This is a genomic window from Acidisoma sp. (genome assembly GCF_965199065.1).
Taxonomy (GTDB): Bacteria; Pseudomonadota; Alphaproteobacteria; order Acetobacterales; family Acetobacteraceae; genus Acidisoma.
This window is the reverse complement of sequence record NZ_CBDAQN010000003.1, coordinates 1,087,501-1,143,087: the sequence shown is the minus strand read 5'-3', so window position 1 is coordinate 1,143,087 and position 55,587 is coordinate 1,087,501. Positions and strand designations below refer to the sequence as shown.

At 66.5% G+C, this 55,587-nt stretch carries 54 protein-coding genes and 2 tRNA genes (2 of these 56 cut by a window edge); 21 read left to right on the top strand and 35 right to left on the bottom strand.

The features are described 5' to 3' along the window. Both ACOEQ1_RS13420 and ACOEQ1_RS13415 read left to right on the top strand, forming a co-directional pair. On the top strand, nt 1-355 hold the final stretch of the coding sequence (locus ACOEQ1_RS13420; protein WP_419759746.1) for an NAD(P)-dependent alcohol dehydrogenase. Its footprint begins 677 nt before the window's first position; 355 of the gene's 1,032 nt are visible here — the last part of the coding sequence; the start codon falls outside the window, past its left edge; it ends in the stop codon at nt 353-355. Between the two features lie 11 nt (nt 356-366). Further along, a complete protein-coding gene (locus tag ACOEQ1_RS13415) occupies nt 367-1,134 on the top strand; it encodes an SDR family NAD(P)-dependent oxidoreductase (RefSeq protein WP_419759745.1) in 768 nt (255 codons plus the stop codon). 13 nt (nt 1,135-1,147) lie between these two features. On the opposite strand, the gene rlmB is transcribed toward ACOEQ1_RS13415, so the two are convergent. After that, the gene (gene rlmB, locus ACOEQ1_RS13410) at nt 1,148-2,014 is read right to left on the bottom strand and encodes a 23S rRNA (guanosine(2251)-2'-O)-methyltransferase RlmB (protein ID WP_419759744.1); all 867 of its coding nucleotides are present in this window, start codon (nt 2,012-2,014) and stop codon (nt 1,148-1,150) included. A gap of 513 nt (nt 2,015-2,527) precedes the next feature. Here rlmB and ACOEQ1_RS13405 point away from each other — a divergent pair. Beyond that, nucleotides 2,528-2,613: transfer RNA gene (locus ACOEQ1_RS13405), tRNA-Tyr, on the top strand. A 162-nt stretch (nt 2,614-2,775) separates the two neighbouring features. Then, on the top strand, nt 2,776-3,213 hold the full coding sequence (locus tag ACOEQ1_RS13400; RefSeq protein WP_419759743.1) for a YidB family protein: 438 nt from the start codon (nt 2,776-2,778) through the stop codon (nt 3,211-3,213). Between the two features lie 64 nt (nt 3,214-3,277). On the opposite strand, the gene ACOEQ1_RS13395 is transcribed toward ACOEQ1_RS13400, so the two are convergent. The 12 genes from ACOEQ1_RS13395 to ACOEQ1_RS13340 form a co-directional block, all read right to left on the bottom strand. Beyond that, a complete protein-coding gene (locus ACOEQ1_RS13395) occupies nt 3,278-3,949 on the bottom strand; it encodes a PRC-barrel domain-containing protein (protein WP_419759742.1) in 672 nt (223 codons plus the stop codon). Nucleotides 3,950-4,094: 145 nt separating this feature from the next. Further along, nucleotides 4,095-4,280 (bottom strand): hypothetical protein, encoded by a 186-nt coding sequence (locus ACOEQ1_RS13390; RefSeq protein WP_419759741.1) that lies wholly within the window; start codon nt 4,278-4,280, stop codon nt 4,095-4,097. Between the two features lie 367 nt (nt 4,281-4,647). Then, nucleotides 4,648-4,860: a hypothetical protein gene (locus tag ACOEQ1_RS13385; RefSeq protein ID WP_419759740.1), complete on the bottom strand. Its 213-nt coding sequence runs from the start codon at nt 4,858-4,860 to the stop codon at nt 4,648-4,650. Nucleotides 4,861-4,875: 15 nt separating this feature from the next. After that, nucleotides 4,876-5,634: a GolD/DthD family dehydrogenase gene (locus tag ACOEQ1_RS13380; RefSeq protein WP_419759739.1), complete on the bottom strand. Its 759-nt coding sequence runs from the start codon at nt 5,632-5,634 to the stop codon at nt 4,876-4,878. A 113-nt stretch (nt 5,635-5,747) separates the two neighbouring features. Then, nucleotides 5,748-6,920 (bottom strand): NADH:flavin oxidoreductase/NADH oxidase, encoded by a 1,173-nt coding sequence (locus ACOEQ1_RS13375; RefSeq protein ID WP_419759738.1) that lies wholly within the window; start codon nt 6,918-6,920, stop codon nt 5,748-5,750. A gap of 24 nt (nt 6,921-6,944) precedes the next feature. Next, complete coding sequence (locus ACOEQ1_RS13370) at nt 6,945-8,510, bottom strand: sulfite reductase subunit alpha (protein WP_419759737.1); 1,566 nt, start codon at nt 8,508-8,510, stop codon at nt 6,945-6,947. After that, nucleotides 8,507-10,264, bottom strand: a complete 1,758-nt coding sequence (locus tag ACOEQ1_RS13365; protein WP_419759736.1) for a NirA family protein — start codon at nt 10,262-10,264, stop codon at nt 8,507-8,509. The genes ACOEQ1_RS13370 and ACOEQ1_RS13365 overlap by 4 nt, the downstream gene beginning before the upstream one ends. Nucleotides 10,265-10,282: 18 nt before the next feature. After that, entirely contained in the window at nt 10,283-12,889 is a 2,607-nt protein-coding gene (locus ACOEQ1_RS13360; RefSeq protein ID WP_419759735.1) for a molybdopterin-dependent oxidoreductase, read from the bottom strand. Between the two features lie 8 nt (nt 12,890-12,897). Beyond that, entirely contained in the window at nt 12,898-14,103 is a 1,206-nt protein-coding gene (locus tag ACOEQ1_RS13355; RefSeq protein ID WP_419759734.1) for a nitrate/nitrite transporter, read from the bottom strand. Nucleotides 14,104-14,349: 246 nt separating this feature from the next. Continuing rightward, entirely contained in the window at nt 14,350-15,357 is a 1,008-nt protein-coding gene (locus tag ACOEQ1_RS13350; protein ID WP_419759733.1) for a CmpA/NrtA family ABC transporter substrate-binding protein, read from the bottom strand. Nucleotides 15,358-15,361: 4 nt separating this feature from the next. Beyond that, nucleotides 15,362-15,922, bottom strand: coding sequence for an ANTAR domain-containing response regulator (locus tag ACOEQ1_RS13345; protein ID WP_419759732.1), 561 nt, complete (start codon nt 15,920-15,922; stop codon nt 15,362-15,364). A 99-nt stretch (nt 15,923-16,021) separates the two neighbouring features. Beyond that, nucleotides 16,022-16,621: an ABC transporter substrate-binding protein gene (locus ACOEQ1_RS13340; protein ID WP_419759731.1), complete on the bottom strand. Its 600-nt coding sequence runs from the start codon at nt 16,619-16,621 to the stop codon at nt 16,022-16,024. Between the two features lie 226 nt (nt 16,622-16,847). Between ACOEQ1_RS13340 and ACOEQ1_RS13335 the strand changes: the two genes are divergently transcribed. Further along, entirely contained in the window at nt 16,848-18,332 is a 1,485-nt protein-coding gene (locus tag ACOEQ1_RS13335) for a mechanosensitive ion channel family protein (protein ID WP_419759730.1), read from the top strand. Here the strand turns inward: ACOEQ1_RS13335 and ACOEQ1_RS13330 are convergent. From ACOEQ1_RS13330 to ACOEQ1_RS13320, 3 genes are all read right to left on the bottom strand, one after another. Next, entirely contained in the window at nt 18,310-18,555 is a 246-nt protein-coding gene (locus ACOEQ1_RS13330; protein WP_419759729.1) for a hypothetical protein, read from the bottom strand. The genes ACOEQ1_RS13335 and ACOEQ1_RS13330 overlap by 23 nt on opposite strands. A gap of 129 nt (nt 18,556-18,684) precedes the next feature. Then, nucleotides 18,685-20,778 carry a catalase gene (locus ACOEQ1_RS13325; protein WP_419759728.1) on the bottom strand — a complete coding sequence of 698 codons (2,094 nt, stop codon included), beginning with the start codon at nt 20,776-20,778 and terminating at the stop codon, nt 18,685-18,687. A gap of 141 nt (nt 20,779-20,919) precedes the next feature. Next, nucleotides 20,920-21,990: a GNAT family N-acetyltransferase gene (locus ACOEQ1_RS13320; RefSeq protein ID WP_419759727.1), complete on the bottom strand. Its 1,071-nt coding sequence runs from the start codon at nt 21,988-21,990 to the stop codon at nt 20,920-20,922. A 304-nt stretch (nt 21,991-22,294) separates the two neighbouring features. On the opposite strand from ACOEQ1_RS13320, the gene ACOEQ1_RS13315 reads away from it, so the two are divergent. Together ACOEQ1_RS13315 and ACOEQ1_RS13310 are read left to right on the top strand one after the other, a co-directional pair. Continuing rightward, complete coding sequence (locus tag ACOEQ1_RS13315) at nt 22,295-22,771, top strand: DUF2721 domain-containing protein (RefSeq protein WP_419759726.1); 477 nt, start codon at nt 22,295-22,297, stop codon at nt 22,769-22,771. A gap of 58 nt (nt 22,772-22,829) precedes the next feature. Next, nucleotides 22,830-22,970: a DUF6726 family protein gene (locus tag ACOEQ1_RS13310; RefSeq protein ID WP_419759725.1), complete on the top strand. Its 141-nt coding sequence runs from the start codon at nt 22,830-22,832 to the stop codon at nt 22,968-22,970. Nucleotides 22,971-22,982: 12 nt separating this feature from the next. On the opposite strand, the gene ACOEQ1_RS13305 is transcribed toward ACOEQ1_RS13310, so the two are convergent. The 10 genes from ACOEQ1_RS13305 to ACOEQ1_RS13260 all read right to left on the bottom strand — a co-directional run bounded on the left by ACOEQ1_RS13305 (nt 22,983) and on the right by ACOEQ1_RS13260 (nt 32,695). Further along, nucleotides 22,983-24,071, bottom strand: a complete 1,089-nt coding sequence (locus tag ACOEQ1_RS13305; protein WP_419759724.1) for an ABC transporter ATP-binding protein — start codon at nt 24,069-24,071, stop codon at nt 22,983-22,985. Next, nucleotides 24,068-24,877: an ABC transporter permease gene (locus tag ACOEQ1_RS13300; protein WP_419759723.1), complete on the bottom strand. Its 810-nt coding sequence runs from the start codon at nt 24,875-24,877 to the stop codon at nt 24,068-24,070. Before ACOEQ1_RS13300 ends, ACOEQ1_RS13305 begins: the two co-directional genes overlap by 4 nt. Next, the gene (locus ACOEQ1_RS13295) at nt 24,874-25,701 is read right to left on the bottom strand and encodes an ABC transporter permease (RefSeq protein ID WP_419759722.1); all 828 of its coding nucleotides are present in this window, start codon (nt 25,699-25,701) and stop codon (nt 24,874-24,876) included. The genes ACOEQ1_RS13300 and ACOEQ1_RS13295 overlap by 4 nt, the downstream gene beginning before the upstream one ends. A gap of 15 nt (nt 25,702-25,716) precedes the next feature. After that, entirely contained in the window at nt 25,717-26,835 is a 1,119-nt protein-coding gene (locus ACOEQ1_RS13290) for an ABC transporter substrate-binding protein (RefSeq protein ID WP_419759721.1), read from the bottom strand. A gap of 13 nt (nt 26,836-26,848) precedes the next feature. Beyond that, a complete protein-coding gene (locus tag ACOEQ1_RS13285; protein WP_419759720.1) occupies nt 26,849-27,697 on the bottom strand; it encodes a sugar phosphate isomerase/epimerase family protein in 849 nt (282 codons plus the stop codon). Then, nucleotides 27,694-28,644 carry a fatty acid desaturase gene (locus tag ACOEQ1_RS13280; protein WP_419759719.1) on the bottom strand — a complete coding sequence of 317 codons (951 nt, stop codon included), beginning with the start codon at nt 28,642-28,644 and terminating at the stop codon, nt 27,694-27,696. Before ACOEQ1_RS13280 ends, ACOEQ1_RS13285 begins: the two co-directional genes overlap by 4 nt. Before the next feature lie 77 nt (nt 28,645-28,721). Next, nucleotides 28,722-29,684: a LysR family transcriptional regulator gene (locus tag ACOEQ1_RS13275; protein WP_419759718.1), complete on the bottom strand. Its 963-nt coding sequence runs from the start codon at nt 29,682-29,684 to the stop codon at nt 28,722-28,724. 51 nt (nt 29,685-29,735) lie between these two features. Further along, nucleotides 29,736-30,818, bottom strand: coding sequence for a transaldolase (gene tal, locus ACOEQ1_RS13270; protein WP_419759717.1), 1,083 nt, complete (start codon nt 30,816-30,818; stop codon nt 29,736-29,738). A gap of 75 nt (nt 30,819-30,893) precedes the next feature. Beyond that, nucleotides 30,894-31,892 (bottom strand): glucokinase, encoded by a 999-nt coding sequence (glk, locus tag ACOEQ1_RS13265; protein WP_419759716.1) that lies wholly within the window; start codon nt 31,890-31,892, stop codon nt 30,894-30,896. A 206-nt stretch (nt 31,893-32,098) separates the two neighbouring features. Continuing rightward, on the bottom strand, nt 32,099-32,695 hold the full coding sequence (locus ACOEQ1_RS13260) for a hypothetical protein (RefSeq protein WP_419759715.1): 597 nt from the start codon (nt 32,693-32,695) through the stop codon (nt 32,099-32,101). A gap of 691 nt (nt 32,696-33,386) precedes the next feature. Between ACOEQ1_RS13260 and ACOEQ1_RS13255 the strand changes: the two genes are divergently transcribed. The 3 genes from ACOEQ1_RS13255 (at nt 33,387) to ACOEQ1_RS13245 (ending at nt 36,353) form a co-directional block, all read left to right on the top strand. Then, nucleotides 33,387-34,721 carry a type III PLP-dependent enzyme gene (locus ACOEQ1_RS13255; protein ID WP_419759714.1) on the top strand — a complete coding sequence of 445 codons (1,335 nt, stop codon included), beginning with the start codon at nt 33,387-33,389 and terminating at the stop codon, nt 34,719-34,721. Nucleotides 34,722-34,823: 102 nt separating this feature from the next. Then, nucleotides 34,824-36,227, top strand: a complete 1,404-nt coding sequence (locus ACOEQ1_RS13250) for a homospermidine synthase (RefSeq protein ID WP_419759713.1) — start codon at nt 34,824-34,826, stop codon at nt 36,225-36,227. Between the two features lie 52 nt (nt 36,228-36,279). Further along, nucleotides 36,280-36,353, top strand: a tRNA-Gly gene (locus ACOEQ1_RS13245). Between the two features lie 75 nt (nt 36,354-36,428). Here ACOEQ1_RS13245 and ACOEQ1_RS13240 read toward each other — a convergent pair. The 3 genes from ACOEQ1_RS13240 to ACOEQ1_RS13230 form a co-directional block, all read right to left on the bottom strand. Next, the gene (locus ACOEQ1_RS13240; RefSeq protein WP_419759712.1) at nt 36,429-37,271 is read right to left on the bottom strand and encodes a class I SAM-dependent methyltransferase; all 843 of its coding nucleotides are present in this window, start codon (nt 37,269-37,271) and stop codon (nt 36,429-36,431) included. Next, nucleotides 37,268-37,954, bottom strand: coding sequence for a methyltransferase domain-containing protein (locus ACOEQ1_RS13235; RefSeq protein ID WP_419759711.1), 687 nt, complete (start codon nt 37,952-37,954; stop codon nt 37,268-37,270). The genes ACOEQ1_RS13240 and ACOEQ1_RS13235 overlap by 4 nt, the downstream gene beginning before the upstream one ends. Nucleotides 37,955-38,016: 62 nt before the next feature. After that, on the bottom strand, nt 38,017-39,246 hold the full coding sequence (locus tag ACOEQ1_RS13230; protein ID WP_419759710.1) for an argininosuccinate synthase: 1,230 nt from the start codon (nt 39,244-39,246) through the stop codon (nt 38,017-38,019). A gap of 99 nt (nt 39,247-39,345) precedes the next feature. Here ACOEQ1_RS13230 and ACOEQ1_RS13225 point away from each other — a divergent pair, with 99 nt between their 5' ends. The 3 genes from ACOEQ1_RS13225 to ACOEQ1_RS13215 are packed head-to-tail and all read left to right on the top strand — an operon-like array spanning nt 39,346 to nt 42,676. Then, entirely contained in the window at nt 39,346-40,407 is a 1,062-nt protein-coding gene (locus ACOEQ1_RS13225) for a DUF2125 domain-containing protein (RefSeq protein WP_419759709.1), read from the top strand. 56 nt (nt 40,408-40,463) lie between these two features. Further along, complete coding sequence (locus tag ACOEQ1_RS13220; RefSeq protein WP_419759708.1) at nt 40,464-41,432, top strand: Hsp33 family molecular chaperone HslO; 969 nt, start codon at nt 40,464-40,466, stop codon at nt 41,430-41,432. 17 nt (nt 41,433-41,449) lie between these two features. Next, complete coding sequence (locus tag ACOEQ1_RS13215) at nt 41,450-42,676, top strand: hypothetical protein (protein ID WP_419759707.1); 1,227 nt, start codon at nt 41,450-41,452, stop codon at nt 42,674-42,676. Between the two features lie 44 nt (nt 42,677-42,720). Here ACOEQ1_RS13215 and ACOEQ1_RS13210 read toward each other — a convergent pair whose 3' ends face one another. After that, nucleotides 42,721-43,935, bottom strand: coding sequence for an MFS transporter (locus tag ACOEQ1_RS13210; protein ID WP_419759706.1), 1,215 nt, complete (start codon nt 43,933-43,935; stop codon nt 42,721-42,723). Nucleotides 43,936-44,070: 135 nt separating this feature from the next. Here ACOEQ1_RS13210 and ACOEQ1_RS13205 point away from each other — a divergent pair, with 135 nt between their 5' ends. Further along, complete coding sequence (locus ACOEQ1_RS13205) at nt 44,071-45,003, top strand: AraC family transcriptional regulator (protein WP_419759705.1); 933 nt, start codon at nt 44,071-44,073, stop codon at nt 45,001-45,003. Here ACOEQ1_RS13205 and tldD read toward each other — a convergent pair whose 3' ends face one another. From tldD to ACOEQ1_RS13190, 3 genes are all read right to left on the bottom strand, one after another. Beyond that, nucleotides 45,004-46,464 (bottom strand): metalloprotease TldD, encoded by a 1,461-nt coding sequence (tldD, locus tag ACOEQ1_RS13200; RefSeq protein WP_419760694.1) that lies wholly within the window; start codon nt 46,462-46,464, stop codon nt 45,004-45,006. A gap of 13 nt (nt 46,465-46,477) precedes the next feature. Next, nucleotides 46,478-47,572: a COX15/CtaA family protein gene (locus ACOEQ1_RS13195; RefSeq protein ID WP_419759704.1), complete on the bottom strand. Its 1,095-nt coding sequence runs from the start codon at nt 47,570-47,572 to the stop codon at nt 46,478-46,480. Between the two features lie 170 nt (nt 47,573-47,742). Then, entirely contained in the window at nt 47,743-48,006 is a 264-nt protein-coding gene (locus tag ACOEQ1_RS13190; protein ID WP_419759703.1) for an usg protein, read from the bottom strand. 328 nt (nt 48,007-48,334) lie between these two features. On the opposite strand from ACOEQ1_RS13190, the gene ACOEQ1_RS13185 reads away from it, so the two are divergent. The 3 genes from ACOEQ1_RS13185 to ACOEQ1_RS13175 all read left to right on the top strand — a co-directional run bounded on the left by ACOEQ1_RS13185 (nt 48,335) and on the right by ACOEQ1_RS13175 (nt 50,837). Then, nucleotides 48,335-48,649, top strand: a complete 315-nt coding sequence (locus ACOEQ1_RS13185) for a co-chaperone GroES (protein WP_419759702.1) — start codon at nt 48,335-48,337, stop codon at nt 48,647-48,649. A 52-nt stretch (nt 48,650-48,701) separates the two neighbouring features. Further along, nucleotides 48,702-50,348: a chaperonin GroEL gene (gene groL / locus ACOEQ1_RS13180; protein ID WP_419759701.1), complete on the top strand. Its 1,647-nt coding sequence runs from the start codon at nt 48,702-48,704 to the stop codon at nt 50,346-50,348. A 285-nt stretch (nt 50,349-50,633) separates the two neighbouring features. Next, nucleotides 50,634-50,837 (top strand): cold-shock protein, encoded by a 204-nt coding sequence (locus ACOEQ1_RS13175; protein ID WP_227309180.1) that lies wholly within the window; start codon nt 50,634-50,636, stop codon nt 50,835-50,837. A gap of 130 nt (nt 50,838-50,967) precedes the next feature. Here the strand turns inward: ACOEQ1_RS13175 and ACOEQ1_RS13170 are convergent, their stop codons facing one another. Together ACOEQ1_RS13170 and rpsU are read right to left on the bottom strand one after the other, a co-directional pair. Then, nucleotides 50,968-52,020 carry a glycosyltransferase family 4 protein gene (locus ACOEQ1_RS13170; protein ID WP_419759700.1) on the bottom strand — a complete coding sequence of 351 codons (1,053 nt, stop codon included), beginning with the start codon at nt 52,018-52,020 and terminating at the stop codon, nt 50,968-50,970. Between the two features lie 236 nt (nt 52,021-52,256). Then, nucleotides 52,257-52,460 carry a 30S ribosomal protein S21 gene (gene rpsU / locus ACOEQ1_RS13165; RefSeq protein WP_141459012.1) on the bottom strand — a complete coding sequence of 68 codons (204 nt, stop codon included), beginning with the start codon at nt 52,458-52,460 and terminating at the stop codon, nt 52,257-52,259. Between the two features lie 142 nt (nt 52,461-52,602). On the opposite strand from rpsU, the gene def reads away from it, so the two are divergent. From def to clpB, 4 genes are all read left to right on the top strand, one after another. Continuing rightward, nucleotides 52,603-53,166, top strand: coding sequence for a peptide deformylase (gene def / locus ACOEQ1_RS13160; RefSeq protein ID WP_419759699.1), 564 nt, complete (start codon nt 52,603-52,605; stop codon nt 53,164-53,166). Beyond that, the gene (locus ACOEQ1_RS13155) at nt 53,163-53,792 is read left to right on the top strand and encodes a COQ9 family protein (protein ID WP_419759698.1); all 630 of its coding nucleotides are present in this window, start codon (nt 53,163-53,165) and stop codon (nt 53,790-53,792) included. Before def ends, ACOEQ1_RS13155 begins: the two co-directional genes overlap by 4 nt. 18 nt (nt 53,793-53,810) lie before the next feature. After that, on the top strand, nt 53,811-54,902 hold the full coding sequence (locus tag ACOEQ1_RS13150) for a transglutaminase family protein (RefSeq protein WP_419759697.1): 1,092 nt from the start codon (nt 53,811-53,813) through the stop codon (nt 54,900-54,902). 98 nt (nt 54,903-55,000) lie between these two features. Next, nucleotides 55,001-55,587, top strand: partial view of an ATP-dependent chaperone ClpB gene (gene clpB / locus ACOEQ1_RS13145; RefSeq protein ID WP_419759696.1) — the start only. It continues 1,999 nt past the right edge of the window; 587 of the gene's 2,586 nt are visible here — the first part of the coding sequence; it begins with the start codon at nt 55,001-55,003; its stop codon lies off the right edge, out of view.

Sequence of the window (55,587 nt, the reverse complement as noted above, 5' to 3'; positions counted from 1 at the left end):
GAAGGCTCTGACCGGCGGCTGGGGCGCCGACATCGTGTTCGAGGCGAGCGGCAGCCCGCGCGCCTTTTCCGGTATTTTCGATCTCGTCTGCCCCGGTGGCGTCGTCGTGCTGGTGGGCATGCCGCCCGCCGCAGTGGAGTTCGACGTGGTCAGCGCGCAGATCAAGGAGGCGCGCATCGAGACCGTGTTCCGCTATGCCAACGCCTATCCGCGCACCATCGCGCTGCTGGCCTCGGGTAAGATCGACGTGAAGCCGCTGATCTCCCGCACCTTCCCGTTCGAACAGTCGGTCGAGGCGTTCGAGTTCGCGGCCCAGGGCTCGCCAGAGGTCGTCAAAACCCAGATCGTCTTCTGAGGGCGCACAGCATGAGCGTCGCCGAGCGGTTTTCGTTGCATGGCAAGAAGGCGCTGGTGACCGGCGCCTCCAAGGGCATCGGGACCGAGCTTTGCCGCGTGTTGAGCGATGCGGGGGCGGATATCGTGGCCGTCGCGCGGGACGAGGGCGGTCTTGCCGAGGCGCGCGCCGCGGTCGAGGCCCATGGCCGCCGGTGCCTCACGCTTCCCGCCGACCTGAGCCAGCCAGACGCGCCGGAGCGTGCGGGCCGGGAGGCTCTGGCCGCCTGGGGGACGATCGACATCCTCGTCAACAACGCGGGCGTCAGCGTGCCCAAGTTGCTGGTCGATCAGACGATCGCGGAGTGGGACCTCATCCAGGCCGTCAACCTGCGCGCGCCCTGGCTGCTGGCGCGAACCCTGGCGCCTGCGATGATGGGCCAGAGGGCGGGGAAGATCGTCAACGTGAGTTCGCAGACAAGCTCCGTGGCGCTGATCGAGCACGGAGCCTATGCGGCGTCGAAGAATGGGCTCAACGGGCTGACCAAGGTGATGACGGCCGAATGGGCCGGTTTCAACATCCAGTGCAACGCCGTCTGCCCGACGGTCACGATGACCCCGATGGGCACGCAGGTCTGGGGCGATCCGGCCAAGCTGGGGCCGATGGTCGCCAAGATCCCGGCCGGGCGCGTGGCCCAGCCGGTGGAGGTGTGTGACGTGATCCTGTTCCTCTGCGCCACAGCCTCCGACATGATCAACGGCCAGGAAATCTTCGTCGACGGCGGCTACACAGCGCTTTAGGGCTGCTCCGTGTTCAGCGGGTGAGTTCGTACAGGGCCACCGCCGCCGCCGCCGATACGTTGAGGCTCTCCATGAGACCGGCCATGGGGAGCTTCGCCAGCTCGTCGCAGGACTCGCGGGTGAGGCGGCGGAGGCCGCTGCCCTCGCCGCCGAGCACGAGGGCGACCCGGCGCTCCTTGAAGGCCATGCCGTCGAGGTTGCCCGTTGCCTCGGCGTCCAAACCGACGATCCACAGGTTGGCGGCCTTCAGCATGACGATGGTGCGGGCCAGATTGACCGCGCGTAGCAGCGGCACCGTCTCCAGCGCGCCCGAGGCGGCCTTGGCGAGGGAGCCGGTCTCCTCCGGCGCATGGCGTTCCTGCACGATGACGGCGGCCACCCCAAAGGCGGCGGCCGAGCGCAGGATGGCGCCGATGTTGCGGGGGTCCGTGACCTGATCGAGGATCAGGATCGGGCCGGGCCGCTCCAGCGCTGTCGCCAGCACAGTCTGAGGCAGGAGGTCGGCGAGCAGCGCCGCGCCCTGATGCACGGCGTCGCGGCCAAGAAGCAGGTCGATGCGGGCGCGGTCCACCGTCTCGGGCGTGAGCGCCCAGGGCTGTGGCAGGCGCGCTGAGAGGGCGGCGGACCCTTCCTCGGTGACGACAAGGCGGCGCAGGCGCCGTGCCGGGTTCGAGAGCGCCGCCTGCACGGCGTGCAACCCGTAGAGCCAGACCGTGCCGCGTGGGGCCGCGGCGGCCTGAGAGCCGCCCGAGCCCCGGTGGGCGCGCTCGCCGGACTCCCTTACGGCAGGCTCGCGATCCCGCGTCAGACTTTCACGGGCACGGTCTTGCGCCTGGGCGGGTGGACGCTGGGAACTGCGCTCGATCTGCAGCGTCCGCACCGGACGCGCCTCATCCGAACGAGCCCCATCTGAACGAGCCCCATCCGACCGGGACTGGGCCGGCCGAGACTGGGCCGGCCGCGCCCCATCTGGCCGCGCCTCGTTGCGGTCAGGCCGGAAGCGGGCTGGACCACCGGCTGACCGCCCAGGATTGGCATGGGCCGGTCGTGCTTGGGCAGACTGGGAGTGGGGCTTGCCGCCGCCAAAGCGGGGCTTCTCGGCGCCGGCGGCATAGCTGGTGCGAGACTGACCTTTGCCTGTCTCCCGCGCGCCACCACGTTCCTCGGGCGCGGACCGGCCGCCGTTACCCGTGGCTGTAGAGGGGCCGTGCGGACGGCTGGGCTTATACGGGGGCTTCGCCCCAGCGGGCGCACCGCGCGAACGGTCGGGTCGGGGCGGTTTCATAACGCATCCTGTCGGGGGAGAAGGGTTGGGCGGAGAATTCTTTGGGCGCGCCAGCCATAGCCTTCGTTGACAACGGGAGGCAAATGAGGGAAGTCCGCTTCCCGCGTCGGAGGGGTGCCCGAGTGGCTAAAGGGGACGGACTGTAAATCCGTTGGCGCACGCCTACGTTGGTTCAAATCCAACCCCCTCCACCAATTCCTCGGCTGCCGGTGCACATCAACACGAACCCGCGACTTTTCCTGCCTTATCAGGCATAGCGCTCGTTTAGCCGCTCGGCACCGCCATCTACCGCACGGTCGCGTTTCGATGGCGGTAGACATCTCCATGAACCGGCAAATCATCAGGAGGAGCGTCTAATGGGTCTTCTAGAGACTGTCGTCGGTGATCTCATGCAAAATTCCGGCGGCTCGTCGCCGATGGGCGGAGTGCTGACAAGCCTGCTCGGTGGCCAGGCGGGAGGTGCCGGTCAGCAAGGGATGTCAGGGCAAGGCCAAGGCCAAGGCGCTGGCATGGGAACGGGTCTGGCCGGAGGCGGCCTCGGCGGAATTCTGTCCGCATTCGAACAGGCGGGCCTCGGACACATCGCTCAGTCGTGGGTGGGCAACGGGCCCAATCAGCCGGTGTCGCCTGACCAACTGCAAAACGTGCTTGGTCAGGACAAGGTGCAATCCATGGCGTCTCAGGCGGGAATGGAGCCGAACGACTTCCTGGGCCAACTGGCGCAACATCTGCCCAACGCCGTTCACGGCATGACGCCCAATGGGCAGCTTCCCGAAGGCACCGTCTCCGTATAAGCGGTGGCTCCCCAACCATCGGGTCCGGTTGGCCGATGGTTGGGTCGAGAAGATAACGTGGGCTCTAGTAGTGGAACTCCGGGTCGGAGGTCAGAGAAGCCTTCGTCGCGCCCGGCAATACAAGGCTGTACTCGTGAGAAGCGGGGCTTGAAGGTGTGCCGGCAGCGCCGCCCGGGGCCGTGCTGCCAGGGCCAGGGCCGGTGCCGGAGGTGCCGCCTAGGCCGCTTGCTGACGCTGACGCAGGCGGCGTGCCGGTTTCAGTGCCGGGCGTTCCAGATCCGGTAGTGCCGGCGGCACCAGCCCCGTTGACGGCCCCCGCCTGAGCCGTCGTGGAGGGGGATGCCGGTGTCTGCGTAGCCTGTTTGGAGCCGCTATCGGGGTTGGAGAGGCTCGGCGCGAACTTGATGTTCTTGAAAGGGACCTCGACGAGCTTGCTGCCGACGCCGAGGAAGCCGCCGACGGAAAGGACAGCGTTCTGTGTGGTGCCGTCCGAGGAAAGCAGCAGATCGCTTATGGTGCCGATGCTGTTGCCCTGGTCATTGTAGACTGTCGCGCCGACGAGGCCACTGGCGCGCCAGTCCCCGTGCGTTTGCGTGAGCGTGCCGGTGGGCGCCTTGTCTCCGAGCTTGAGCGTGCTGGAAGTGTTGCTCTGCGCCAATGCCGGCACGGTGTGGAATGCTGCAGCCCCGAGCGCTAAGCCAACGCTCAGGGCGAGACATGTGCGGACTTCAACCATGTGTGTGTTCCTACTTGCTTGGGTGCCGTGCACCAGCAAGCATCTTTGGTCGCGGTGGTCTGGCCGCAAGTATTGCTAACGCTGGCGTGCGGCGCTGCCGGCAGCCGTCAACGTTGCCTCCGCAATTAATCGCAGTCTGGTTGGCTCAGCGGATGATCGAAAAGATTATCCAGGCCCAGGCAGGGACTGCCACGGCGACGCCGATGATCGCTCCGCGAAAGAACGACGACCCTTGCTCGGCCGGAGCCTCGCTTTGCGTCACCCGCGGCAGTTCTTCCAGGGTTCTGACAGCGCTTCCACTGTCCAGGTAGCTAAGACTGTTGCTGTTCATCGGGTGCGCTCCGCTGCGCGAAGTGTCTAGTGAAGCCGTTAAACGACCAACTCAATACCGATAGGATGGAGCCGAGCCTTGACTGCAAATGTTCAAGCTGGCTGCAAATGTGTTTAGCTGCCAGAGCAAACGATGCAGGACCAAAATTGATGACCCACATTCAGCTCGCGGGTGGGTCGGCGGCAAGCCCCATTTGAGGTGTAACGAACCGTCCAAAATTCATCACAAGGATGGACTTGCCGGGCAGGGAGGGTCCGGTGCCGGTCCCGGAGCGCCTCAAGATGAGCCGAGGCTACCCAAGCGTACGAACTGCGTACGCCTCTTCCCGGCTAGGTTCCCTTGGCCAACGGGGTCGCCTGATGCGGCCTCACCAGCCGCGACGGTCGCGCGAGCGCCCCCAGACGAACAGAACCGCAATCACGACGACGCCGAGGACGATCGCCTGTGGCAGCGTGAGGTCGCGCATCAACCGAAAGATCACGCTGTAGATGAGTGCATGGATGACCGACGACACCAGCATGTGCGAGATCCAGTCGGACCAGCCGCCGCCGTAGCCGTAATGATAAGCCAAGGGGGTCATCGGGTTCATGAGTAGCTAGACAATCGTGTAGCCGCCGTCGATGACAAGGTTCTCGCCGTTGATGAGGCCAGCCGCACCACTCACCAGGTAGAGCACTGCGTGGGCGATCTCCTCCACCTCACCGAAACGCCCGGTGGGGATCTTGGCGCGGAAGGCATCGCCGCGAGCGCCAGACCAGACCTCGCGCCCCATCGCCGTGTTGACCACCGTCGGCGAGATCGTATTGCTGGTGATGCCGTGCGGGCCCCATTCCATTGCCAGAACCTTCGACATGCCGATGATGCCGGCCTTGCTCGCCGTATAGGCGATGTGCCCCTCGAGCGCCACGAGCGCCGCCTGCGATGCAAGGCTGACGATGCGGCCATAGCGGCGGCTGATCATGTGTCGCCCGACCGCCTGACTGAACAGGAAGGCCGCGCGGATATTGATGGCGAACGTTGCGTCCCAGGCCGAGACCGTGAATTCAGCCGCGGGCATGACGGGCGCGATGCCGACGTTGTTGACGAGAATATCGATCCGGCCGGTCTTGCCGAGGATGGCCTCGGCACCGGCGTTGACGGCCGTGTCGTCGCGGACATCGAGGCCCATGCCGAAACTGCCGTTCCCGAGCGCTGCGGCGATCTCGTCCACTTTAGGGTTCTGGTCGACGATGACGATGCGCGCGCCCTGTTCGGCGAGCAGCGTGCCGATGGCGAGGCCGATGCCTTGCGCGCCGCCGGTGATGAGGGCGACCTGCCCGGTCAGGTCATAGGCCTTCGCCAATGCCGTCGTCATGGATGTTAACTCCCCTAAGCCGCGATATACGCGGCGTTTCTACCGGGGGTCTCGCGGTTTGACGAGATGGCCGAAACCGGGAGGCGGCCTGCTCAGGGCAAGCCGCCCTCTGTTCAGGCGACGCGGCGCTCCGCGACCGGTGCTGCCGGCAGGCCGATGCTCGGGCCATGGCCGCGGAAGTTGCGCAGCCACCAGGCCCAATCGGGCGGCGCCAGGTGGAACGGGTCCTCATGGCCGAGTTCGCGCGCGGCCCAGATCGGCCAGTGCGGGTTGGCGAGCGCCGGCCGGCCGAGGAAGACCAGATCGATCAACTCCTCTCGGATGACGCGGTCGGCGTTCTGCGGCACGCCGAGGTTCCAGCTGGTGCCGACGGGGATGCCGACTTCGCGGCGAACACGGTTGGTGCGCTCGATCATGAAGCCCACCTCGTTCAATGGCGGATTGATCATCTCGTCGGTGTTGAAGCCGAGCGACAGGTCCGCGAAGTCGAGCCCGTGTTCCTTCATCATCCTGATGGCGATGATGGAATCCTCGAACTGCGTCCCCTTCGGGTTGAGGTCGTCGGAGCCGAGACGCATCGTCAACGGGTACTTCTCGGGCCAGACCGCGCGCACCGCATCGAGCGCTTCGAGGTGGAAGCGCGCACGGTTCTCGACGCTGCCGCCGTATTCGTCGGTGCGCTGGTTGGCGAGCGGCGAGAAGAAACTCGCGCCGAGATAGCCGTGCGCATAGTGCATTTCCAGCCACTTGTAGCCGGCATCCAGCGCGCGCCGGGCTGCATCGGCATAGGACTTGTGGATGTCCTTGATCTTTTCCCGCGTGAGCTGTTCCACCGGGTAGATGTGACCGCCGCCGCCGTAGGGGATGGCCGAGGGCGCGACGCAGGTCCAGCCATCGGGATGTTCGGGCGGCAGCTGCTTCCAGGTGCCCTCGTCATTGGTGGCTTTGTGGGGCGGGACCTCGCTGCCTTTGCGCCCGGTATGGCCAAGTTGTATGGCGGGCACCGCGCCCATGCGCTCGACTATCCTGCAGACGCGCGCGTGGCCTTCGATCTGGTCGTCGTTCCAGATGCCGGCGCAGGATGTCGTTGTGCGGCCATCCGGCGTGATCGCCATCTGCTCGCCGAAGATGAGCGCGAAACCACCGGCGGCGCGCGCGCCGAGGTAGCTCACATGGTAGTCGTCGAGCTTGCCGTCGACGGAGTTGTACATCGTCATGGGCGACATCACGGTGCGGTTGCGCAGCGTCACGTCCTTGAGCTTGTAGGGGCTGAACAGATCGGGCATCGAAATTTTCCTTGTGAGATGGTTTTAGTAGATGTCGCGTTTGTACCGGCCCTGGCGCGCCAGGGAGACGATCCAGTCCTTTGCCTGGGTCTCGGTCAGGCCGCCTTCGGTCACCGCCATCTTCCGTAGCGTTGCGTCCACATCGCGCGCCATGCGTGTGGCGTCGCCGCAGACGAAGAAATGAGCGCCGTCCTGGAACCAGCGCCAAAGCTCCGCCGCATTCTCCCGCATGCGATCCTGCACGTAGATTTTCGTTGCCTGGTCACGCGAGAAGGCGGTGTCGAGCCGCGTCAGCGTGCCGTCGGCGAGCCAGGCCTGCATCTCGTCGCGGAACAGGAAATCATGCTCCGCCGTCTGCTCGCCGAAGAAAAGCCAGGCGGGTCCTTTCACGCCGCGCGCCTCGCGCTCCTGCAGAAACGCGCGGAAGGGCGCAATGCCGGTGCCGGGACCGCACATGATGACCGGTGTTTTTGGGTCCTCCGGCAGACGGAAGTGACTGGTCTGAATGCTGGCCTCTACGGGGCCAAAACTCAGCGCATCGAAACCGAGAAAGCCGCTCGCGACGCCACGACGGCGCCGTCCACGCACCTCGCCGGAGACGACGGAGACGCAAAGATGCACCTCGCTCGGGTGCAGCGCCTGCGAGGAGGCGATCGAGTAGAGGCGTGGCTTCAGCGGCGGCAGCGACCTCATCAACTCGCCGAGCGACGGCCGCGCGGAGGGAAAAGCCTCGAGCAGATCGAGCAGGTCGGGGTCGGTGGGTTCGCCCTCGCCGCCATCGGCCAGCCGACGCAGCGCCTCAGCATGGCGCGGGTTCTTCGCCGCCATCGCCAGAAGATCGAGCGTGCGGTCATGCGGCCGCGCGATATCGACATGACGGGTCAAAGCCTCCGCGAGCGGGCGCGTCACGCCATCCGGGCCGGCGACAGGCGTCGTGGCCTCGGCATCCAGCGCCGCGACGCAGGCAGCCACCAACTCGGCATCGTTTGCCGGGAGCAACGACAGCGAGTCGCCCGGTTCGTAGGTCAGACCGCTTTCGGCGAGGTCGATCACCACGTGCCGCACATCCTTGGCGGAGGCGGCGCCGCTGAGGCGCTCCGAGCCGCGCACATGCACGAGCTTCGCCCACTTCGGCGGCGGGACAGCAACCACCGGCGCTGCCGGCGCGGGCGCCTCGGCGGTGGCTTCGCTGCGGATGGTCCTCAGCATCTTCGCCGTTGGCTTACCGCCCGGCACGCAGAGCGAAAGCGAATCTTCGCGGCCCTCGGCGATGGCCTCGGCGTAGGTCTGGCAGAGGTAGCCGCACTGCCCGCAATCGAGTTGCGCCATCGCCGCCATCATCCGGCGCTTCAGCGGCTTGCCCTCGGCCAGCGCCAGCCGCTCCGGCATTTCGAGCGCGGGATCGTGCCAAGGAAAGTCCTCCTCGGGTTCCGGCTCGGCCTGCGGCGCCGCGAAGGACATCGCGCCCGAGCCGGCCATACCGGAAGGGCCGAAGATCCCGGCGAAGAAGCCGTTCAGCCAGGCGCGCTGCTCGGCGTTGAAAGGGGCATCCTCCGGGATCATCGGAATATGCGGCGACATCCCGTTCATGCTGCGTCCTCAATCCTGGCTGTGCTGATCTGGGCCAACGCCTCGTCGCTGTGCCGCGCGGACCACGCCTGGAAGCCTTCGCCGTCTGCGCGCTCCGTCATCCAGGCGCGCAGCAGCGCCAGAACGCGCGGCGGCAACTCAACCGCCGCGATGGCGGGCACGATGAGCCGCCCGATCGCCTGATCCGGTCCCGCGCCCCCGCCGACATGCAGGTCGTAGCCTTCGACGGTGTCCTCGCCCCGGTCCACCTTCGCGCCGAGCAGGCCGATGTCGGCGATGTAGTGCTGCGCACAGGAGTTGTGGCAGCCGGTGAGGTGAATGTTGATCGGTCGATCGACGGCGATCCGATCCTCCAGCCAGTCCACGAGGTCCGCACCATGCCGCTTGGTGTTGGAGGCCGCAAACCGGCATCCGGCGTTGCCGGTGCAGGCGACCAGACCACTCCGCAACGCCGATGCGCTGACGCCGAGACCGAGCGCCTCGATGGCGGCCACCGCTTCCGCGACGCGCGCCTCGGGCACATCGCTGATGAGAAGGTTCTGCCAGACGGTGAGGCGGATCGTGCCGGAACCGAAGCGTTGCGCGATCTCCGCGAGGTCGCGCACGCGCGCGCTGGTCAGCCGCCCGACAGGGCAGACGATGCCGATGTAGTGCAGGCCGTCCTGCTTCTGCGGATGCACGCCGATATGGCCATGCCGCTGCTGCGGGCGCGGTGGGGCCAACGCCTCATCGGGAACGCGGGTGAGCGTGCGGCCGAGCACCTTCTCGGTCTCGGCGAGAAAGCGGTCGAAGCCCCATGCGTCGAGCACGTATTTCAGCCGGGCCTTGGCGCGATTTGTGCGGTCGCCATTGTCGATGAAGACGCGGAGGATCGCATAGCAGACGGCGTTCGCGTCCTCCGGCTTGACGATGACGCCGGTGGGGCGGGCGAAGTCGCGGTGGCCGGTGATGCCGCCGAGCGCCAGCCGGTAGTAGACGCCCGGCGCTACGCCGAAGCCCTCGCCAACCTCGACCGCCGTGAAGGCGATGTCGTTGGTGTCTTCAAGAACCGGAATTGCGCCGCCGCCGTCGAAGGCGATGTTGAACTTGCGCGGCAGGCCGTAAAGCTCGCGGTGATGCAGGATGAAATGATGCAACGACCGCGCATGCGGGCGCGTGTCGAGCAGCTCCTGGCGGTCGATGCCGGCGGTCGGACTGCCGGTGATGTTGCGTATGTTGTCGGCACCCGACCCACGGGCGGTGATGCCCAGTTCCGTGAGGCGCATCAGCACCTCGATGGGTTTGCCCGCCGGGATTTCGCGAAGTTGCAGATTTGCGCGCGTGGTGACATCGGCATAGCCGCCGGCGCAGTCGTCGGCGAGATCCGCAATGCCGGCGAACTGATGCGCGGAGAGGATGCCGCCGGGAATGCGCAGACGGCACATATACGCGTTCTGGTTGGGGGCGACGTAGAACAGACCTTCGTATTTCGTCAGGAAGACATCCGTCCCCTTGGGGAAAACTCCGGCCTCCGCCTGGCTTACGATGGTGTCCCAGCGGTCGAGCGGGCGGTTCTTGCGTTTCGCCTGTTCCTCGGCCGTGAGCTTGCCGCCGCCGGCGAGTGCCTTGTCCTGGGCAAGCAGTTCCAGATCGCTGGTGGCGGGCTCGGCGGACGGTGACTTCGCACCCAGGGGCCCGTAGCCGCTGCTGCGCGCGGTGACGCCGGCCATGAAGCCTTTCAGGTAGTTCTGCTGGTCGGGGGCGAAACCGGTCATGTTGTCAGGTCCACAGGCTCAGGCGGGTTCGTGCACATCGCGCAGAAGCTCCGCGATTTCGGGAATGCAGGACCGGCAGTTGGTGCCGGCCCGGGTTGTCAGACCAACCGCTTCGGTCGTGCCCAGCCGCTCGGTCGCGATGGATCGTCGCAGCGAGGCGCGGGTGACGCCGAAGCAGGCGCAGAGCACGTCGCCGCCGGCAGCCGCACCCGACGGCGGCCGGTCGCCCAGGAGGGACAGCCGCGAGGTCAGCGGCACAACCGATCCCAGCAACCCGGCCAGCCAGTCCGTGGGCGGCAGGTCCGCACGCTCGGGTGCGACGGCGAGGTAGCCGACGAGGCGGCCATCGAGCAGAGCCGCGAGGCGCAGCACGCCAAGAGTGTCATCGGCCATGCTGATCGTCTCGGAGCCCAGCGGCAGCGGCAACATCGCGCCCGGGTCCGGCGGCAAAGGGTCGAGCCCCGTCAGCCGGGTCAGCCAACCGTGAGCCACAGGCACGCGCGACCAATGCGCCTCAGGCGAAGGCGGCACATCGGCCCCGGTCAGCATCACGCCATGCCAATGGGCGAGCAGCGGCGTGATGGCAGCCCGCGTCGCCTTCAGGTCCGGCTGGCCCGAGTAGGGGTCGTTCTCGGGCGTCACGAGGGTGCCGACCGCACCCGAAGCCGCGAAAGCCTCGGTCCAGTGCATCGGCACGAACACGTCCCGCGTGCGCTGGCCGGGGTCGATCGCGATGGGGAGCACCATGCGGCCATGCGCCGTCTCGATCTCGACCGGATCGCCGGCATGCAGCCGCATCGCCCGCGCGTCGCCCGGGTTGATCGAGACGGCGGCGGCCGGCGTGTGAGCCATGAGCTTCGGCACGAGGCCGGTGCGCGTCATGGTGTGCCACTGGTCGCGCAGCCGGCCGGTGTTGAGGGTGAAACCCGGATTGACCTCTGCCAAGGGGACCGGAACGGCGACGATGCGCGCGCGCGCGTCCGGCGTCGGGAAGCGGCCATCGCCAAACAGCCGCCCAGCCCCGGAGGTCGCGCCGAGCGGGTAGGGCCAGCGCGTCGGCTCCATCGCGTCATAGGCGTCGGCATCCAAGCCCGCGAGGCCACCGATGTCGAAGAGGCGTGATCCGTCGTTCTCGAAGGCCGAGAGAGCGGCGTGTTCGGCGAACACCTCGGCCGAACTCCTCCAGGCGAAGGCTTCTCCGAACCCCAGCCGCTGGGCGAGCCCGGCGAACAGCCGCCAGTCGGCGCGCGCCTCGCCGGGCGGCTCGCGGAAGCGGCGCTGGCGAGAGATGCAGCGCTCGGAATTGGTGACGGTGCCATCCTTCTCGCCCCAGCCCTCGGCGGGCAGCACGACATGGGCAAGACGCGTCGTATCCGTCTCCCAGCAGTCGGAGACGACGACGAAGGGGCACTGTGCAAGCGCCTCCCGCACAGCGCCCGCGCGCGGCATGGAGACAGCCGGGTTGGTGGCAGCGATCCAGATCGCGCGGATGCGGCCATCGGCCACGGCCTCGAACAGCTCCACCGCCTTGAGGCCGGGCTTCTCGGCCACGCGCGGCACACCCCAGAAGCGGGCGACGCGGTCCCGGTCGGCGGGTGTAAATTCCATGTGCGCGGCGAGCAGGTTGGTGAGGCCGCCGACCTCCCGCCCGCCCATCGCGTTGGGCTGGCCGGTAAGCGAGAACGGCCCCATGCCCGGCCGTCCGATCCGCCCGGTGGCGAGATGGACGTTGAGGATCGCCCCCACCTTGTCGGTGCCGTGCTTCGACTGGTTCACGCCCTGGGAGAACAGGGTCACGGTGCGCTCGGTCTCGACGAACCAGCCGTAGAACCGGGCGATGTCGGGCGCGGGCAGTTCGGTGGCCGCGGCGACGGCCGCGATGCTGCCGGCACCGTCGCGCGCCATCGCCAGCGCCTCATCCAGCCCGCCGGTGTGGCGCCCGACCCAGTCCAGGTCGATTGCGCCCCGCTCGTCGAGATGCACGAGCAGGCCGGCAAACAGCGCGATGTCGCTGCCGGGCGCGAGGGGCAGGAACAGATCCGCCTGATCCGCCGTCGCCGTGCGGCGCGGGTCGATCGCCACCAGCCGCGTGCCCCGCACAGCGCGCGCCGCGAGTAGCCGTTGATGCAGCACCGGATGACACCAGGCGGCGTTGCTGCCGACCATCACCGCGAGGTCCGTCTCGTCGAGATCGGCATAGACGCCCGGCACGATGTCCGCGCCGAAGCCGCGCTTATGCCCGGCGACGGTCGAGGCCATGCAGAGGCGCGAGTTCGTGTCCATGTTGGCGACGCCAAGGAAGCCTTTCATGAGCTTGTTGGCGACGTAGTAGTCCTCGGTGAGGAACTGGCCGGAGCCGTAGAAGGCGACGCTCTCCGGCCCGTGCTCGGCGATGGTGGCGGCAAAGCGCGCGGCCACAACGTCAAGCGCGGCATCGACACCCATTGCCGCCCCGTGCACGCGCGCTGTCAGCAGACGGTCGCGGTCGGCCAGCGTCTCCGCCAGCGCCGCGCCCTTCGAGCAGATGCGCCCGAGGTTCGCCGGGTGCACCGGATCGGGCTTGACGGCGCCGGCGCCCGTCACGATGCCGCAGCCGACGCCGCAGTACGGGCAGGTTGTCTGCACGCCCCGCTTCAAAGCTGCGCCATTCCGGCCTCGGCCTGGTTTGGCCGCCAGCGGATGCTGAACTGGGAGATGCCCGCGAAGGCTATCAGGGCGATGCCGGCGAAGATGAGGAAGCCGGTTTGGTAGGAGCCGGTGTACTGCTTGCAGAGGCCGAGGCTGGTGGCGAGATAGAAGCCGCCGATGCCGCCGGCCATGCCGACGAGGCCGGTCATGATGCCGATCTCCGCGCCGAAGCGCTGCGGCACCAGTTGGAAAACGGCGCCGTTGCCGAGGCCGAGCGACAGCATCCCGATGGCGAAGACCGGCAGGGCCAGGAAGACCGAGGGCAGGCCGATGCTCACCACCACCAGGGCGGTCGCCGCCACGAGGTAGACGATGGAGAGCGTCCGCACGCCGCCGATGCGGTCAGCGACGGCGCCCCCGAGCGGCCGCACCAGGGAGCCGAGGAACACGACCGCTGCCGTGGCGTAGCCCGCATGGACCGGCGAGAGATGATACTGGGTGTGAAAGTAGATGCTGAGGTAGGAGGCGAGGCCGACGAAGCCGCCGAAGGTGACGGCGTAGAACCCCATCAGGCACCAGGTGTCGCCGATGCCCAGCATCCGGATGTAGTGCGAGAAGGGGCGCGGCGGCGGGCAGGTGGGGCTGTCCTTGGCCAGCACGGTGAAGATGACGAGCGTCACCGTCAGCATGGCGGCGGCGATGCCGAAGACGTTGGTCCAGCCGAAGGCGACCGCGAGGCTTGGAGCGAACAGCGCGGCCAACACAGTGCCGGAGTTGCCGGCCCCTGCGATGCCCAGCGCCGTGCCCTGATGCTCGGACGGATACCAGCGGGAGGCGAGCGGCAGCGCGATGGCGAAGGCAGCGCCCGCGACGCCGAGGAACAAGGCCAGAGCAAGGACCTGATGGTAGCTGTGGATGCCGAAGAACCAGGCAGCGGCGAGGGCCAGGATGACGACGATCTGCATGGCGATGCCGACGCGGCGGGGCCTGAACTGATCGACCAGGAAGCCGTTCAGCACCCGCAGGAGGGCACCGGAGAGTACGGGCACGGCGACCATGAAGCCGAGTTGAGCCGGCTTCAGATGCAGCGTGTGTCCGATCTGGACGCCCAGCGGTCCGAGCAGCACCCAGACCATGAACGACATGTCGAAGTAGAGGAAGGCGCTGAATAGCGTCGGCAGATGACCGACATCGCGAAAACGCGTCTGCATAGTTTCGAGGCTCCAGGCGGCAACCGCCCTCGGACCGTCATTGGCCCGCGCACTCAATCGGAACCGGGTTGCCCCTTATCCGCACCGGACGACGCTGCCACTCTGCAGCGAAACCGACGGATGCCTCCCGGCACCGCGTACATCAGACAGTGCAAACTGCGTGCCAGCGCATCGATGGCGCCCCATCCACGATCGCGCCGGCTGTGTTGCCTGCCGATTAGGCGGGTGCCCGCAAAACAGGCGTGGTCAGGAAGGCAGCGTCATCTGCGGCTGGGTCAGGACGGAGAGGCCGAGATCCGACGCGGCCTCATCATGGAGCGTGGGCCGGTAGAGGTCGGGCAGCGCACCGTCAATCCAGCCCCAGCGTCGCATCTGCTCGCCGAACCACGCCCCGTGCGATGGGTAGGGAACACTCGCAGCCCCCGAGAAGCCTGGACGATCCGGCCCCGCCAGCGCCTGAAGCGTCGCGTCCTCGGGCAAGGCAAGACCATCCGCCCTGGCCAGTGCGGCCACGAGCCGCGCGTCACTCCCCGGATCATCGCACGGACGTCCGGCGCGCAGCAGCGCACGCACCAGCGCGCGGAGGGCGGCGGGATCGTCCTCGGCCACGGCCGCATCGACGGCCAATGCCTTCTCGGGATGCGCGGGCCAGATCTCGGTAGTGCCGATGAGGCGCATGCCCGCGCCGCTCGCCTGCGCCACCGCCCCCCAGGGTGCGCCTGCACAGAAGCCGTCGATCGTGCCGGCCGCCAGCGCATCGGCCGTTGCCTCCGGCGGCAGGGTGATGATCTCGACATCGCGGTCGGGGTCGATCCCGCCCGCCGCCAGCCAATAGCGCAGCAGCAGGTTGTGGGTGGAGTAGCCATGCACGACGGCCAGCCGCGGCGGCGGGATCTCGGAAAGAACCGCCTTCAGGCGCCGCGCCCGGCCGAGCGCGCTCCCAGTGATCCCGACGCGCACGGCGAGGTCTGGCGAAACCGTCAACGCATTGCCGCCCGTGCTGAGGCCCATAGGCAGGATCAGCCGACGCCGCGCGCCACGAAGGCCAGCAGCGATGGCGATCGCGAGCGGCGGCAGGATGACGGCGGCATCCAGCGCGCCGTAGCTGAGCTTGTCGGCGATGTTGGCCCAGGAAGGTTCCACGGAGAGCGCAACGCTCAGTCCCTCTGCCGCGAACAGGCCCTCGGCCGCCGCCATCACGACCGGCGCGCTATCCACCAGCCGCAGCAGCCCCAGCCGCAGGTCCCGGCTCATGCTCTCAATTCTCCGCCGTCGCCATGATCTGCGCCGCCACCTCGACGATGCGCTTCTGGCTCTCCATGGCGCGCCTGCGCAACCGGCGATAGGCGTCGGGCTCCGACAGGCCGTGGCGGCGCATCAGCACCGTTTTCGCACGCGCGACGAGGGCCCGTTCCTCCAGCTGCTCCTCGGCGCGCCGCAAGTCCGCTTCCATCTGGCGATAGCGGTCGAACAGGGCGACGGCCACCCGGATGACCACCTTCACGTCGGGCAGGGACGCGCCGACGACGTTGTAGGAGGAGACACCAGCGGCGATCGCGTCGTGCATGAATGCGGGGTCATCGTCATCCACGAACAGCACGACCGGCAGCGGGGCGTGCGCCCGCAGCGCCCGCAAAGCCTCGAGCCCGTCACGGTCTGGCCGGCCCATGTCGACAAGCACGAGATCGGCGCCGGCGCGGCGGACACCCTCCAGAAGGCTTTCCCTCGGGCCGATACGAGCGACCTGTGCCGCGCCACTCAACGCCGCCGCAACCAGTCCTGCCCGTTCGGCGTCATTATCCGCGAGCAGAACCTTCACGAAGGTGCAAAATCCTTGGTCACCACAGGCGGCCTCTCCGCCGAGTGCCGCTTATGTGGGCATGACCTCAGCCCATAGACAAGGATCTTGTGCAGCGCATCATGCGGTCATGGAACCGTTCGACAGCGTCGATACCTTCGATCTCAGGCTGTTGATGAGCGGCATCGCGTTGCCGGCGGTGACAAGGGACGCGAAATCCGACCGCTGCACGGCCACGCGGCTGATGGTGCCATCCAGCAGCACGTCCACGGCCTTCCAGCCGGCATCCTCGTCCCGCATCACGTAATCGATCCGCAGCGGGTCCCGTCCATGTTTGGTGATGGTGGTGGTGACCACGCGCTCGCTGCCGACAGGGCGGGTTGTCGGATCCACGGCAATGACGCGATCCTTGGCCGACCGGAAGCTCGCCACATAGTTGGCGATCGTGTAGCTGCGGAAGACCTGGAACAGGGTTTGCTGCTGCGCCGGCGGCAGGGTGCTCCAGAATGCGCCGACCGAGATGCGCAGGATGCCCGAGAGGTCGAAGGCAGCGTCCACGGCCGGCGCCAGCATCTGGTAACGCTGCCGGAATGGCAGGCTGTGGCCGGTCTTCATTGCCTGGAGTAGGCTGCTGTAGAACTGCGTGACCGGGACGGTCGCCGGATCTGCCGCGTTTTGCGCCGCCGCCTGGCGGGCGGTCAGAAGGAGGGGGAGGCTCATCGCGATTAGCTGTCTTCTGGACGCTGGCACCGTGTTTCTCCCTGCCATTGTTGACGCGGTATAACGCGTGTAGGGGTCGCGTGGGGACCTGTAGATGGCGGAAGATGCCGTTTTTTCCAACTGTGCCAGTCTTGCCGGCGCGCTCCGGACCCGCCCCGTGTTCATTTCCGGCCAGGCGCGTGGGCCTGCGGGGGTCCACCCCGGTTTGCGCCGTTGAGGTTGCGCGATGATCGCTCAGGCTAACGTGACGCTGCCGCCTCTCCTGCTCGCGACGCTGCTGCTGGTGTCTGCTGCGATCGTGGTGAGGTTGCGCCCGCGCTGGCCGCTCTCCGTTCAACTCGCCACCCGCGTCGTCGTCTTCGCGCTGCTGACGATCCTGGTGCAGAGGCTGCTCGGGTCGCCGCTATCACCCCATTACAGCGCGATCTCCGCCGGGCGCGATGTCTGGGAGCATCTGATCGAAGCCGGGTGGTGGCTTCTGGTGGCGCGCGTGGGCGTCACCCTGGTCAGGCTGTTCGTCGTCCTCGAGCATCGTCCGCGCGAGACGCAGATCGTGTCAGACCTCATGGCCGGCGGCATCTACCTTGCGACGCTGCTCGCCATCGTGAACTTCGTCTTCTCGGTGCCGATCGCCGGCCTGCTCGCGACCTCCGGCGTCATCGCGATCGTCCTCGGTCTCGCGCTCCAGAACACCCTGGCGGATGTCTTCTCCGGCGTCGCCGTCGGCATCGAGAGGCCGTACAAGGCTGGCGACCTCATCTGGGTCGAGGGAGACATCCAGGGTCACGTCGTGGAGGTGACATGGCGCTCGACGCACATCGCCACCTTCCAGAGCACCATCGCAATCGTGCCGAACAGCGTTATGGCGAAGGCGCGGCTGGTCAACCGCAGCCGGCCCGACCCGACGCGAGGCGACACGATCGCGATAAAGCTGGATGCCGCGGTCGCGCCGGAGCGATGCGTCGCTGCCCTGGATGCGGCCGTGCGCGCGTCGATGGTGCCGCTTGCGGCGCCTGCGCCATCCGTCTCCTTCAACGGCCTGCAAGGCGACGGTGCCGCCTATGAGATCGCCTATTCGGTCGCCTCAAGCGCGCTGCTGGACAAGGCCCGGACAGAGGTGCTCGGGCAGATCCACCGCCATTTGCGCCATGCGGGCATAGCGCTGGCGGTAGCCGGCGTCGCCAGCCCGGCCCTGGTGCGAATTCCGATGCCGGTGGACATGCTGGAGCAGTCCGACCTGTTCGGCATGCTGAACGCCGACGAGCGCCAGTCGCTGGCCGCGCGCTTCGAAGAGGTCCGCATGGAGCCGGGGGTCGCTCTGTTCCATGAAGGCGACGTGCCGAATTACTTATTTCTGATGGCGAGCGGCGTCGTCGAGATCACCAAGACCGGGCCCTCTGGTCCACACGTCATCCATCGCATGAGCCCCGGCGAAAGCCTCGGTGCGGTCGGTCTCATCACGGGCACGGCCTATGCGGCGACCGCGAGGGCGCTGACGCCGGTGAAGGTCTTCAGGATGGACAAGGCGTCGGTTGCCGCCGCTATCGTAACCACGCCCAGTCTTGCAGCCGGGCTGGAGGCGCTGGCCGAGCAGGGCCGCACGGCGCTGGCCCGGGACGCGGCCGCCGCCGACCAGCGGCAGCATCCGGTTCCGCCGGAGGAACTCCGCTCCAGGCTACGCAGCTTCCTCAGGGTTTTGACGGCGGACTGATGCGCGGCGCCGGGCGATAGCCGGGCGGATAGCGGCGCGGGCCCGGCTTCGGCACGAAGTGAGCGCGGCTATCCAGGGCCAACACGGCCAGACCGCCGGCTATGGCCAGGGCACCCGGGAGGAGCAGGCTGAACAGAAAACGCCGGCGCGGCATCGGTGAGCGGCGCGGCGGCTCCGGAATGGGCTCGAGGAAGGGCCGCGCGCTGCCGAGGCCCATCATCATATGTCCTCTGGTCCTTGCGGCCTTCCTGTTCACTGGCACGTTTGTCCCCGCGACATTGGCGCCTTGAGGAATACCGGCGCTCCTGAGGGGGCGCCGGTGTGCCTCTCCACGCTCTGCGGTATGCGCCGGCTACGGCACCGGACGAAGCAGGGGCTCGCGGGCCCAGATCCGCCCGGTCGCGGCGATCTCCGCGAAGCCCGATGCAGCAGCGGGCTCCAGCCCGACGACGCCCTGATCCTGCCCGACGCCGGCCGCCTGAAGCAGCGGCAGCGCTCCCGGCGTATGGCCGATTACCTTCAGGTGCGAATAAGCGTCCATCACCCACTGCAATGCCGCAGGCTGCTTCGATAGGCGCTGTGCCGCGTCGGGGGTCACGATGACAGCCACGGCATCGAACAACACCGACGATCCGCCGGCCAGCTGGTAGTAGTTGGCAGGCGGCAAACCAGAGAGCGCAGCCGTTGCGGTGCCAACGCGGGGCGCCACAAGCGCAAGCTGTCCACCGTTTTTCTGAATGGCCGTCTGCAGGGCCTCGACCAGCGATATGTCGCTGCCCTCGTCGATCAGGATGCCGACCCGGCAGCCGTCCAGACTCTTTGGCGCCTTGGCCAGAAGGCTGAGTGCCGGAGAGACCGGCAGGTCGGTACGCGTTGGCCGGGCCGCCGCCGCGGGCGACACGCTCTCCATCTCAAGGCCGCGGGCGATGCGGTCGGAAAGGTCCTGCCGGATGTTTGCCAGCTGCGCCAGCATGGCCTGCCGGATCTCGACCGTCTCGACCTTGCTTAGCTCGAACACCAGCGCCGCAACGATATGATCCTGCTCCGGCTTGGTCTGGCTGTCGAAGAACTGGCGGGCCTGGCTGAAATGATCGGCGAAGGTCTCGGACCGATGGCGAACCTTCGGGCCCTCCACCGGCTGCGGAAAGCTATGATAACCGGTCTTGGGGTTCTCCCGAGGCGTGTTCACTCCGAGGCTGTTGGGCTCGTAGTTTACCCGTCCCGCCGGAACCTGCATCTGCATGTGGCCGTCGCGCTGGAAGTTGGCCATGGGGCAGCGCGGCTGGTTGATCGGGATCTGGTTGAAGTTGGGGCCGCCGAGACGCGTAAGCTGCGTATCGAAGTAGGAGAAGTTGCGGCCCTGCAGCAACGGGTCGTCGCTGAAATCGATGCCGGGCACGATGTTTGCGGTGCAGAACGCGACCTGCTCGGTCTCCGCGAAGAAGTTCTTCACGTTCTGGTCAAGAACCATGCGTCCGACCGGCCGGAGCGGCACCAACTCCTCCGGGATCAGCTTCGTCGCGTCGAGGATATCGAACGGGAACTTGTCGGCGAAGTCTTGATCGAACATTTGGACCGACAGCTCCCACTCGGGGAAGTCGCCGCTCTCGATGGCGTTCCAGAGATCGCGGCGATGGAAATCCGGATCGGCGCCGTTGATCTTCAGCGCCTCGTCCCAGATCACCGACCGCGACCCGATCTTCGGGCGCCAGTGGAACTTCACGAAGGTGGATTGGCCGCTCGCGTTGACGAGGCGGTAGGTGTGGACGCCGAACCCCTCCATCATGCGCATCGACCGCGGGATGCCGCGATCCGACATCACCCACATCATCATGTGCATCGCCTCGGGGGTCAGCGAGATGAAGTCGTAGAATGTGTCGTGCGCCGACTGCGCCTGCGGAAATCCGCGGTCCGGCTCCTGCTTCACCGAGTGGATGAGGTCCGGGAACTTGATGGCGTCCTGAATGAAGAACACCGGGATGTTGTTGCCGACGAGGTCCCAGTTGCCTTCCTCGGTATAGAACTTGACGGCGAAGCCGCGCACATCGCGGGCGAGATCGCCTGAGCCCTTGTTGCCAGCCACCGTGGAGAAGCGGGCGAACACCGGAACCCTCGACCCGGCGCGCTGGAACAGATCGGCGCGGCTGTGGTCGGCGAGCGGGTTCGTCACTTCGAAGTAGCCATGCGCGGCATAGCCGCGGGCGTGAACGACGCGCTCCGGGATGCGCTCGTGGTCGAAATGCATGATCTTCTCACGCAGGACGAAGTCTTCGAGGAGGGCCGGTCCGCGCGCTCCCGCCGTCAGCGAGTTCTGAGCGTCGGCGATAACCACGCCTGAATTCGTCGTGAGGTCGGGGTGGGAGCCTCCGGCGACCTGATGCACCTCCGCCGGCGCGGTTGCAGCGGCCGCCGCATGGCTGGCCTTGTCTCGACGCGAGACAGTCATCTCGAACCTCCGTCCTTGTTACTGACCGCCTCGATATGAGCCGCGCCCGGGCGCTTTCAATTCGAAGTTTCGCGGCTGGCAGCGGCGTGCCTTGGCCGGAGACCGATCTGCCCCCGGAGGCCGGGACAGATCGGGGACCTCTCAGCGCGTCTTCAGACCTCGCAGCTTGGTCATTTGCGTCTTGAGGGACTGCGCCACCTGAAAGCCGGTGGAGGTACGGCTCACGAGATAGCGTGGCCGGAGGGTGCCGCCGAAACCGGTCAGGAGCATGTGGTTCGTCCGGCTGTCGACGCCGTCCAGGTCGAAGATCCTGCCGGCCGCCGCCGCATCCTGGATGGCCGTCCAGATCAGCAGGCTGATCGCGCCGTTGCCGGAATCCGGCGCCCTGGTCGACATGAGGTAGTATTCCGCCTCATCGTCCCAGGCCGTGAAGATGGCGGCTTGCGGGGAGCCCGTCGCATCGCTGGCCACCAGGATGCGGCCGCGTCCGTGCTCCAGGCAGGCCGCGACCATGTTCGTCCGGATCCGCAGGTCATAGTGGTTCCGGATGCCGCGCTGCCGCAGGTTCTCCTGGTAGAACTCGAAGAACAGCGCAGGATCGTCGATGGCCTGCGGGATGAGGCTTTCCTGCGCGCGACGGATCACGTTGCGCGTCTTGTCCCGCATCTCGCGCCACAGGCGGTCGGGCGTGCTGGGTTGAATCTCGACCGTGAAACGAACGCCGGTGGAGAAGCCGGCGGCCTCGAAGGCCAGCGTCTCCGTCTCGCGCCGATGCAGCGCGAACCAGGTGTGCCCAGCCTGCGGGAGTTGGGCGATGAGCGCGCTGCTGATCGTGAACCGGCGAAGGGAGCGGCCGCGCTCGCCTGACGGCACGTCGGCGGACAGCGACGGGCCCAGCACATGGGTCATCGTCGGCATCACCAGCGCCGTCTGCCACCCGATCTTGCGCTGGCGGAGGTAGGGCAGGCGCCCGATGACCACATTGTCTGCGGTATAGACCGCCTCCTCGTAGGCGCCGTCGCTTGCGGCGGAGAGCCACCAGGGCTCATGAAAGATCGTCGCCACCGGAAATTTGGGCGCAGGCGAGCGGGCGGGCTTGGCCGGTGCATCGCCCCGGGCAGACTGCGGGCGGGCGCCGGCCCGCTTGCGGTCCGTCGGTTTCGCGTTGGAATCCTCTACCTCGGCATCGGGCAGAGGCGACAGACTGGCCATTGACGACTCACCATCAGCTCTTGAGTAGATGTGCAAAAGAGCTTCGAGCGGGCCGCGCGGCAATTAGACAAATAGCAGTAGCGGAGACGCGCTCTACTGCACGCAAAGGCCTGCTTTACGGCTGTGACTGGCTCTGGAATCGCCGGGCGGTCGCCGATGCTTCAGGAGAACGGCCGCCGATCGGGCCGGAGGCGCCATTCCATTGCCCGGCGCATTGGCGTATGGCGGGCTTCCTCCGGGCGCGGGAACGCGGTGCGCGACCGGGCGGCATAGCCGTCTCTATCGCCGCCAGAGGAGGGCCGCGTTGGTATCTGTTGCTTCTATTGTCTCGAGCGACGCCATCGACAACACGGCGCACATCGTGCAGGTCGCCCTCACGCCAATCTTTCTATTGACCGGCGCGGCCACATTGCTTGGCGTGTTCAACACCCGCCTGGCCTACGTGTCGGATCATGCCGAGCATACGGAGGAACTGCTCAGGGCGGCCGAAGATGATGAGGACCGCAGCCGGCTCGTGGCTCATCAGGCTCGGCTGAGGCACCGTCTTCAGGCGCTGGACGCGGCCATGGCGCTGACGGCGCTGGGTGGCGCTGCGACCTGCGGCACCGTCTGCATCCTGTTTCTGGGCGGCGTGCAGAACAAGGGCGTGGCTTCCTGGCTGGTGATCTCCTTCGGCTTCGCGCTGCTTTGCGTCGTTGGCGGCTTGGCGGCCTTCCTCGTCGACACTCTGCTGGCCTGGCATGGCATCAGGCAGGACGGCCCGATGCCGCGACCCAAGTGAACACTCTGGAAGCGGCTGCCAGCTCGCCCATATTGCGTCCATGCGCTGCCTACTGCTCATGACGCTACTCGCCCTGTCGGGCTGCTCGATCCTTGCGGCACCCTGCCGGATCACCTCGGCGGCGGTAGGCTCGGTGCCAGTCGTGGGCGGCGCGGCGGCCACGCCTACGAACGCCTGTGGCAACGTGATCGATCCCTGACGGCGGGCGAGGCTAGTTAGCGTCAGGCGTGACCGGGACCGCGGCGCTCAACCCCCAGCCTAGGCGGAGCAAATCGCCTTCCGCCGGCAGCCCATCCGCACCCCGGATCGCCAGGCTCACTTCCAGCGCCGGATGAACGGGCGTCTCCACCACCAGTTGCATGACGGTGCCGGCATAGAGGGCCGTGGTGATGCGCCCGGTGACCACATTCGCCGCGTCCTCGTGATCGTTCAGGACCATGATCTTGTTCGGGCGGAGCGCCAGGACGACGGTCTCGCCCACCACGGGAATCCAGCCGGGCGCGAGCGCCTGATGCAAGGGCGCTCCCTGGCACTCCAGCGTCACCGCGTTGCCCGTCGCCGTCACCCGCGCCTCGAGGAAATTGCTGCGGCCGAGAAAGCCCGCGACGAAACGCGAGCCGGGACGCTCGAACAGCTCCGCCGGCGAGCCCATCTGCATCAGCCGTCCGCCGCGCATGATGGCGATGCGGTCGGACATGGTGATCGCCTCCTCCTGGTCATGCGTGACGTTGACGAAGGTGGTCCCGATCCGCGCGTGCAGGCGCTTGAGTTCGATCTGCAGCTCCGTCCGCAGGCTTTTGTCGAGCGCCGAAAGCGGTTCGTCGAGCAGGAGCAGGTTGGGGCGGAACACCAGCGCCCGGGCCAGCGCCACGCGCTGCTGCTGGCCGCCCGAAAGCTGCGCCGGCCGGCGGTCTTCGAGATGCCCGAGTTGCACGAGTTCGAGCGTCTCCCGCACGCGCCTCTCCCGCTCCGCTTTCGGCACGCGGCGGACCTTCAGCGGGTAGGCGACGTTCTCCGCCACCGTCATGTGCGGAAAGAGGGCATAGCCCTGGAACACGACGCCGAACTCCCGCGCCTCGGGCGGCAGCGCGGTGATCGGCCGGCCGTCGAGCAGGATCTCGCCAGAGGTCGGCTGGACGAAACCGGCAATCGCCATGAGCACCGTCGTCTTGCCCGAACCCGACGGGCCGAGCAGCGTCAGAAACTCGCCCGCCGCGACGTCGAGCGAGAGGTCGTCGATCGCGACCGTCCCCTGGTAGCGCTTGGTGAGGCCGCGCAGGCCGAGGGCGTGCGCGGTCATGTCTTCTCGGGCGTGGGGGCGGTGCCGCGGAGATCGCGCCACAGGAGTGCCGCCGCGACGACGACCGTGACCAGCATCATCATGGCCGAGACGGCGGCGACGGCGGGGTCGAGATTGTCATGGATCTCCTCGAAGATCATGCGGGGCAGGGTGAAGATGTGCCGGGCGGTGACGAACATCGTCACCACGATCTCGTCCCAGGAGGTGATGAAGGCAAATACCGCGCCGGCCATGATGCCGGGCCGCGCGGCGGGCACCAGGATCGCCCAGGCGGTGCGGAAAGCGCCGGCGCCGAGCGTTCGGCTCGCCTGCTCGATGCGGCGGTCGGTATTGGCGAGGGACGCGGTCACGGTCAGGAACACGAAGGGCGTCGCCAGGATGGTGTGCGCGATGACGATGCCGAGCCAGCTGTCGAAGATGCCGAAATCGACCCAGACGCGATACATGCCGAGCGCCGACACCACCGACGGCACGATGAGTGGCAGCAGCACGAGGATGCGCAAAGCGGGAATGACCCAATGCCCGGCCATCCTCCACGCGGTGATGGCGGTCGCGGTGCCGATGGCGACCGCCGCGATCATGGTGAGCGTCGCGATCACCACGCTCTGGCCGATCGCGGACAGCCAGTCGGCGGAGGCGAAGACGGCGGCGTAATGACTGAAGGAGATGCCGCCCGAGGGCAGCGAGATCCAGCGGTTCGGCGTGACGGAGACCGGGAACACCACGAGCATCGGCGCTGCCAGGAATACCAGCACCAGCCAGGCGAGGATGCGAAACGGGAGCGTGGTCCAGTCGACGCGCCTCATGACGGCAGGATCCGGCGCGTGCCGAGCAAGCGGCCGGCAATCCCCAGAACCAGGAACGTCAGCACCAGCAGCACCACCGCCTGAGCGGCGGCAAAGCCCCAACGCAATTCTTCCAGCACGGTCACGCTCACATATTCGGCGAGCATGACGACGCGGCCGCCGCCAAGGATCGACGGCGTGATGAAGAAGCCGAGGCTGAAGACGAACACGATGACCGCCGCCGCCGCGATGCCCGGCAGCGTCAGCGGCACGAAGATGGAGAGGAAGGTCCGGACGCGCCCGGCGCCCAGGCTGTGGCTCGCGCGGATCAGCGCAGGGTCGATCGCCTGCATGGCGGCGATCAGCGGCAGCACAGCATAGGGCAGCAGATAATGCACCATGCCGATCAATACGCCGGTCTCGTTGCGCACCAAGGCGAGCGGCTGAGAGATCAACCCCACGGCGCGCAGCGTGTTGTTCACCACGCCGTTGTCGTCGAGCAGAATGAGCCACGCGAAAGCGCGCACGAGCACCGAAATCCACAACGTCAGCAGGACCAGCGCCAGCATGATGCGGCGACGCCGGGGCGGCGCATGAACCATGACGCAGGCGAGAAGATAGGCGACGGAGACGGAAATGACCGTCGTGATGGCGCAGATGCGGAAGGTGTTGAACATCACCCGCCGCGGCCCGTGGTAGATGACAAGGCGCTCGAAGTTGCCGATGCCGACCTCAGGGTCGGTGACGCTCAGCAACAACACCCGCACGAGCGGATATAGGTAGAACACACCGAGAAGGATCACGACCGGCACCAGCAACAGCCAATACCGGTCGAGCTTCAGCACGGACCTCAAAGCGAACTAGCCGGACATCGCATCCAGCCATTGCCCGACCGCATCGTCGTAGTGCTTCGCGTACCACTCCTCGTCGCGGTTGATCTGTAAACCGATGTTGGCCGGGCTGCTGGGGTCCATAGCCGCCAAATCGCCCGTCGCCATCTTGGATGCGGCAGGGTTTGCCGGCCCGTTGCCGAGCAGCTTCAGCAGAACCAGCTGCCGCGCCGGATCCTGGCAGGAGGCGATGAACTTGTTTGAAGCCGCCGGGTCCTTCACGCCCTTGGGGATTGTCATGGCGCCCGGAGTGCGAATGCCCTGGTTGAAGGTGTAGTCGACGCGCCCCTTGGTGTCGCGCTTGAGCACGCTTGCCCGGGTGTTCCAGATGCAGGCCATGGTGACCTCGCTGTCCATGAACATCTGCTGGGACGACGCGCCCGAATCCCAGAGGATCAGGTTGTCGCCGAGCGTCTTCGCCTTCTTGATGATGCGGTCCATGTCCATCGGGTAGAGCTTGTCGGGCGCCACACCGTCGGCGAGCAGGATCGGCTCGCCGGTACCCATGAAATACTTCCAGGTCGAACGCTTGCCTGGATACTTCTGGAGGTCGAAGAAATCCGCCCAGGTCGGCACGCCCTTCACTTTGGTCGTGTCGTAGGCAAGGACGTAGCTGTAGACGTAGTCGCTGACGCCCCACTTCCAGGCGAAGTTCGGCCACACCTTTGCCTTGTCGACGATGGTGTAGTCGATGGGGTCGAGGAAACCGGCGTCGCCCAGCTGGATGCCGTAATAGCCGTCGCCGTCCGACACGTCCCAGATGACGTTGTTCGCCTGCACCTGCTGCTTGATGTTGCTCGGCAGCGGACCGGAGCCGTCGAGATGCACCTTGATGCCCGTGTCCTTGGTGAAGGGATCGCCCCAGGCCGTGGCCCAGGCCGCCAGCGCATCGCCACCGAAGTTGGCGACCGTGATCTCCTTCGTGTCGGCAAAGGCGGCGCGGCTACCGGCGACTGTCGCGGCACCGGCGCCGAGGCCGAGCGCGCCTATCAGCCGGACGAAATCGCGGCGCCCGAGGCGGCCCGCCGCCATCTCCTGCTGCGCGAGTAGGGCGAGATCCTGTCCAAAGCTTGGACGTTGCAGGCTCATGCGGCGAGATCCTTTATTCGGTTTCGAGGGCGGACCAGAGGCGGCGGGCGTGGGCCTTCAAGATGAGCGCCTCCTCCCACCGGTCGGACAGCTCGCACCCGTCAGGGCCGGTCATTGCGTATTCATGCGGACCCAGTTCGCAGAGAAAGTTGAGAACGCCCGTTGTGGAACCGCAAGAACCGTGCCGCCGCCACTGGCGAAAGCCCGCCTCCCACCACGCCAGGAAAACGCCCAGCCACTTCGCGTATTGCGGGAAGCCGAAGGGCACCTGGATCTGCTGGCGCGAGGCGATGCGCCCCTGAAACGAGCCGGAGCGTGCCAAAAGACGAGCAACATGCCCCTCGGTCCGCGCATCCGGCGGGCAGTCGAACTCGCGCCCGACCACGTAGTGCGAGAGATCGGCGGAGATCACCATCTCCGGCACGGCGTCGAGCAGTTGCAACGTCGCGAACATGTCGTTGGTGATGCTGTTGCGATGCGTCTCGAACTGCAGCGAAACGCCCGCGGCCTCTGCCATCTCCATCCAGCGGCGCGCGACAGGCACCGTCGCCTCCACATTCAGCGGCATGACCTGCCCGATGAGGTTGACGTGGCGAGCGTCGAGACGGCGGGCGAGGTCGAGCACCGGACCGAGGCCGTCCATGGTCTTGACGAAGGCGGTGACGAGGCACCCCAGATTATAGCGCTGCAACAGCGGCCCGAGCGCCTGCGCCTCCTCCAGCGGGGTCACGCCGAGGTCGATGCCGACGCCGTCGTAGCCGGCTGCGGCGATCATCTCGAAGCTCTCTTCAACCGGACGTTCGGGCACTCCCGGCCGCCGCTGCTGCATGGCCCAAAGGGCCTGGAAAACCTCAAGCTTCAAGCGGGCACTTCCATGCGGTCGCCGTCCCGCAGCAGGGTCGTCGCGATCTCGACCTGTGCGCCGATGTAGCCGGCACCGGGCAGCGGCTCGCCGAGCCGCGTCTGGATTTCGCGGTTGAGTTCCGGCAGCGCGAAGAAGGGGATGCCGGGGAAGGTGTGATGCGCGGTGTGGTAGGACATGTTCCACACCAGCCAGCGCACCAGCCACGGCCCGCGCAGCGTGCGCGTGTTGCGCAGCGTGTCCTGCTCATGCGTGAGGCATGTGTGCTCGCCGGTGTTCTGCAGGTTGTGCACCCACTTGAACAGCATCATCGGCGCGAGCCAGAAGATGACCGCTGCCCAGCTATGGAGGGCGAGCGACGCGGCGAGGATCGCGCCGTAGCCCGCCAGATGCCACCGCGCCTCGAGCATGACCTCGTGGCGCTGCTCTGGGGTGAGGTAGCTCAACGAGTAGGCCGGCAGCCGGCCGGTGGCGATCCGCGCGGTGTTGCGCGCGCGGGCGTACCAGTAGGTGATGCCGACGATGTAGAGCGCGTAGGAGGTCGGCGTGTAGGCCCCGCGCGACAGCAGTTCGGGGTCGCGAGCCGGGTCCTGCGTGTTGCGATGATGGGCAAAGTGGAAGTAGCGGTCCCAGCGCGCCGGGTAGATCGAGAGGAAGCCGATCGCGGCGCCCACCCAGTCGTTCAGCCAGCGTGCGCGGAAGGCGGTGCGGTGACTGGTCTCGTGCTGGCCGGCGTAGAGGCAGTTGAGCAGGATACCGAGCGCCGCAAACGGGAGAAGCGCCCAGAGGCGCGGCATGAGCATTTCTATCAGCACGATGCAGAGCGCGATTGCCAACAGTTGGCTGCCGAGCTGGACCAGCCCCCGCAGATCCGACCGCGTGCTGAGCGACTTGAGCACGGGCGCCGGCACCACTTTGGCGCCCCGCGCCGAAGTCCAGTCCTGCATCCGCCCATCCCCCACCAGATCAGGAGGCTATAGCGCATCGCTTTGCCGTGATGGTTAGCGAATGGGCGAACTGAACTTCAGCCGGCGGCTGTTGGCCTCATTTCGGGCAACTCGCCTGTTTCCGCAGCATAGGCCGCCACCAGCATCGCCTTGAACTCCTCGGCAATGAGTCCGGGAGGCGTCGCACGCCGCGTCATCACGTGGAAAATGTTGGTGAGGTGCAGCCGCTCCGGGTTGAGCGCGCGCATCTGGCCCTCGCGCACCCAGGGCGCGGCATAGTCGGGGGGTAGAAATCCGAGGAACGCGCCGCTCAGCAACAGGATGGCGCGGGCGTCGATGCTTCCGGCATGAGCGGAAAACCGCAGATGTTCACGCCAGACCGGCCAGAGCGGGCCGGTCGCGCCGGCCGAAACCTCCACCACCCGGCATGCGCCGATCACCTCGGGCGTCAGCCGGTCCGCCGGCACCTCGAACAGCGGGTGCCGCGCGCCGCAAAACAGATGCAGCGTCTCCTGGAACAGCGGCACGAGGTCGAGCGCGGGCACCAGCCGGGGCAGCACGGAGACGCCGATGGCGGCACGGCCATCCAGCACCGCCTGCTCCACCTCGCTGGCGGGTGCGGAGGCGACCTGGATGAAAACGTCCGGGTGCCTATGGGCGAAGTCACCCAGCACATGAACAAGTGGGCTTTCACCATAGGTCACGATGTTGTCGGTGACGTGTAGCGTCAGCGTGCCCGAGAGATGGCCGCGCGCCAGGTTCACCTGGTCGCGGAAGCTGTCGAGGTCGGCGAGCAGACGGAGCGTTGCGTCCCGCACCTGGACGCCTTCGGCCGTGAGCGCAAAGCCCCCGCGTCCGCGCTGGCAGAGCGTGAGGCCCAGCCGCGTCTCTAATGCCGACACGTCGGCGCTGATCGCGGACTTGCTCTTGCCGAGGGTCACTTCGGCGGCGGTAAAGCCGCCTTTCTCAGCGACGGTATTGAAGACGCGCAGCAGGCGGAGGTCCGTTTCGCCAAGCTGGCCCTGGAAGACGGTCGACATGGCCGGCTGTCCCCGCGGTTTGACACCGCGGAGACCTTAGCCGCGTTCCTGTCAGGTGAGCACCTTGCTCTTGGACTCGATGGCTTCCATGAGCTCGTGCCAGGACTTGACGAAGCCCTTCGCGCCCTCGGACTGCAGCGTGTGCGAGAGTTCGGTGAGGTCGATGCCGGCATCCTGATGCGCCTTGAGCACCTTGGAGAAGTCGCCGCCGTGGCGCGGGATCACCTCGCCTACCTCGCCGTGATCGGCGAAGGCCAGCAGCGTGCCCTCGGGCATCGTGTTCACCGTGTTCGGCGCGGCCAGACCCTTGATGTAGAGGATGTCGGACGCCGCCTTGTCCTTGGTGCCGGTGCTGGCGAACAGCAGACGCTGCGGCCGCGCGCCGAGGTTCTGCAGGCGCTGGAAGCGGTCGCTCTCGAGCACGTCGCGGTAGGCTGCGTAAGCCTGCTGGCCGACGGCGAGGCCCAGCGTGTTCTTGATCTCGGCCGGCACCTTGTCCGCCACCGGCGTGTCCCAGCGGCTGATGAAGAGCGAGGCGACGGAGCGCACGTCGGTGGACTTGCCTTCGGCCGCGCGGCGCTCGAGGCCCTTCATGTACGCCTCGGCGGCGGCGATGTACTGGTCGGTCGAGAAGAGCAGCGTCACGTTGACCGGGACGCCGGCGTAGATCGCCTCTTCGATTGCCGGCAGACCTTCTGTGGTGCCGGGAATCTTGATGAAGAGATTGGGCACCCCGGCCTCGGCGTGCAGCTCCTGGGCCTGCTTCACGGTTGCCTGGGTGTCGTAGGCGAACAGCGGCGAGACCTCCAGCGAGACGAAGCCGTCCACCGTCCCGGTGCTCTCGTAGACCGGCAGGAACAGCTCGGCGGCGCGGGAAAGATCCTGGATGGCGAGTTTGAAGAAAAGCTTCTCGCCTTTGTGGCCCTGGTCGAGCTGGCGGAGGATCTCTTCGTCGTACCACTTACTCTTGGAGATTGCGTTGTCGAAGATGGTCGGATTCGACGTGAGGCCGGTCACCGACTTGGTCTCGATGTAGCCCTTCAGCGTGCCGCTATCGAGAAGGTCGCGCGTGATGTTGTCCAGCCACAGGCTCTGGCCCAGCTTGTTGAGTTCGCGGGGTGCGGTCGATGCCATGGATCGGGTCCTTATATTGTTTGCCGAAATTCGGCGCGGCACGTAATTCTTGGCCGTAGTATAGCAGCTTTCCGCCTAGTTTGGTTCTGCCTGCTCCAGCCCGTAGATTGCGGCACCAAGCAGCGCCGCGTTGATCATGATGATGTGAACGGGAACGGCACGAAGCATGTTCGCGAACCTGCCCTTCGCGGCGAACGCCTGCATGAAGGCGCCGTCCTGCAGTTGCGGCACGAGCCTTGGCGGCATGCCGCCCGCGAGATAAATGCCGCCGGTCGCCATCACTTTCAATGCCAGATTGCCGGCCTCGGCCCCCCAGACATCGATGACGATACGCAGCGTCTCGGCCGCCAGGGGGTTGTTGTCGGCATCCTTGAGCGCCGCGTCGATAATCAGCGGCGTCCGGTCATGCACCGCATGCAGTGCGGCCCCGAAGGCGGGCGGTTCGGACGCCGGGTCGCGCGAGCGCACATAGTCATAGACGTTGGGCACGCCCGAGCCCGCGCAGACACGCTCGTAGGCTGCGTGCCGGAAGCGGTCGGTCAGGAATGCCCAGAGCCCGGCCTGCACCTGATTGGTGGGAGCGAAATCGGTGTGCCCGCCCTCGGACTCGCAGGCGACGTAGCGCTCACCGGCCCAGATCATGAAGGCCTCGCCGAGGCCGGTGCCCGGCGCCAGTACGGCGATGGCCGCATGCTGGACGGCGCGTCCGGCGTTGATGACGGCCGTCTCCTCCGGCAGGAGATGGGGCACGCCGTGGGCAATCGCCTTGAGATCGTTGAGCAGGCTCACCTTTCGCAGCTTGAGGTCGCGCGCCAGAGCCTTTTCGTCGAGGTTCCAGGGAAGATTGGTCAGATGGGCATGCCCGTCGATCACCGGGCCGGCCACATCGAAGCAGGCCGAAGTGACGGCCGCGCCCTCGGCATGGGTTTCCATGAAGCTCTCGACGATGGGCTGAAGCCCCGGGAAGTCCTGACTGGCGTAGTCTTGCTCGGCCAGGAGCTTGCGCGGTCCCTCGTCGGGCGAGATCAAAGCGAGGCGTGTTTTCGTCCCACCGACATCACCGGCTATGAGCATCAGGCAGTTTCCTTCCGAAAGCGAAGCGAGCGCCCGCGCCCTGGCGATGAACCCAACTCAGCCGCGGGACGACAATAGCGGGACGAGGGCCAAGGTCAAACCAGCGTGATGCCGTCATAGCGAAGTGGCCAAGCACGGGATATCCCGCGCCGCAGACCGTTCATCGAGATGTCAAGGAGACGCTGGCACGCGCCTGCGGGATCTTTCTAGCGCTTGCCGTTCGGGGAGCCGCGCAGCGTCTCGGCGCCGCTCATGATCGAGGAGGCGCGCAGCAGCATGGCGGCGAGCGACGCCTGAGAGCCGAGGCCGGTCTGCTGCAACAGCTTTTTCAGCCGGGTGCGAACCGTGCCGATTGGCAGATTCTCGGCGGTCGCGAAGTCGGCCAGGCTCTGCCCGAGCGCCAGGCTCTCCGCGAGTGCGGCGTTCTGAGGGGAAAACCCGAAGGCTGCCCGCGACCAGTTGGTGTCCAGCAGAAGCGGCGCCCGCAATTCGGTGATGCAGACGACCACGAGCGCTTCGCCGGGTACCGCTGCGATGCGCATGAGCGCGCTCGCCTCTTCCTGTCGCGTGAGGAACCGTATGAGTTCGGGTCCGCCGCCGGCCGCCACGCGGCTGACGGCCTCGGCCATGGCGGCGGCATCGGCCGCCCGCCGGATCACGAGCCGGTTCTGATGGCGCCGGAAGGCCCGCGAAACGCGCAGCAGTTGCTGGCCCGCCTCATTGCTCTCCACGATGTCACTGTTGGGGTGCAGAATGAACACGGCGCTCGACAGCATGTTGAGCGCTACTTGCGCCGCCCCCATGCTTGAACGAGCGGCCTGCCTATCCGAAGAAGGTCCCGGCGTTGAGGCAGCCTCCGGCCCTGCTATCCGAACGGTGAGTATCTTAGCCTCCAGACCTTAAGAGCAATCGATTAGCCTCAGCCGAACGGGCTATACTTCTTTAGATGTAGAGCAATACGTCTTTTAACTAACAGCAAAATGCGTCCTGGTCATACTGATTTCACTTGAAGTGCTTTTACAGACAGCGGAATGGCCGAAAAGTGGCGTCTTGAATGACCTCGACAGAACTACTGCCGCATTGACGCCCATTTGCTCATTCCGCATATCCGAGCGGCGCGATAGGCATCCCTGCCGGCTACATTAGTCGCTATACAACCTGCCGCGCCAGTTGGCGCATACTAGACGCAACCGCACGTGCCGCGAGCCCGCCAAGGGCACAGCAACGACGTAACGCGTCCTTTTTGGTCCAGCCGGTCCCAACCCCGACCGGCGTCCTTAAGGGAAACGGGTATGTTTTCTGTTACGCACGCTGCGATGCCCCTTCATCGCATCATCGTTTGACGATCCTGCCGGCGCCGTAGCGTCGGCCTGATCGCCGTCATTTGGGTCCGTCGGCGGGTCGATCCCGTTGCCGGTCCTGGTCCATGCGCGAACTTCGCATGTTCAAGACGTCACATCCGCGGCCAGCCGCGGGTGATACGAGGATTGCCCGATGAGCCATCTCCGCTCCCGCGCCGCCGTCTCGCCGTTCCGCCGCACGATCGGCGATGCGCCCACGCGTCTGCCGACAGTCGATGAAGCCGTCTCGGCTGCCCAGCCGGCCGAGCCGATGCACTGCCTGCGCCCCGCCGTCATCACGGAAACGGCGGCGCGCTTCGTGCAAAGCTTCCACGGTGACGTCCTGTATGCCGTGAAGTGCAACCCGGAGCCCGCCGTGCTGCGCGCCATGTGGGACGGCGGGGTGCGTCACTTCGACTGCGCTTCGGCGGGCGAGGTGTCGCTGGTGCGACAGATGTTCCCCGAGGCCGAAATCCACTTCATGCATCCCGTGAAGTCGCGCCCGGCGATCCGCGAAGCCTATTGGCGGCATGACGTGCGGGACTTCGTGTTCGACAGCGCCAGCGAACTCGCCAAGATCATGGATGAGACGGGCGACAAGACGAACGGCAACGAGAATGGGCGCGCCGACGATCTTGGCCTCGTCGTCCGGCTGGCGCTCCCGGCGGGCGGAGCGGTCTACGATCTTTCGGGCAAGTTCGGCGCTCCTGTCGAGGAAGCGGCGGAGTTGTTGCGGGCGGCTCGTCCGCTTGCGCGCCGGCTCGGCCTCTCCTTCCACGTCGGCTCGCAGTGCATGGACCCGCTCGCCTATCGCCGCGCCCTCGTGCTGGCAGGCGAGGCCATCCGCCGTGCGGGCGTCACCATCGACATCGTCGACATCGGCGGCGGGTTTCCGGTCAGCTACCCGGATCTCGAGCCGCCGCCGCTCGGCGCTTACTTCGCCGAGATCGAAGGGGCCTTCGAGGCGCTGGGACTTGCCCAGGCCCGCCTTTGGGCCGAGCCCGGCCGCGCATTGGTCGCCGCCGGAGCGTCTGTCGTGGTCCAGGTGCAGCTTCGGCGCGGCGACACGCTGTATGTTAACGACGGCGTCTATGGGAGCCTGTCGGATGCCGGCACGCCTGCCTTCCGGTTTCCGGCGCGGCTTATCGGCGCTCGCCCAGCGGACGTGGAGGGAGACATGCGGCCGTTCGCGTTCTATGGCCCGACCTGCGACAGTGCCGACTACATGAAGGGACCGTTCTGGCTGCCCGACACGATCGAGGAAGGCGACTGGATCGAGATCGGCCAGCTGGGGGCCTACGGCGCCTGCCTTCGCACTGCCTTCAACGGGTTCGACCGTGCCCAGCTCGTCGAGGTGCGGGATGCGCCGATGCTTCGTACGCCGGGCCATGAGCTGCTCGGGCATGAGCCGCTCGGGCATGAGCCGCTGGTTCATGCAGCTGCGGCGAATGAGGTTGTGGCGCAGGAGCCGGCCATTCTCGCCGCCTGAGTCTCTGGCTTAACTAGCGTCTTCGTTCGCCGGATCGACTGAACGCCGCCCGAGGCCCGGGCGGCGGTTCCTCTCATCGCTCTATCCGTGGAGTCTTTATCCGTGAAGCACGTCACCTTCTCTGGCCGACTGGTCATGGTCGGCTGCGGCAGCATCGGCCAAGGTGTTCTGCCGCTCATCCTGCGCCATATCGATCTCGCGCCGTCGCGGATCACGATCGTCAACTCGGACGATCGCGGCCGCGCTGTCGCCGAAGCCATGGGCGTCGCCTACCGCGTGTCGCCGCTGACGCGGGAGAACTTCCGCGAGGTGCTCGCGCCGCTGCTGGGCGCGGGCGATTTCCTCCTCAACCTGTCCGTCGACGTTTCCTCGGTGGCGCTGATCGGCTTCTGCCGGGAGGTGGGCGCGCTCTATCTCGACACCTGCGTCGAGCCGTGGGCCGGCGGCTATACGGACCCGTCGCTCTCCGCCTCGCAGCGCTCCAACTACGGGCTCCGGGAATCGGCGCTTGCCCTGGCCGATCAGCCGGGGGCGCCGACGGCGCTCATCACGCATGGTGCCAATCCCGGCCTCGTTTCGCATTTCGTAAAGCAGGCGCTGCTGAACCTCGCGGCCGACACCGGGCTGGCGGTGTCGGTGCCGACGACGCGGGCGGAGTGGGGCGCGCTGGCGCAGAGGCTTTCGGTGAAGGTCATCCACATCGCGGAGCGCGACACGCAGCTCGCCAACATCCCGAAGCAGCGGGACGAGTTCGTCAACACCTGGTCGGTGGATGGCTTTGTCGGCGAAGGCTGCCAGCCGGCGGAACTCGGTTGGGGCACGCACGAGACGGTCTGGCCCGCGGATGCGCGGCGGCATGAGTTCGGCTCGGGCGCCGCGATCTACCTGGAGCGGCCGGGCGCCTCGACCCGCGTTCGCACCTGGACGCCGCTGGAGGGACCCTTCCACGGCTTCCTGATCACGCATAACGAGTCCATCTCGATCGCCGATTACTACACGGTGAAGGAACACGGCACGGTCGCCTACCGGCCTACGGTTCACTACGCCTATCATCCGGCGGATGACGCGGTGCTCTCGATCCACGAACTGGCGGGCAAGAACTGGGAGATGCAGAGCCGCACCCGGTTGATGATGAGCGAGATCGTATCGGGGATGGACGAACTCGGCGTGCTGCTGATGGGTCACGAGCGCGGTGCCTACTGGTATGGCTCGCGGCTGACGATCGAGGAGGCACGGGTGCTTGCGCCCCACAACAACGCGACGAGCCTGCAGGTGACGGCGGCAGTGCTGGCGGGGGTGATCTGGGCAATGGAGAACCCGGCGCGCGGCATCATCGAGCCCGACGGGATCGACCACGAGCGCATCCTCGAGATCACCGGGCCTTATCTGGGCGAGGTCGTTGGGGTCTACTCGGACTGGACGCCGCTGCAGGACCGCGGGCGGTTGTTTCCGGAGCCAGTGAATGCGAGCGAGCCGTGGCTCTTCGGCAATTTCCGGGTGACGTGAGGCCCTCTGTAGTTGCGTTTGCGCGAGGGCTATGGTCCAAACGCTTCGTTGGGCGGGCGTAGCATAGTGGTAATGCTCTAGCCTTCCAAGCTAGCTAGGAGGGTTCGATTCCCTTCGCCCGCTCCAGACTGCTCAGCCCTTGAGGACGGGGTTTTGTCTGACCCAGTCGATGAACATTTCCTCTGACAACGCTACCCATAGCTATTTCCGCATCACGAGCAGGCAGTAGCGCATGGACCGCGTGCGATAGGCCAGCAGCAGCCGCCCCAAGGTCAGCGCGAACACGCGGTTCTTGGCGGACCGCTCCATCAGGAACCGCCGATACCGCGTCTCCGTCGCCACCTTCCCGGCGACACGCCGCAGGCAAACGGACCAGGTCCGCCGCACCCGGTCGCTGATGTCCGACACAAGCTCCACCCGGAAGCCTGCCGCCTCCGCCATCGCCCGATAGTCGGCTTCGTCGCCCATGCCCGGCAGCCGGCCCTCGCGGCAGATCGGCTCGAGCAGATGCCGCACCTCCCAACCCCGGGGCGCGCTCCGCGACAGCCAGACATAGACGCCGAAAATTCCGCCCGGCCGAAGCACCCGGAATGCCTCGTTGAAGAACCGTTGCTTGTCCGGCATGTGCTCCGAACTCTCGATCGCATAGGCGCGGTCGAAGCCGTCATCGGGCAGGCCGTTCGCCAGCCAGTCCCGCACGAGGACCTTCACGCGTCCACCGGCAGCCGGCTTCGACGCGGCGTAACCCGCCTGCGCGGCCGATACCGTCAGGCCGGTGACATCGACACCCCTCGACGCGGCGAGGCGGCGGGCCGTTTCGCCGTAGCCGCAACCGATATCGACCACGGCAAGCCCCGGCCGCAGGTCGAGCCGGTCCGCCAGCAGATCGACCAGCGCCTCGGCCGCCTCGGCCGGCGTCTCGCGCCCCGTCGTCCAGTATCCGTGATGCAGGTGGTCGCCCCAGATCTCCCGGTAGAAGACATCCAGCTCGTCGTAATGTGCGGCGACGGCGGCCGTCGTCTGAGGGATCCTTGGCTGGATCATGAGGGTCTGTGCACATCGGACTGGCGCAGGTGGCTCACGCAGAGCCGGAACATGGGATGCCAGCGGATGTCCGCTCTCACGCCCGCCAGCGCCGTCAGCCGCTCCCAGTCTTGGCGGCGGAAGCCGCGCGCGATGGAGATGGTGCCGTCGTAACGGACGATCGGATGCCAGCCCATCAGCCGCGCCAGCAAGCGGAAGCCGTAGTAGGGAACGGCGTGGCGATGCAGATCGGCCACGAACCAGCCCCAGGCGGCGTTCCGCTCCAGCCAGGCGAGGAAGGCGACCACTTGGAGATCATCGAGATGATGGCTGAACTGCGAACTTACGATGAAGTCGGGCGGCGACTCCGGCCGGTATTTGAACACATCCCCGATCCGCCAGTTGATCGCCATCTCTGGCGGGGTCGCCAGCGCGGCGGCCACCGCACTCCGGGGGTTGAGGTCGATCCCCTCCAGCTTTGCGCTGATGCCGCGCTTCACGCTCCAGCGATGGATGGCGCGGAGCAGATCGCCATGGCCGCAGGCCACGTCGAGGATCGAGATCGGCGCCCCCGGCCGCAAGGAGGCCGTCGCCTCGTCCAGCCAGCGCAAGGTCGGGCGATGGGTGAAGGTGATCCGGTTGACCGTCTCCAGGTCTGCCAGGCAGCGCGCATAATCCTCCGGGCTCGTCGTCGTCTCGTCCATAAACTCCGGAGCCGAGCTTCGGCGGGACAGGTCCATCGGCTTACCGTCTCACGCGCGAAGGTTCACAGGCTCCCGCCGCGGCGGCCGATCGTGGCGCCGAGGCGCAGCCGCAGCGCCTGCAGCTTGATGAAGCCTTGCGCGTCGGCCTGATTGTAGGCGCCTTCGTCGTCCTCGAAGGTCACCACTTTGGTCGAGTAGAGACTGTGCGGGCTCTCCCGCCCGATGACCGTCACATTGCCCTTGTAGAGCTTCAGCCGCACGCGGCCCGTCACGGAATGCTGGCTCGTGTCGATCAGCGCCTGCAGCATCCGCCGCTCCGGGCTGAACCAGAAGCCGTTGTAGATCAGCTCCGCATAGCGCGGCATGAGGCTGTCCTTGAGATGTGCCGCCTCGCGGTCGAGCGTGATGCTCTCGATCCCCCGGTGCGCCGCGAGCAGGATCGTGCCGCCCGGCGTCTCGTAGATGCCGCGCGACTTCATGCCGACGAAGCGGTTCTCCACGAGGTCGAGCCGCCCGATGCCGTTGGCGCGGCCGAGGGCATTGAGCCTGGTGAGCAGGGAGGCGGGCGACAACGCCTCGCCGTCGATCGCGACCGCATCGCCCTGCGCGAAGTCCATGCTGATGATGGTGGCGCGGTCGGGCGCATCCTCCGGCCGGATGGTCCGCTGGTAGACGATTTCGTCCGCCTCGATGGCGGGGTCTTCAAGGATCTTGCCCTCGGACGAGGAGTGCAGAAGGTTGGCGTCGACCGAGAACGGGGCCTCGCCGCGCTTGTCCTTCGTCACGGGGATTTGGTTCTGTTCGGCGAACTCGATGAGCTTGGTGCGGCTGGTGAGGTCCCATTCACGCCAAGGAGCAATCACCGTTACATCAGGCTTGAGCGCGTAATAGGCGATCTCGAAGCGGACCTGATCGTTGCCCTTGCCCGTCGCGCCGTGCGCCACGGCATCCGCGCCGACCTCCTCGGCGATCTCGATCTGGCGCTGCGCGATGAGCGGCCGGGCGATGGAGGTGCCGAGCAGATACTGGCCCTCGTAGAGCGCGTTGGCGCGGAACATCGGGAAGACGAAGTCGCGCACGAAGGTCTCGCGCAGGTCGTCGACGAAGATCTGCTTGATTCCCATCATTTCGGCCTTGCGGCGGGCCGGTTCCAGCTCCTCGCCCTGACCGAGATCCGCCGTGAAGGTCACGACCTCGCAGCCGTAGGTGGTCTGCAGCCAGCGGAGGATGACGCTGGTGTCGAGACCCCCGGAATAGGCAAGAACGACTTTCTTCACGCTTCTGAGGGCCACGGGCGGTCTCCGGTCTCTGTCTTGTCTCTGACGCATAAGGTCGGGTCAGTGTGGCGGCAAGCGCCTGCACAAGAATAGGAATGGGCGATATGGAGGGGCATGCGCAAACGGCGATACTACCGGCGAACCATCGCCGTCCTCATCCTGTCGATGATCGTCCTGGCCGGGGGCTGGACCGCGATCTGGTATGTCGCCGCGGGTCGCGTTGCTGACCATGTTCTCGCCTGGGAACGGCAGCAGCGCGCCGATGGCTGGTCCATAACGCATGGGCCGCCGCAGCGCAGCGGCTGGCCGATGGCGGCGGGTGTTACCCTGCCGGGAATACGCGTCGCCGGCGGAGCCCAGTACTTGCCCGGCGGCATTGCCTGGCAGGCGGACGCCCTGACGCTCGCGGTCGACATCCGGCATCCAAACAAGCTTTTCTGGGGCGTGACCGGCCGCCAGACGCTGAGGGCCGGCGCTGGATCGGCGATCCCCTTCCAGGCGACGACCTTCGCCGGACAGGTGGCGCTGGCGCCCGACGAGCCTTCACGTCTTTTCCAGCTTCACGCCACCGGCCTGATCGCTGCCGTCACGGCCTTGGGTGGGACGCCGCAGCCGTTTACGGTCGCCACGCTGGACGCCGCGGAAACGGACGATACCAACGCCGATGCGGCGGGCAACGCCTTGGTGGTCGCGGCTACGATGACTGGCGTGGGGCTGCCGCCGCATCTCCTCCCGGGGCTCGGCGGCAGCCTACGGAGCTTGTCCTTCGATGCCGCAGTCTCCGGGCCGGTGCCGGCTCAAGGTTCAGCACCGGCGCCCCCTGCCTTGGCAACCGAGGCCTTGGCCACCGCCTGGCGGAACGCGGGGGGCACCGTGGGGCTCCGCGCACTCCATCTGGCGGATGGGCCGCTGACCGTGGACGGGCAGGGGCGCTTCGAGCTCGACGCGTTCCTCAGGCCGCAAGGCTCGGTCGCCCTTCATCTCGCCGGGGTGAACGAGACGGTGGACAGGCTCGCCGAGACTGGCACGCTCACCCGGCCCGAGGCGACGGCGATCCGCGCCGTGCTCGGGCTGATGATGCGGCCGGCGGGTGTGGACACGCTCGATGCGCCGCTGAACCTGCGCGACGGCATCCTGGCGGCGGGGACTATTCCCTTGTTCCGGCTGCCGCTTTAGGGAGCCGTTTCCCGGTGGATGGCGAAACGTCCCCGGGCTGCTTAATTGAGAGCGTCATGAGCGAAACACCCATCTTCCTGGATACCGGCCGCCCCCCAGTCCCCGACATCGTCGTGCCGCGTGGGGTCACCCCCTTCTTCATGCCGGGCCGGCCGGTGCGCGGGCGGCTGCTGCGGCTGGGGCCGCTCGCCGACGCCCTGCTCACCCGGCACGAGAACCACGACGCCGTCACCCGCCTGGCCGGCAAGGCGCTGGCGCTGACGGCGGCGCTCGCGACCGCCCTCAAGTTCAAGGGCACGTTCAGCATCCAGGCCAAGGGCGACGGGCCGGTGAACCTGCTGCTCGCCGATTGCACCGACCAAGGTACGCTGCGGGGCTATGCACGCGCCGATGCGGAGAAGCTGGAGCAACTGCTCGCGGGCGCGGATGCGCCGACGGATGCGGATCTGCTTGGGCACGGCTATCTCGCCTTCACCGTGGACCAGGGGCCGGAAACGGAGCGCCACCAGGGCATTGTCAGCATCGAGGGCCCCTCGATGAACGAGATGGCGCTGCATTATTTCGAGACCAGCGAGCAGTTGCAATGCACGCTGCATCTCGCCTGCGCGCGGACCGCCGCCGGCTGGCGGGCAGCCGGACTTATTCTGGAGCGCATCGCCATCGGCGGCGAGGCCAACCTCGCGATGACCGAGGCCGAGCAGGAAGAGAGCTGGCGCGCCGCCACGCTGCTCGCCGCCACCATCACCGACGACGAACTGCTGGACGATGCGCTGGCGCCCGAGCGCCTGCTCTACCGGCTGTTCCATACCGAAGGCGTGGCGGTGGACCGGCCGCGGGCGCTCGCTTATGGCTGCCGGTGCTCGCGAGCCAAGCTCGCCGGGATTCTCGAAGGATTCACGCCGGCTGAACTGGACGAAATGAGCACGGGACACGACATCGTTATGACGTGCGAGTTTTGCAATTTCGACTTCCGGTTCCCGCGGGTGGATTTGCGCGGGCAACCGGACCCTGCGGGCCTGTCATAGGTTAGGAGAAGACCAAGGTGAGACGCTCCCTCTTCCGCTACACGCTGCTTGGCGCCTGTCTATCGGCGCCGTTTCTGCTGGCCGGCTGCAGCAGCGATGAGGGCGTGCCACAGATTTTCCCGCCTCTGCGCTACACTTATCTGGCTCCGATCTCGCTGAACGTGTCCTCGATCAAGACCGTCGTGGCGTATGCGCCCAGCCAGGACGGCACCAACCTCGATGCAGAGAGCCCGGAACCCCCGATCCAGGCCGTGCAGCAGATGCTGCAGGACCGGCTGACTGCCGCCGGGAGCAATGGGACCGCGACCGTCACCATCAACACGGCATCGCTCAACCGGGTCAACGACACGGTCGTCGGCAACGTCTCGGTGCAGGTCGCGGTGACCTCGGCGGACGGGAGGCGCGCCGGTTACACCGAGGCCAGCGTCACCCGCACCCGCACGCTGCCGGACGATACCAGCTACGACGCCATGCGGGCGTTCCTCTACACGATGACCTCGGATCTGGTGAACGCCGAGAACGTCGAACTCGAGTATCAAATTCGGCAGCACCTCGCCGGGTGGCTGGTCGGCGGTGTTTCGCCGATCGGGGGCCCGGCTGCACCGACGCCGGTCGAGGCCGAACCGTTGGCCGGGCCCGGCTCTCCTGCCGTGGGCGCTGCTCCAGGGACGGGCGCACCAATGCCTCTCGGGGCGCCGACGCCGCTGGGCGAACCCACTCCGGCTTCGATGCCGGCCCCTTATCCCGCCCCATATCCGGCTCCGTCTTACCCCCCGGCCGTGCCTTCCGCGGGGATCACGCCGATGCCGATGACCTCGCCCGCCGGCCAGCCTCAGCCAGGCTATCCCCAGACGAGCTATCCCCAGACGAGCTACCCCCAGACGAGCTACCCTCAGACGAGCTACCCCCAAGCTGGCACTCCCCCGACCGCTTACCCCCAGCAGGGTTACCCGCAACCGGGCCAGCCGCAGCAGGATGACGCCGCGCCCACGATGCCGAGCAGCGACCTGGGTCTGCCTCAGGGAAATCCTGTGCCGCTGACGCCGCCCGCGCCCGCTGTCGCTCCGGCGCCCGAGCCCTCTGCCGCTCCGTCCCCGGCCGAGCAACTGGTGCCGTCTCAGCCGCCGTCACTCGCCGCACCGGCGCCATCCGCCCCGACACCGACACCGACACCGACACCGGCACCTGCGCCGCGCGCCAACTCGTCGACGCTGCCGCCTCTGCCGCCGACGATCACTCCGTAGAGGATTTTACCCAAGCTACTGCAGGCCGGTGGCCGGCTGGCCTGCTACTGCAGGCCGGTGACTGTCTCCGGCTGAAGGCTTCGCGTCACGCGTCCGAAGACGAGGCACGCGGTCAGCAGAAGCAGGATGCCGCCGGCCAGGAAGACGCCGACGACGCCACTGAAGCCGAACACCAACCCGCCCAAAGCAGCGCCCGATGCGATGGACAGCTGGATCGCCGCGACCAGAATCCCGCCCCCACTTTCTGTTTCGTCAGGCACGGCGCGCGCCATCCAGGTCGACCAGCCAACCGGCATCGCTCCGAACGCCATTCCCCAGAGCGCCACGAGAAGCGCATGCACCGGCAGCCCAACGTGCAGAACAGCGAGAACCACGCCTGCCGCACCGATAACAACCGGCGCGAAAGTCAGCGTGAGGCGCAGGCTGCGCTCCAACAGGACCCCGGCGAGCAGCGTGCCGACAAAATTCGCCAGACCGAACCCCAGCAGCATCAGGGCGATGCCGCTCGTTCCGACCCCTGCGACGTCCTCCAAAAACGGCCGCACGTAGGTAAACAGCGCGAAGTGCCCGCCAAAGACGAGCACGCAGCACAGCATGCCAAGCCTGACGCCCGGCCGCAGCAAGACCTCCACCAGCGTGGTCAGCCGCGAGACGTGACGGGACGCGAGGCTCGGCAGGAACGCCATCTGGCAGAGGAGCGTCACCACCCCGATGAGGGTCGCCAACAGGAAGACGCTGCGCCACCCCCAAAGCCCGCCGATGTAGCTGCCGAGCGGCACCGCGACGATCGTCGCGACCGAGACGCCGCTGAACAGGATGGATAGCGCCCGCGGCACCATGGGCGTCGGCACGAGACGTATGGCGACGGCCATCGCCATGCTCCAGAACCCGCCAAGCCCGACGCCGAGCAAGACGCGCCCGAGCAGCAGCAGCAAGAAGTCCGGTGCCGCCGCAACCAGCAGGTTCGACAGGATGAGAAGGACCGAGAAGCCCATCATGACGATCCGACGATCCAGCCCACGAGTGACGACAGCGGCCAGAAGGGCTGAGACCAGCGCCACCAGGGCGGTTGCCGTGACCGCCTGGCCTGCCAAAGCCTCCGAGATGCCGAGGCCGGACGCCATGGGGGTCAGCAGGCTGGCGGGAAGGAACTCGGCCGTCACCAGCCCGAAGACGCCGAGCGTCAGAGAAAAGACAGCAGGCCAGGAGGCCCGTTCAGGCACCTCCGCCGCCCAGCTCCGGTCCGCGTAGTCGCTCATCAAGGTCCTCGTTCGATCTGTTGTCCGCTAGATAGACTGGGACGGCCGGACGATCCATGATAGCAAGTCCGCTTCTGTTGATCGAAAGTCCATAGAATGGCCTCGGCAGGTGCCATCCCGCCCCCGCTTGACCTGATGAGCGAGTTACTGCTCGGCATGCGCCTGCGCGGCGTCCAATACAGGCGTATCGAAGTCGCTCCGCCCTTTGGTGTCGGTTTCGACGGTGGGCCGGACCGCGCCCATCTGCACGTGGTCGTGGCGGGCACCGTCTTTCTTCGTGGCGAGACGGGAGCGATATCCACCCTGGCTGCCGGCACGGCCGTTTTCCTGCCGCATGGTGGCAAGCACCAGCTATTATCCGCCGTTGATCTGCCTTGCCGCGACATCACCAGCTTCACGGGCGAGCCGGTCTGCGATGCTCTGTCCGACATCAAGGACTGCGCCGGAAGACCCGACTGTCCGGAAAACACCGTCATCTTCAGCAGCTGCATGGAGTTCGATCTGGGGGGCATGCAGCGCCTCGTGCGCCTGATGCCGGAAGCCATGATCGCGGGCACGCTGTCCGAGCGTCATCCAGAGGTCCTGCCGATCCTGAAGGCGATGGAGAACGAGGTCTGCGGCCGCCGCGTGGGCTTCGCGGGCATTCTGGGACGGCTCGCCGATGTCTTGTCCGCCATCATCGTGCGCGGCTGGATCGAATGCGGATGCGATGGCGCCTCGGGGGTGGTGGACGCCTTGCGCGATCCGCGCCTTGTCGGCGCACTCGCCGCGCTGCATCGCGATCCCGGACGAAACTGGACGGTCGCCGATCTGGCGGCCGAAACCGGCACCTCACGCTCCGTGTTCGCGGAACGCTTTCATGCCATCACCGGCGTCACCCCGTTGCGCTACGCCGCGGAATTGCGGATGAGGCTCGCGACGCAATGGATCGGGAGCGACAAGCTGCCAATCGACGCAGCCGCTGAACGCCTGGGATACGCCTCCCAGGCGGCCTTCAGCCGCGCCTTCAAGCGTGTCACGGGGCACTCGCCCGGAACCTCGCGGCCCTCGCAGGGTTCCGCGCCGTAATCAGCTGGCGGTGCCGCCGACGGTGAGCCCCATCATCTTCATGTGCGGCTGCCCCACGCCGACCGGCACGCCCTGGCCTTGCTTGCCGCAGGTGCCGATGCCGGGATCGAGCGCCAGATCATTTCCGACCATGGTCACCTTCGTCAGCGCATCAGGCCCGTTGCCGATGAGCGTCGCGCCCTTCACCGGGGCGCCCAGCTTGCCGTCCTCGATGAGATAGGCCTCGCTCGCCGAGAAGACGAACTTGCCGGAGGTGATGTCGACCTGCCCGCCGCCGAAATTCACCGCGTAGAGGCCGCGCTTGACCGAGCGGATCATCTCCTCGGGCGTGTGGCCGCCGTTCAGCATGATGGTGTTGGTCATGCGCGGCATCGGCGCGTGAGCATAGGATTGCCGCCGGCCGTTGCCGGTGGCGCGCATGCCCATCAGCCGCGCGTTCATCCGGTCCTGGATGTAGCCGACGAGAATGCCGTCCTCGATCATCACCGTGCGGCTGGTGGGAGTTCCCTCGTCGTCGACGGTGAGGCTGCCGCGCCGGTCGGGCAGGGTGCCGTCGTCCACGACCGTCACGCCGGGGCTCGCGATCCGCTGGCCGAGCAGCCCCGAGAAGGCCGAGGTCTTCTTGCGGTTGAAATCACCTTCGAGCCCGTGGCCGATCGCCTCATGCAGCAGGATGCCGGGCCAGCCCGAGCCGAGCACAACCTCCATCTCGCCCGCCGGAGCGGCAACGCTTTCGAGGTTCAGGAGCGCCTGACGCAACGCCTCGTCGGCGGCACCCCGCCAGACCGCCGGGTCCATCACGTGGCTGTAGCTGAAACGCCCGCCGGTGCCGTGGCCGCCCGTCTCGCGCCGCCCATTCTGCTCGACCACGACCGAGACGTTGAGGCGCACGAGGGGCCGGAGGTCGGCGACGCGGCTGCCGTCGGCGCGCAGAATCTGCACCGCCTGCCACTCGCCGTACATCGAGGCCATCACCTGGGTGACACGGGAATCCTTGGCGCGGGCGTAGGCGTCGATCTCGGATAGCAGCCCGGCACGCACGGCGAACTCGCTGCCGCGCAAGGGGTTCTCGTCACTGTAGAGGCGCTGATTGGTCGCCTGCGGCGCCGCGGCGAAAGTGCCTGCATGGCCGGTGCGGACCGCACGCACGCTGTCCGCCGCGCGGGTCAGCGCGTCGTGCGAGATTTCGCCGGCATGGGCGTAGCCGGTGGCCTCGCCGGCCACCGCCCGCAGCCCGAACCCGAGGGAGGTGTCGGAACTCGCCGTGCGGATGCGCCCGTCTTCCAGCGAAAGGGCTTCGCTTTCCCGGTATTCGAGAAACAGCTCGCCGTCATCGGCGCCGGTCAGCGTTTCCGAGACGATGTGCTCGGCTGCTGCGCGATCGAGCAACGAGCCACCCTGGCTCCCCGCTTGACCAAAGAACAAACCATCGGTGGTTTCGAGTGGTGTGGCGGACGGCATCATGGCGATGACCTTATGTCTGAGCGTGAGCGCGGGCTCCGCGAAGGCTATGGAGCGCGATTAGGCCGGCGCTGAGCAGAAGAACCGCGACGACCTGGTGCAGGGTCGCAAGATCGACCGGCACCACCAGCAACAATGTGGCGACGCCGAGCACGTATTGCACCACTACAACGACCCCGAGCGCAAGCATCGCATCACGGGGCCCTTGTGGCAGTCTCAGCTGGCGGCTGGAGCCCCACAGAACGGCGGCCAAGGTTGTGACAGCCGTCGCGGTGGCAAGCAGACGGTGGTCGAACTGGATGGCAGCCAGCGTGTGGAACCAGTTCATCCAGAAGGGGTGCAGAGCGTCGTAACCACGGGGGATGATCCGGCCACCCATGAGCGGGAAGCTGTTGAAGACGTAGCCGGCGCGGCTGCCGGCGGTGAACCCGCCTGCGATGATGGTGAGAGCCGTCAGCACGACCACCGCGATCACCAGCCGGCGCAGGCCGACGCTGCCCGGGACGGCAGGCGGGTAAGGCACCCACTCGGTCATCGCGACCCAGAGGATGGCGGCGTAGAGCACCAGGGCGACCACAAGATGCGCGACAAGCCGCAACGTCTGCACATGGTCGCTGTCCGGGAAGAAGCCCGACGACACCATGAACCAGCCGACGAACCCCTGGACGCCCCCGAGGCAGAAGATGACGATCAGCCCCGGCAACAGCTTGCGGCGGATCTGCCCTCTCACGGCAAAATAGATCAGCGGGAGGAGGAAGGCGATGCCGGTCAGCCGGCCCCAGAAGCGGTGGATCCATTCCAGCCAGAAGATGTGCTGGAAGCTGGTCAGGTCGAACCCCAGCGGCTGCATTTTGTACTGGGGGATCGTCTTGTAGATCGCGAAGAGGCGCTCCCACTCGGCGGAGGAAAGCGGCGGCACGATGCCGCTGATGGGCTGCCAATCCATGATGGAAAGACCCGAGCCGGTCAGCCGGGTCGCGCCCCCCAGGCCTATCATGACCAGCAGCATGACGCAGATTGTAAAGAGCCAAATTGCGACGGCGCGCCGCGCGCCGATAGATGGCACGCCCGTCGAGCGGCCATGAGCGATCACGAGGTCGAAGGGCATGGAACCTCTGGAGAGGGTTGCGATGCCCCTATCTAGGCGCGCGACGGGCTTCGCGCCTCCCAAAAATAATGAGCAAAACGTAAGACGCAGATCGCAACATGTGTGCGCGCGCAATCTTGAAGAGACGCGCCGGCCTCCGGGAGGGGCCGGAGCAGCCTATGAGCAACGTCCTAATGCAGCGCCAGGCTATGCGCGACGTGCCGCCACTGCGGCGGGGCGATCAGCTTTCCGGCGGTGCCGACGCGGACGGAGTGCAGCTTGCCCTCCAACTCGCGCGACCAAAACTCCAGGAACTTCTTCAGGCTCGGATAATCCGGCGCCCGATCCATATCTTGCCAGATGTAGCTCTGTAGGACCGCGGGGTGGTCAGGCAGCCGATAGAGGATCTCGGCAGTGGTGAGGCGGTAGTCACGAAGCTGGAGAGCCAGGCTCATTCTGTCGTCCTTGCTGCTAATCTATGGTGGGATCCGTCAAATCACCTTTAGCGGTCATTCAGTGCCCTCGGCCGTCTGGCGCGGCTGGACCCAGGGATGTCAGCAAGATGACAAACATCGCCGCAAAGAAGCAAGAAGAATCGAATGAGATCAAACGCTTAGCACTCGTCACCAGGGAGTGCTGCCTAAGTCGTTGACATCCTGGAAACCTTTGACTAGACCGCTGGCACTCTCACGAAGAGAGTGCCAACCGTGCTTGCCGGTGCCGCAGTTCAAGGGCCGCCCGCACGGCGCAGAAGGTCAACATAAGCATTCAGGAGCGATCCGAATGAAGTTCCGTCCCCTGCACGACCGCGTCGTCGTTCGCCGCCTCACCGCGGAAGAGAAGACTGCCGGCGGCATCATCATCCCCGACACTGCCAAGGAAAAGCCCATGGAGGGCGAGATCGTGGCCGTGGGCCCGGGCGCGCGTAACGAGCGCGGCGAGATCGTCGCCCTCGACGTGGTCGCCGGCGACCGCATTCTGTTCGGCAAGTGGTCGGGCACCGAGGTCAAGATCGACGGCGAGGAGCTGTTGATCATGAAGGAGTCTGACATCATGGGCATCATTGCCGGCGGTGTTGAGGCGAAGAAGGCGGCCTGAGCGGCGCTCTCTTCACCGGCTTAATCCGCAATCAGCATAAGGATAAAACTCCATGGCAGCGAAAGACGTTCGCTTTTCCACCGACGCCCGGGCCCGCCTGCTTCGCGGCGTCGACATTCTCGCCGACGCGGTGAAGGTGACGCTGGGCCCCAAGGGCCGCAACGTCGTCCTCGACAAGAGCTTCGGCGCCCCGCGCATCACCAAGGACGGTGTGACGGTCGCGAAGGAAATCGAGCTTGCCGACAAGTTCGAGAACATGGGCGCGCAGATGGTGCGCGAAGTCGCCAGCAAGACGAACGACCTGGCAGGCGACGGCACGACGACCGCAACTGTTCTGGCTCAGGCCATCGTGCGTGAGGGCCTGAAGGCCGTCGCCGCGGGCATGAACCCGATGGACCTTAAGCGCGGCATCGACAAGGCGGTGGCGCTGGTCGTGACCGAACTCAGCACGCGCTCGCGCAAGATCACTACGCCCTTCGAGACCGCTCAGGTCGGCACCATCTCCGCCAACGGCGAGGCCGACATCGGCCAAAAGATTTCGGAAGCGATGCAGAAGGTCGGCAACGAGGGTGTCATCACCGTCGAAGAGAGCAAGGGCATCGAAACCGAACTCGACGTTGTCGAGGGCATGCAGTTCGACCGCGGCTACGTCTCTCCGTACTTCATTACCAATCCGGAGAAGATGGTCGCCGACCTCGACAGCCCGTACATCCTCATCCACGAGAAGAAGCTCTCCGGCCTGCAGCCGATGCTGCCGCTGCTGGAAGCCGTTGTGCAGTCCGGCAAGCCGCTGCTCATCATCGCCGAGGATGTCGAGGGTGAGGCGCTGGCCACGCTCGTCGTCAACAAGCTGCGTGGCGGCCTGAAGATCGCGGCCGTGAAGGCTCCGGGCTTCGGCGATCGCCGCAAGGCCATGCTGGAAGACATCGCGATCCTGACCGGCGGCCAGGTGATCAGCGAAGATCTCGGCATCAAGCTCGAGACCGTGACGCTCGCCATGCTCGGCCGGGCCAAGAAGGTCCTGATCGAGAAAGAGAACACAACGATCGTGGAAGGCGTCGGCAAGAAAGAGGACATCGCCGGTCGCTGCGCCCAGATCCGGGCTCAGATCGAGGAGACGACCTCCGACTACGACCGCGAGAAGCTGCAGGAGCGGCTGGCGAAGCTTGCCGGCGGCGTCGCTGTCATTCGCGTCGGCGGCTCGACCGAAGTCGAGGTGAAGGAGCGCAAGGATCGCGTCGACGACGCGCTGCATGCGACCCGCGCCGCGGTCGAGGAAGGCATCGTGCCGGGCGGCGGCGTGGCGCTGACGCGCGCGTCGGTGATCCTGCACGGCCTCAAGGGTGACAACTCCGACCAGACCTTCGGCATCGAGATCGTCCGCAAGGCGATCCAGACGCCGCTGCGCCAGATCGCGGAGAATGCCGGCGCCGATGGTGCTGTCATTGCCGGCAAGGTGCTGGAGCGGGATGAATACAACTGGGGTTATGACGCCCAGACGGGCGACTTCAAGGACCTGGTTGCAGCCGGCATCATCGACCCGACAAAGGTCGTGCGTACGGCGCTGCAGGATGCGTCGTCCGTTGCGGGTTTGCTCGTGACGACCGAGGCGATGGTTGCCGAGCGTCCCGAGAAGAAGGCCCCGCCGATGCCCGGCGGTGGCGGCGGCATGGGCGGCATGGGCGACATGGACTTCTAAGTCGTCTGTCGGCGATTGGTCAGGCGGGACAGGCCGGGAAAAGGCTTGCTCCGCCGAGGCCGGTTCCTATTGTGATTTCGGAACGAGGGGCGGGTTTTACCCGCCCCTTTTTCTATGCGTTGTTGGTGCGTCCATTGCGATTGACAACCCCTACTGTTTTCTGCATGGCTAATGCGCGTTCGAAGTCTGGCCGGCCTTGTTGCGCCTCTGTCTGACGGCGTCGCCAATGCTCCCGGGCCTGATTGGTGCGGCGCGCGGTTTACTCGAGACGGAGTGGATACAGCTATGGCGATCGGCACTGTGAAGTGGTTCAACACCACGAAGGGCTTTGGGTTCATCATGCCACAGGATGGCGGCAAGGACGTATTCGTCCACATAACCGCTGTTCAGGCAGCAGGCCTCCGAGGCCTGAACGAGGGCCAGAAGGTCAGCTACGAAGTGGCAATGGAACGTGGCAAGGCTGCCGCGACAAACCTCAAGGCCATCTGATCAATCCGACCCTGCTCACGTCCCGCATTTCCGAGGGATAGCGACGGGAGCTGAGACCGCGTTGCAAGTAGAAGACCTAAGGCGCGCCGTCTCGGCGCGCCTTATCGTTGCCGGTATGTGAAGCCCCGGCTCACTTCACGAGGCGCAGGCGCGGACGGCGCGATGCGGACACGCTGCGGTAGATCGAAAGATAGTCCTCGGCCATCCGGCGCGCAGTGAAACGTTCTTCGAACATCGCGCGCACACCTGCACGAGGGATTGTGGGCAGGCGCCGAACGGCGGCGACCGCGCTCATTTCATCCTCGACGATGAAGCCGGTAACGCCATCATCGATGATTTCCGGCACGGAGCCATGGTTGTAGGCGATCACGGGCGTGCCGCAGGCCATGGCTTCGATCATGACCAACCCAAACGGTTCGGGCCAGTCGATCGGCATCAGGAGGGCGCGGGCGCCGCTGAGGAACGCCGGTTTCTGCTGCTCGTTGATCTCTCCAACCAGTTCGACACCGCCGTCGGCAATCATCGGTTTGATAACGGTCTCAAAATATTCTGCGTCGACACGGTCGATTTTAGCCGCGATCTTCAGGGGGATGCCGGCAGCGCGCGCGATGCGGATGGCGCGGTCCGGGCGCTTCTCGGGGCAGATGCGTCCCAGGAAGGCAAGGTAGGAGGGCGTCGCGGCCTGCGGCGTAAGAAGTTCGGCCGGCAATCCGTGTAGCACCGTGCCCACGTAGTGCGCCTCCTTGAGGGGACGGCGTTGCGCTTCAGAAATCGAGACGATGTTCATTGGTGGCAGCGCGGCATAGACAGGACGCAGTTCCGGCAGGTCAAGCCGGCCGTGCAGCGTGGTCACGAACGGGATGTTGTGGCGCGCGAACAGGGACGCCGGCCAGTAATCGAGGTGGAAATGCAGCACGTCGAATTCGTCGGCCCGCTGTCGCACGCGCTCCAGCAGAAGGGCGAGCGGCGCCGACCAGTCCCTGATCGTCGTGTCGAGGCGCAGCGCCTGCGGCCAAACTGCATCGAGTTCCGCCGAGGTCACGGAATCGCCGCTGGCGAACAGCGTAACCTCATGGCCGAGCGCCACCAGTTCTTCTGTCAGATACGAAACGACACGCTCGGTTCCACCATAGAACTTGGGGGGGACCGCCTCAGCTAGCGGCGCAATCTGCGCAATGCGCATTCTTCTCTCTCCTGCGTTAAGCGGGTATCTGCTTTGTTGAGGTAACAGATAAGAGAAGATCCTGGCCTTGCTGAGGCAAAGGGGTGCCGCGCTTGCGGCAGAACAAGGCGTAATGTTCAAGCCATTGAATCAACAGAGGTTCTTGACGGTAACATTATTGTGCGATGCAGCAAGTCACAAAAAAACCCGCCGGTGACGGCGGGTTTTCAACTTGTCGGACGTTTGTGTGGCAGGGCTTAGAAGCCCTCGCGCTCCAGACGCTTACGCTCCATCTTGCGAGCCCGGCGCACGGCTTCGGCGGCTTCCCGCGCGCGGCGCTCCGACGGCTTTTCAAAATGGCGACGCAGCTTCATTTCACGGAAGATCCCTTCCCGCTGCATCTTCTTCTTAAGCGCCTTGAGCGCCTGATCAACATTGTTGTCACGAACGAGAACCTGCACTTGGCCGCCTGCTCCATCTCTCTGGATTACATATAAGGTGGACTAGCGTCTGCTGACGCATGCCCCAGATCAGGGCGGCGCTATAACATGATCACCTGTTTGCTCCAACCGCTTTCCGCCACACCGTTCCGGGAGCCTCCCCTTGGCCATTCTCAAGATCGCCCGCATGGGCCACCCCGTTCTTCTCGAACAAGCGGCACCTGTGCCCGATCCGTCCAGTCCCGAGATCCAGCGCCTCATCGACGACATGATCGAGACCATGATCGATGCCGGCGGCGTTGGGCTCGCGGCACCGCAAGTACATGTTCCGCTTCGTCTTTTTGTCTTTCATCTACCCGCGGCCAAGGTCGCGCAGGCGGATCCGGAAAGTGCCGAGCCCGAGGTGTCGCCGCACGCGGTCATCAACCCGACGATTGTCCCGCTCGGGGAGGAGCAGCGGCTGAGTTGGGAGGGATGTCTTTCAATTCCCGGCCTTCGCGCGGCCGTGCCTCGCTTCGCGCACATCCGCTATGCTGGGCTCGGGCGTGATGGCAGCGCGATGGAACGCGAGGCGGCGGGGCTGCATGCCGTCATCGTGCAGCACGAATATGACCACCTCGATGGTATACTCTATCCAATGCGCATGAGCGATTTCTCCAAGATGGGCTTCACCGAGGAACTCTCCAGGTTCCAGCCGTCTCTCCCGGCTGTGGGTGCGCGAGCATGAACAACGTCGATCCGGACCAGTCGGCTGCCCTCGATGTCATGTTGCCGTTGGTGCCGCTCTACGGCTGGACGCCCCGTGCGCTGGCCGAGGCCCTGAAGCAGGCCGGGGCAGACCCCTCGGAGGCCGACTGGCGGTTTCCGGGCGGTGCGCCGGAGATGATCGAAGGCTTTCTGGCCCTATCTCTCGAGCGAGCGGTTCTCAGGGCGGAACCGGAGATGGCGGGGGAGATGCGGCTCGGCAAACGTGTCCGCAGCCTCGTGGCGGCGCTGCTGGCCGAGCTTGCTCTGCATAAGGAGGCGACGCGGCGTGCCCTGTCCTGGCTCATCCTGCCGCGGCAGGCGGCGCTGAGCGCCCGGCTCATGGCGACGTTGGTGGACGGCCTTTGGCATGCAGCCGGCGATCAGTCCTCTGACTTCAACTGGTACACGAAGCGCGCGACCTTGGCCGCCATCATGCTGCCGACGCTGCTCTTCTGGCTGAACGACATGGACTTCGACAATGAAGCGACGCTGGCCTTTTTCGACCGCCGGCTTGCGGGTCTGGCTCTCGTCGGCCGGGCGAAGGCGCGGATGAAAACGCTGTGCCAAGGCATCATCGGTCCTCGTTCGGGCCGGGCCGCCGCCTGAGCGGTCGCATACAACCCCGTGCCCCGCGTCCGCATCCACCACACGACGGAGTATCAGTACGCTGAACCGGTTCGGCTGACCGAGCACCGGCTGATGATGCGTCCGCGCGACAGCCACGACCTCCGGCTCCTGGAGGCGACACTCTGGATCACGCCGCCGGGGGCGCGCACCCGATGGGCACACGATGTCTTCGGCAATTCCGTTTGCTTCCTCGACTGGCGCGGCGCCAGTGCGAAGACGCTCCGCATCGTCTCCGAACTCGACCTGCAGCATTACCCGGTGCTGGCCGACCTGCCGATCGACCCTTCGGCACAGACGTATCCGTTCCGCTATGCCGGCGACGAGTATCCCGACCTCAGCCGGCTCATCGAACCACACCATCCGGACCCCGACCGCCAAGTCGAGGGCTGGGCGCGGCGCTTCCTCAAGCCCACCGGCAACACGCCAACCCGCGAGTTGCTGATCGCCATGACCGAGGCGATCAAGTCCGACTTCATCTACGAGGCGCGGGAGAGCAAGGGCACGCACGCGCCCCTGCATACGCTCGCGCACCGCCGTGGCGCCTGCCGGGACTTCGCGGTGCTCATGATGGAAGCGGCCCGGTCTCTCGGCTTCGCTGCCCGTTTCGTCTCGGGATACCTCTATGACGAGGCGCTGGTCGACAGTGTCGATGCCATGGTCGGCGGCGGCTCCACTCACGCCTGGTGCGCCATCTATCTCCCGGGAGCGGGGTGGGTGGAATACGACCCCACCAACGGCCTCATCGCCGGGCGCAACCTGATCCGGGTGTCGATGGCGCGCGAACCGCATCAGGCGACCCCGCTCTCGGGCGGCTATATCGGCCGGGCCCAGGATTTCCGGTCCATGCGGGTGGAGGTCGAGGTCACGGTAGGCGATCCACCGACCCCGGAGGAGCAGGCGCAGCGAACGGCTCAGCGGCAGGCAAGGGCGAAAGAGGCCGCGGAAAGCGCCAAATCCGCCCGGGTTGCCGAAAGGATTCCGAGCGAGGCGATGGTTGTGCCGGAGGCGCCGGAAGACCCGCTGGATGTGGTGGCGGAACGTCCTCTCCCGGAGCCCACGGAGCGCGAGATCGATCTCACGACCTCTTGAGGTCATGCCGCGTCGTTCCTAACTTTTGCGGTGTATCATGGTTCTGCCGCCTCATGAGGGGCAGTCTCATGCCGGTCGCCTGACTGAAAGGGACGAATATGGACATCGAGAAGTTTACCGAGCGGTCGCGCGGCTTCCTGCAGGCCGCCCAAACCATTGCGATCCGCGAGTTTCACCAGCGGATTACGCCTGAACATCTGCTGAAGGCTCTGCTGGACGACCCGGAAGGTGCCGCGTCGGGCCTGATCCGGGCCGCCGGCGGCGACCCGACGATCGCGCAGCGTACGGTCGACGCCGAGATCGCGCGCCAGCCCAAGGTTCAAGGAACCGGCGCGGGGCAACCCCAAATCACGCCTGATCTCGTGCGGGTTTTGGATGCGGCGCAGACAGCGGCAACCAAGGCTGGCGACGAATTTGTCGCTCAGGATCGCCTGCTCGTGGCGATTGCGGGCGGCGATGGTCCGGCTGCGCGCGCCCTGCGGGAGGCTGGAACGCCGGCCCAGGCGCTCGACCGTGCGGTCACGGACATGCGCAAAGGCCGTAAGGTCACCAGCCAAGCGGCGGAATCCAATTTCGACGCGCTGAAGAAATACGCCCGCGACGTGACGGAACTGGCGCGCAACGGCAAGCTCGACCCGGTCATTGGCCGTGACGAGGAGATCCGGCGCACTATCCAGGTGCTGGC

What these genes read in the sequence shown, in the direction of transcription:
- ACOEQ1_RS13415 (WP_419759745.1), top strand. Translation starts at nt 367, where the DNA reads ATGAGCGTCGCCGAGCGGTTTTCGTTGCATGGCAAGAAGGCGCTGGTG.
- ACOEQ1_RS13400 (WP_419759743.1), top strand. Translation starts at nt 2,776, where the DNA reads ATGGGTCTTCTAGAGACTGTCGTCGGTGATCTCATGCAAAATTCCGGC.
- ACOEQ1_RS13395 (WP_419759742.1), bottom strand. Translation starts at nt 3,949, where the DNA reads ATGGTTGAAGTCCGCACATGTCTCGCCCTGAGCGTTGGCTTAGCGCTC.
- ACOEQ1_RS13390 (WP_419759741.1), bottom strand. Translation starts at nt 4,280, where the DNA reads ATGAACAGCAACAGTCTTAGCTACCTGGACAGTGGAAGCGCTGTCAGA.
- ACOEQ1_RS13385 (WP_419759740.1), bottom strand. Translation starts at nt 4,860, where the DNA reads ATGACCCCCTTGGCTTATCATTACGGCTACGGCGGCGGCTGGTCCGAC.
- ACOEQ1_RS13380 (WP_419759739.1), bottom strand. Translation starts at nt 5,634, where the DNA reads ATGACGACGGCATTGGCGAAGGCCTATGACCTGACCGGGCAGGTCGCC.
- ACOEQ1_RS13375 (WP_419759738.1), bottom strand. Translation starts at nt 6,920, where the DNA reads ATGCCCGATCTGTTCAGCCCCTACAAGCTCAAGGACGTGACGCTGCGC.
- ACOEQ1_RS13370 (WP_419759737.1), bottom strand. Translation starts at nt 8,510, where the DNA reads ATGAACGGGATGTCGCCGCATATTCCGATGATCCCGGAGGATGCCCCT.
- ACOEQ1_RS13365 (WP_419759736.1), bottom strand. Translation starts at nt 10,264, where the DNA reads ATGACCGGTTTCGCCCCCGACCAGCAGAACTACCTGAAAGGCTTCATG.
- ACOEQ1_RS13355 (WP_419759734.1), bottom strand. Translation starts at nt 14,103, where the DNA reads ATGCAGACGCGTTTTCGCGATGTCGGTCATCTGCCGACGCTATTCAGC.
- ACOEQ1_RS13350 (WP_419759733.1), bottom strand. Translation starts at nt 15,357, where the DNA reads ATGAGCCGGGACCTGCGGCTGGGGCTGCTGCGGCTGGTGGATAGCGCG.
- ACOEQ1_RS13340 (WP_419759731.1), bottom strand. Translation starts at nt 16,621, where the DNA reads ATGAGCCTCCCCCTCCTTCTGACCGCCCGCCAGGCGGCGGCGCAAAAC.
- ACOEQ1_RS13335 (WP_419759730.1), top strand. Translation starts at nt 16,848, where the DNA reads ATGATCGCTCAGGCTAACGTGACGCTGCCGCCTCTCCTGCTCGCGACG.
- ACOEQ1_RS13330 (WP_419759729.1), bottom strand. Translation starts at nt 18,555, where the DNA reads ATGATGATGGGCCTCGGCAGCGCGCGGCCCTTCCTCGAGCCCATTCCG.
- ACOEQ1_RS13325 (WP_419759728.1), bottom strand. Translation starts at nt 20,778, where the DNA reads ATGACTGTCTCGCGTCGAGACAAGGCCAGCCATGCGGCGGCCGCTGCA.
- ACOEQ1_RS13320 (WP_419759727.1), bottom strand. Translation starts at nt 21,990, where the DNA reads ATGGCCAGTCTGTCGCCTCTGCCCGATGCCGAGGTAGAGGATTCCAAC.
- ACOEQ1_RS13310 (WP_419759725.1), top strand. Translation starts at nt 22,830, where the DNA reads ATGACGCTACTCGCCCTGTCGGGCTGCTCGATCCTTGCGGCACCCTGC.
- ACOEQ1_RS13305 (WP_419759724.1), bottom strand. Translation starts at nt 24,071, where the DNA reads ATGACCGCGCACGCCCTCGGCCTGCGCGGCCTCACCAAGCGCTACCAG.
- ACOEQ1_RS13300 (WP_419759723.1), bottom strand. Translation starts at nt 24,877, where the DNA reads ATGAGGCGCGTCGACTGGACCACGCTCCCGTTTCGCATCCTCGCCTGG.
- ACOEQ1_RS13290 (WP_419759721.1), bottom strand. Translation starts at nt 26,835, where the DNA reads ATGAGCCTGCAACGTCCAAGCTTTGGACAGGATCTCGCCCTACTCGCG.
- ACOEQ1_RS13280 (WP_419759719.1), bottom strand. Translation starts at nt 28,644, where the DNA reads ATGCAGGACTGGACTTCGGCGCGGGGCGCCAAAGTGGTGCCGGCGCCC.
- ACOEQ1_RS13275 (WP_419759718.1), bottom strand. Translation starts at nt 29,684, where the DNA reads ATGTCGACCGTCTTCCAGGGCCAGCTTGGCGAAACGGACCTCCGCCTG.
- tal (WP_419759717.1), bottom strand. Translation starts at nt 30,818, where the DNA reads ATGGCATCGACCGCACCCCGCGAACTCAACAAGCTGGGCCAGAGCCTG.
- glk (WP_419759716.1), bottom strand. Translation starts at nt 31,892, where the DNA reads ATGCTCATAGCCGGTGATGTCGGTGGGACGAAAACACGCCTCGCTTTG.
- ACOEQ1_RS13260 (WP_419759715.1), bottom strand. Translation starts at nt 32,695, where the DNA reads ATGGGGGCGGCGCAAGTAGCGCTCAACATGCTGTCGAGCGCCGTGTTC.
- ACOEQ1_RS13255 (WP_419759714.1), top strand. Translation starts at nt 33,387, where the DNA reads ATGAGCCATCTCCGCTCCCGCGCCGCCGTCTCGCCGTTCCGCCGCACG.
- ACOEQ1_RS13240 (WP_419759712.1), bottom strand. Translation starts at nt 37,271, where the DNA reads ATGATCCAGCCAAGGATCCCTCAGACGACGGCCGCCGTCGCCGCACAT.
- ACOEQ1_RS13235 (WP_419759711.1), bottom strand. Translation starts at nt 37,954, where the DNA reads ATGGACGAGACGACGACGAGCCCGGAGGATTATGCGCGCTGCCTGGCA.
- ACOEQ1_RS13225 (WP_419759709.1), top strand. Translation starts at nt 39,346, where the DNA reads ATGCGCAAACGGCGATACTACCGGCGAACCATCGCCGTCCTCATCCTG.
- ACOEQ1_RS13220 (WP_419759708.1), top strand. Translation starts at nt 40,464, where the DNA reads ATGAGCGAAACACCCATCTTCCTGGATACCGGCCGCCCCCCAGTCCCC.
- ACOEQ1_RS13210 (WP_419759706.1), bottom strand. Translation starts at nt 43,935, where the DNA reads ATGAGCGACTACGCGGACCGGAGCTGGGCGGCGGAGGTGCCTGAACGG.
- ACOEQ1_RS13205 (WP_419759705.1), top strand. Translation starts at nt 44,071, where the DNA reads ATGAGCGAGTTACTGCTCGGCATGCGCCTGCGCGGCGTCCAATACAGG.
- tldD (WP_419760694.1), bottom strand. Translation starts at nt 46,464, where the DNA reads ATGCCGTCCGCCACACCACTCGAAACCACCGATGGTTTGTTCTTTGGT.
- ACOEQ1_RS13195 (WP_419759704.1), bottom strand. Translation starts at nt 47,572, where the DNA reads ATGCCCTTCGACCTCGTGATCGCTCATGGCCGCTCGACGGGCGTGCCA.
- ACOEQ1_RS13190 (WP_419759703.1), bottom strand. Translation starts at nt 48,006, where the DNA reads ATGAGCCTGGCTCTCCAGCTTCGTGACTACCGCCTCACCACTGCCGAG.
- ACOEQ1_RS13185 (WP_419759702.1), top strand. Translation starts at nt 48,335, where the DNA reads ATGAAGTTCCGTCCCCTGCACGACCGCGTCGTCGTTCGCCGCCTCACC.
- groL (WP_419759701.1), top strand. Translation starts at nt 48,702, where the DNA reads ATGGCAGCGAAAGACGTTCGCTTTTCCACCGACGCCCGGGCCCGCCTG.
- ACOEQ1_RS13175 (WP_227309180.1), top strand. Translation starts at nt 50,634, where the DNA reads ATGGCGATCGGCACTGTGAAGTGGTTCAACACCACGAAGGGCTTTGGG.
- ACOEQ1_RS13170 (WP_419759700.1), bottom strand. Translation starts at nt 52,020, where the DNA reads ATGCGCATTGCGCAGATTGCGCCGCTAGCTGAGGCGGTCCCCCCCAAG.
- ACOEQ1_RS13155 (WP_419759698.1), top strand. Translation starts at nt 53,163, where the DNA reads ATGAACAACGTCGATCCGGACCAGTCGGCTGCCCTCGATGTCATGTTG.